The 57,406-nt window shown below is 53.9% G+C and carries 54 protein-coding genes and 1 pseudogene (2 of these 55 only partly in view); 34 read left to right on the top strand and 21 right to left on the bottom strand.

Annotation, left to right across the window (positions count from 1 at the left end):
• From MYS68_RS23230 to MYS68_RS23220, 3 genes are all read left to right on the top strand, one after another.
• On the top strand, positions 1-1,057 hold the 3' portion of the coding sequence (locus tag MYS68_RS23230; protein ID WP_248928142.1) for a response regulator. 1,343 nt of this gene lie to the left of the window's left edge; only the last 1,057 of its 2,400 coding nucleotides appear in the window; its start codon lies beyond the left edge, outside the window; the stop codon is at positions 1,055-1,057.
• Positions 1,035-1,415: a response regulator gene (locus MYS68_RS23225; RefSeq protein ID WP_248928141.1), complete on the top strand. Its 381-nt coding sequence runs from the start codon at positions 1,035-1,037 to the stop codon at positions 1,413-1,415. The genes MYS68_RS23230 and MYS68_RS23225 overlap by 23 nt, the downstream gene beginning before the upstream one ends.
• A 63-nt stretch (positions 1,416-1,478) precedes the next feature.
• Positions 1,479-2,534 carry an HD domain-containing phosphohydrolase gene (locus MYS68_RS23220; RefSeq protein ID WP_248928140.1) on the top strand — a complete coding sequence of 352 codons (1,056 nt, stop codon included), beginning with the start codon at positions 1,479-1,481 and terminating at the stop codon, positions 2,532-2,534.
• Between the two features lie 87 nt (positions 2,535-2,621).
• Here the strand turns inward: MYS68_RS23220 and MYS68_RS23215 are convergent, their stop codons facing one another.
• Complete coding sequence (locus MYS68_RS23215; RefSeq protein WP_248928139.1) at positions 2,622-3,113, bottom strand: CcdC protein domain-containing protein; 492 nt, start codon at positions 3,111-3,113, stop codon at positions 2,622-2,624.
• Positions 3,114-3,327: 214 nt separating this feature from the next.
• On the opposite strand from MYS68_RS23215, the gene MYS68_RS23210 reads away from it, so the two are divergent.
• Positions 3,328-4,305, top strand: coding sequence for an aldo/keto reductase (locus MYS68_RS23210; RefSeq protein ID WP_248928138.1), 978 nt, complete (start codon positions 3,328-3,330; stop codon positions 4,303-4,305).
• 46 nt (positions 4,306-4,351) lie between these two features.
• Complete coding sequence (msrA, locus tag MYS68_RS23205; RefSeq protein WP_248928137.1) at positions 4,352-5,323, top strand: peptide-methionine (S)-S-oxide reductase MsrA; 972 nt, start codon at positions 4,352-4,354, stop codon at positions 5,321-5,323.
• A 62-nt stretch (positions 5,324-5,385) separates the two neighbouring features.
• On the opposite strand, the gene MYS68_RS23200 is transcribed toward msrA, so the two are convergent.
• Positions 5,386-6,027, bottom strand: a complete 642-nt coding sequence (locus tag MYS68_RS23200; RefSeq protein ID WP_248928136.1) for a GGDEF domain-containing protein — start codon at positions 6,025-6,027, stop codon at positions 5,386-5,388.
• 162 nt (positions 6,028-6,189) lie between these two features.
• A complete protein-coding gene (locus MYS68_RS23195; RefSeq protein ID WP_248928135.1) occupies positions 6,190-7,602 on the bottom strand; it encodes a S1C family serine protease in 1,413 nt (470 codons plus the stop codon).
• Positions 7,603-7,860: 258 nt separating this feature from the next.
• On the opposite strand from MYS68_RS23195, the gene MYS68_RS23190 reads away from it, so the two are divergent.
• Together MYS68_RS23190 and MYS68_RS23185 are read left to right on the top strand one after the other, a co-directional pair.
• Positions 7,861-8,478, top strand: a complete 618-nt coding sequence (locus MYS68_RS23190) for a nitroreductase family protein (RefSeq protein WP_248928134.1) — start codon at positions 7,861-7,863, stop codon at positions 8,476-8,478.
• Between the two features lie 208 nt (positions 8,479-8,686).
• A complete protein-coding gene (locus tag MYS68_RS23185) occupies positions 8,687-9,589 on the top strand; it encodes a cation diffusion facilitator family transporter (protein WP_248928133.1) in 903 nt (300 codons plus the stop codon).
• A 90-nt stretch (positions 9,590-9,679) separates the two neighbouring features.
• On the opposite strand, the gene MYS68_RS23180 is transcribed toward MYS68_RS23185, so the two are convergent.
• A complete protein-coding gene (locus MYS68_RS23180; protein WP_338043603.1) occupies positions 9,680-10,084 on the bottom strand; it encodes a DoxX family protein in 405 nt (134 codons plus the stop codon).
• Between the two features lie 207 nt (positions 10,085-10,291).
• On the opposite strand from MYS68_RS23180, the gene lspA reads away from it, so the two are divergent.
• On the top strand, positions 10,292-10,804 hold the full coding sequence (lspA, locus tag MYS68_RS23175) for a signal peptidase II (protein WP_248928132.1): 513 nt from the start codon (positions 10,292-10,294) through the stop codon (positions 10,802-10,804).
• Between the two features lie 111 nt (positions 10,805-10,915).
• The gene (locus MYS68_RS23170; protein WP_248928131.1) at positions 10,916-11,158 is read left to right on the top strand and encodes an HPr family phosphocarrier protein; all 243 of its coding nucleotides are present in this window, start codon (positions 10,916-10,918) and stop codon (positions 11,156-11,158) included.
• A 70-nt stretch (positions 11,159-11,228) separates the two neighbouring features.
• Here the strand turns inward: MYS68_RS23170 and MYS68_RS23165 are convergent, their stop codons facing one another.
• From MYS68_RS23165 to MYS68_RS23155, 3 genes are all read right to left on the bottom strand, one after another.
• Entirely contained in the window at positions 11,229-11,942 is a 714-nt protein-coding gene (locus tag MYS68_RS23165) for a response regulator (protein ID WP_248928130.1), read from the bottom strand.
• Complete coding sequence (locus MYS68_RS23160; RefSeq protein ID WP_248928129.1) at positions 11,911-13,545, bottom strand: ATP-binding protein; 1,635 nt, start codon at positions 13,543-13,545, stop codon at positions 11,911-11,913. Before MYS68_RS23160 ends, MYS68_RS23165 begins: the two co-directional genes overlap by 32 nt.
• 471 nt (positions 13,546-14,016) lie before the next feature.
• A complete protein-coding gene (locus MYS68_RS23155) occupies positions 14,017-15,462 on the bottom strand; it encodes a hypothetical protein (RefSeq protein ID WP_248928128.1) in 1,446 nt (481 codons plus the stop codon).
• Between the two features lie 467 nt (positions 15,463-15,929).
• Between MYS68_RS23155 and MYS68_RS23150 the strand changes: the two genes are divergently transcribed.
• From MYS68_RS23150 to MYS68_RS23120, 7 genes are all read left to right on the top strand, one after another.
• Positions 15,930-16,976, top strand: a complete 1,047-nt coding sequence (locus MYS68_RS23150; protein WP_420852236.1) for a tripartite tricarboxylate transporter substrate binding protein — start codon at positions 15,930-15,932, stop codon at positions 16,974-16,976.
• Positions 16,977-17,096: 120 nt separating this feature from the next.
• Complete coding sequence (locus tag MYS68_RS23145; RefSeq protein WP_248928126.1) at positions 17,097-17,558, top strand: tripartite tricarboxylate transporter TctB family protein; 462 nt, start codon at positions 17,097-17,099, stop codon at positions 17,556-17,558.
• A 15-nt stretch (positions 17,559-17,573) separates the two neighbouring features.
• A complete protein-coding gene (locus MYS68_RS23140; RefSeq protein WP_248928125.1) occupies positions 17,574-19,100 on the top strand; it encodes a tripartite tricarboxylate transporter permease in 1,527 nt (508 codons plus the stop codon).
• 66 nt (positions 19,101-19,166) lie between these two features.
• On the top strand, positions 19,167-20,090 hold the full coding sequence (locus tag MYS68_RS23135) for an AEC family transporter (RefSeq protein ID WP_248928124.1): 924 nt from the start codon (positions 19,167-19,169) through the stop codon (positions 20,088-20,090).
• 32 nt (positions 20,091-20,122) lie between these two features.
• Positions 20,123-20,818 carry a TerC family protein gene (locus MYS68_RS23130; protein ID WP_420852151.1) on the top strand — a complete coding sequence of 232 codons (696 nt, stop codon included), beginning with the start codon at positions 20,123-20,125 and terminating at the stop codon, positions 20,816-20,818.
• A gap of 415 nt (positions 20,819-21,233) precedes the next feature.
• Positions 21,234-21,773, top strand: coding sequence for a helix-turn-helix transcriptional regulator (locus MYS68_RS23125; RefSeq protein WP_248928123.1), 540 nt, complete (start codon positions 21,234-21,236; stop codon positions 21,771-21,773).
• Positions 21,774-21,809: 36 nt separating this feature from the next.
• Entirely contained in the window at positions 21,810-23,330 is a 1,521-nt protein-coding gene (locus tag MYS68_RS23120) for an MFS transporter (RefSeq protein WP_248928122.1), read from the top strand.
• Positions 23,331-23,394: 64 nt separating this feature from the next.
• Here MYS68_RS23120 and MYS68_RS23115 read toward each other — a convergent pair whose 3' ends face one another.
• The 3 genes from MYS68_RS23115 to MYS68_RS23105 form a co-directional block, all read right to left on the bottom strand.
• Positions 23,395-23,967 (bottom strand): ferric reductase-like transmembrane domain-containing protein, encoded by a 573-nt coding sequence (locus MYS68_RS23115; RefSeq protein ID WP_248928121.1) that lies wholly within the window; start codon positions 23,965-23,967, stop codon positions 23,395-23,397.
• A 97-nt stretch (positions 23,968-24,064) separates the two neighbouring features.
• Entirely contained in the window at positions 24,065-25,087 is a 1,023-nt protein-coding gene (locus MYS68_RS23110) for an FAD:protein FMN transferase (RefSeq protein ID WP_248928120.1), read from the bottom strand.
• Positions 25,088-25,116: 29 nt separating this feature from the next.
• Positions 25,117-25,461 (bottom strand): hypothetical protein, encoded by a 345-nt coding sequence (locus MYS68_RS23105; protein WP_248928119.1) that lies wholly within the window; start codon positions 25,459-25,461, stop codon positions 25,117-25,119.
• Between the two features lie 242 nt (positions 25,462-25,703).
• Here MYS68_RS23105 and MYS68_RS23100 point away from each other — a divergent pair, with 242 nt between their 5' ends.
• The 8 genes from MYS68_RS23100 (at position 25,704) to yunB (ending at position 35,447) form a co-directional block, all read left to right on the top strand.
• On the top strand, positions 25,704-26,387 hold the full coding sequence (locus tag MYS68_RS23100) for a response regulator transcription factor (RefSeq protein ID WP_248928118.1): 684 nt from the start codon (positions 25,704-25,706) through the stop codon (positions 26,385-26,387).
• Positions 26,384-27,844: a sensor histidine kinase gene (locus tag MYS68_RS23095; RefSeq protein WP_248928117.1), complete on the top strand. Its 1,461-nt coding sequence runs from the start codon at positions 26,384-26,386 to the stop codon at positions 27,842-27,844. The genes MYS68_RS23100 and MYS68_RS23095 overlap by 4 nt, the downstream gene beginning before the upstream one ends.
• 924 nt (positions 27,845-28,768) lie before the next feature.
• On the top strand, positions 28,769-29,812 hold the full coding sequence (gene gap, locus MYS68_RS23090; RefSeq protein WP_248928116.1) for a type I glyceraldehyde-3-phosphate dehydrogenase: 1,044 nt from the start codon (positions 28,769-28,771) through the stop codon (positions 29,810-29,812).
• Positions 29,782-31,347, top strand: coding sequence for a phosphoenolpyruvate carboxykinase (ATP) (pckA, locus tag MYS68_RS23085; RefSeq protein ID WP_248928115.1), 1,566 nt, complete (start codon positions 29,782-29,784; stop codon positions 31,345-31,347). The genes gap and pckA overlap by 31 nt, the downstream gene beginning before the upstream one ends.
• Positions 31,348-31,505: 158 nt before the next feature.
• Complete coding sequence (locus tag MYS68_RS23080; protein WP_248928114.1) at positions 31,506-32,528, top strand: sensor domain-containing diguanylate cyclase; 1,023 nt, start codon at positions 31,506-31,508, stop codon at positions 32,526-32,528.
• 135 nt (positions 32,529-32,663) lie between these two features.
• The gene (locus MYS68_RS23075) at positions 32,664-33,461 is read left to right on the top strand and encodes a cache domain-containing protein (RefSeq protein WP_248928113.1); all 798 of its coding nucleotides are present in this window, start codon (positions 32,664-32,666) and stop codon (positions 33,459-33,461) included.
• 11 nt (positions 33,462-33,472) lie between these two features.
• Positions 33,473-34,513: a methyl-accepting chemotaxis protein gene (locus MYS68_RS38900; protein ID WP_338043602.1), complete on the top strand. Its 1,041-nt coding sequence runs from the start codon at positions 33,473-33,475 to the stop codon at positions 34,511-34,513.
• Positions 34,514-34,517: 4 nt separating this feature from the next.
• Complete coding sequence (gene yunB, locus MYS68_RS23065; RefSeq protein ID WP_248928112.1) at positions 34,518-35,447, top strand: sporulation protein YunB; 930 nt, start codon at positions 34,518-34,520, stop codon at positions 35,445-35,447.
• Positions 35,448-35,535: 88 nt separating this feature from the next.
• Here the strand turns inward: yunB and MYS68_RS23060 are convergent, their stop codons facing one another.
• Positions 35,536-36,543, bottom strand: coding sequence for a M23 family metallopeptidase (locus MYS68_RS23060; RefSeq protein WP_420852235.1), 1,008 nt, complete (start codon positions 36,541-36,543; stop codon positions 35,536-35,538).
• A 171-nt stretch (positions 36,544-36,714) separates the two neighbouring features.
• On the opposite strand from MYS68_RS23060, the gene larC2 reads away from it, so the two are divergent.
• Together larC2 and MYS68_RS23050 are read left to right on the top strand one after the other, a co-directional pair.
• Entirely contained in the window at positions 36,715-37,191 is a 477-nt protein-coding gene (gene larC2, locus MYS68_RS23055; protein ID WP_248928110.1) for a nickel pincer cofactor biosynthesis protein LarC2, read from the top strand.
• A 100-nt stretch (positions 37,192-37,291) separates the two neighbouring features.
• Positions 37,292-37,636 (top strand): LSm family protein, encoded by a 345-nt coding sequence (locus tag MYS68_RS23050; RefSeq protein WP_248928109.1) that lies wholly within the window; start codon positions 37,292-37,294, stop codon positions 37,634-37,636.
• 89 nt (positions 37,637-37,725) lie between these two features.
• On the opposite strand, the gene larC is transcribed toward MYS68_RS23050, so the two are convergent.
• Positions 37,726-38,808, bottom strand: coding sequence for a nickel pincer cofactor biosynthesis protein LarC (gene larC, locus MYS68_RS23045; protein ID WP_248928108.1), 1,083 nt, complete (start codon positions 38,806-38,808; stop codon positions 37,726-37,728).
• Between the two features lie 12 nt (positions 38,809-38,820).
• Positions 38,821-39,597 carry a nickel pincer cofactor biosynthesis protein LarB gene (larB, locus tag MYS68_RS23040; RefSeq protein WP_248928107.1) on the bottom strand — a complete coding sequence of 259 codons (777 nt, stop codon included), beginning with the start codon at positions 39,595-39,597 and terminating at the stop codon, positions 38,821-38,823.
• A gap of 128 nt (positions 39,598-39,725) precedes the next feature.
• Here larB and lipA point away from each other — a divergent pair, with 128 nt between their 5' ends.
• The 5 genes and pseudogenes from lipA to MYS68_RS23015 all read left to right on the top strand — a co-directional run bounded on the left by lipA (position 39,726) and on the right by MYS68_RS23015 (position 45,203).
• On the top strand, positions 39,726-40,607 hold the full coding sequence (lipA, locus tag MYS68_RS23035) for a lipoyl synthase (protein WP_248928106.1): 882 nt from the start codon (positions 39,726-39,728) through the stop codon (positions 40,605-40,607).
• Positions 40,608-40,630: 23 nt separating this feature from the next.
• On the top strand, positions 40,631-40,972 hold the full coding sequence (locus MYS68_RS23030; protein ID WP_248928105.1) for a YutD family protein: 342 nt from the start codon (positions 40,631-40,633) through the stop codon (positions 40,970-40,972).
• A 723-nt stretch (positions 40,973-41,695) separates the two neighbouring features.
• On the top strand, positions 41,696-43,108 hold the full coding sequence (locus MYS68_RS23025; protein WP_248928104.1) for a hypothetical protein: 1,413 nt from the start codon (positions 41,696-41,698) through the stop codon (positions 43,106-43,108).
• A 256-nt stretch (positions 43,109-43,364) separates the two neighbouring features.
• A pseudogene (locus MYS68_RS23020) lies at positions 43,365-44,686 on the top strand (transposase).
• Between the two features lie 196 nt (positions 44,687-44,882).
• Positions 44,883-45,203, top strand: coding sequence for a hypothetical protein (locus MYS68_RS23015; RefSeq protein ID WP_248928103.1), 321 nt, complete (start codon positions 44,883-44,885; stop codon positions 45,201-45,203).
• Between the two features lie 548 nt (positions 45,204-45,751).
• Here MYS68_RS23015 and MYS68_RS23010 read toward each other — a convergent pair.
• From MYS68_RS23010 to ylbJ, 4 genes are all read right to left on the bottom strand, one after another.
• Complete coding sequence (locus MYS68_RS23010; RefSeq protein ID WP_248928102.1) at positions 45,752-46,564, bottom strand: NAD kinase; 813 nt, start codon at positions 46,562-46,564, stop codon at positions 45,752-45,754.
• 44 nt (positions 46,565-46,608) lie between these two features.
• Positions 46,609-46,761 carry a hypothetical protein gene (locus MYS68_RS23005; RefSeq protein ID WP_248928101.1) on the bottom strand — a complete coding sequence of 51 codons (153 nt, stop codon included), beginning with the start codon at positions 46,759-46,761 and terminating at the stop codon, positions 46,609-46,611.
• A 322-nt stretch (positions 46,762-47,083) separates the two neighbouring features.
• Positions 47,084-49,621 carry an alpha-glucan family phosphorylase gene (glgP, locus tag MYS68_RS23000; protein ID WP_248928100.1) on the bottom strand — a complete coding sequence of 846 codons (2,538 nt, stop codon included), beginning with the start codon at positions 49,619-49,621 and terminating at the stop codon, positions 47,084-47,086.
• A gap of 56 nt (positions 49,622-49,677) precedes the next feature.
• Positions 49,678-50,925 (bottom strand): sporulation integral membrane protein YlbJ, encoded by a 1,248-nt coding sequence (ylbJ, locus tag MYS68_RS22995; RefSeq protein ID WP_248928099.1) that lies wholly within the window; start codon positions 50,923-50,925, stop codon positions 49,678-49,680.
• 387 nt (positions 50,926-51,312) lie between these two features.
• Here ylbJ and MYS68_RS22990 point away from each other — a divergent pair, with 387 nt between their 5' ends.
• The gene (locus MYS68_RS22990; protein ID WP_248928098.1) at positions 51,313-51,699 is read left to right on the top strand and encodes a globin domain-containing protein; all 387 of its coding nucleotides are present in this window, start codon (positions 51,313-51,315) and stop codon (positions 51,697-51,699) included.
• An 11-nt stretch (positions 51,700-51,710) separates the two neighbouring features.
• Positions 51,711-52,412, top strand: coding sequence for a DUF2225 domain-containing protein (locus MYS68_RS22985; protein WP_248928097.1), 702 nt, complete (start codon positions 51,711-51,713; stop codon positions 52,410-52,412).
• Between the two features lie 71 nt (positions 52,413-52,483).
• On the opposite strand, the gene MYS68_RS22980 is transcribed toward MYS68_RS22985, so the two are convergent.
• From MYS68_RS22980 to MYS68_RS22970, 3 genes are read right to left on the bottom strand one after another with little or no spacing between them, the layout of a single operon-like run.
• Positions 52,484-53,611 (bottom strand): GGDEF domain-containing protein, encoded by a 1,128-nt coding sequence (locus tag MYS68_RS22980; protein ID WP_248928096.1) that lies wholly within the window; start codon positions 53,609-53,611, stop codon positions 52,484-52,486.
• Between the two features lie 18 nt (positions 53,612-53,629).
• Positions 53,630-53,869 carry a hypothetical protein gene (locus tag MYS68_RS22975; protein WP_248928095.1) on the bottom strand — a complete coding sequence of 80 codons (240 nt, stop codon included), beginning with the start codon at positions 53,867-53,869 and terminating at the stop codon, positions 53,630-53,632.
• A complete protein-coding gene (locus MYS68_RS22970) occupies positions 53,866-54,015 on the bottom strand; it encodes a YycC family protein (protein ID WP_248928094.1) in 150 nt (49 codons plus the stop codon). Before MYS68_RS22970 ends, MYS68_RS22975 begins: the two co-directional genes overlap by 4 nt.
• Positions 54,016-54,259: 244 nt before the next feature.
• On the opposite strand from MYS68_RS22970, the gene MYS68_RS22965 reads away from it, so the two are divergent.
• Complete coding sequence (locus MYS68_RS22965) at positions 54,260-56,050, top strand: M3 family oligoendopeptidase (RefSeq protein ID WP_248928093.1); 1,791 nt, start codon at positions 54,260-54,262, stop codon at positions 56,048-56,050.
• Between the two features lie 246 nt (positions 56,051-56,296).
• Here MYS68_RS22965 and MYS68_RS22960 read toward each other — a convergent pair whose 3' ends face one another.
• Positions 56,297-57,406: the 3' portion of a methyl-accepting chemotaxis protein gene (locus tag MYS68_RS22960; protein WP_248928092.1), read on the bottom strand. The gene runs 141 nt beyond the window's last position; only the last 1,110 of its 1,251 coding nucleotides appear in the window; its start codon lies beyond the right edge, outside the window — the gene reads right to left on this strand; its stop codon occupies positions 56,297-56,299.

The raw sequence follows: 57,406 nt of genomic DNA, 5'->3' as shown, positions 1-57,406 counted from the left end.
CGGATTTAAAATTCAGGATACGGGCATCGGGATGACACCCGAACAGGTAGAAAAGTTGTTTCAGCCATTCACGCAGGCCGATTCCTCGACCACGCGCAAATATGGCGGAACCGGGCTGGGACTCGCCATCAGCCAACGCTTCTGCAGTCTGATGGGCGGGGGCATCAGCGTAACGAGCGAGCTCGGCTCCGGCAGCACGTTCACTTGCTGGCTTCCGGCCAAACCTTCCGTGCCGCCCGCGGCCAAGAAAAACGCGAAGGATGCGGCAGCCGCGCAGCTCAGTCATGACAATACGCGGCAAACCGACATTCTGCTCATTGACGATGAACCGACCAACCACGAATTGCTGCGGCGGTTTCTTGCCAAAGAAGGATGGGTGCTGGCGTTTGCGGACAACGGCGAAGAGGGGCTGCAGCTGGCGAAGAAGCTTCGCCCCAAAGTGATCTGCCTGGACATTCTCATGCCGACGATGGACGGCTGGAGCGTCCTGTCGGCGCTCAAAAACGATTCGGAGCTGCAGGATACTCCGGTGGTTATTCTCTCGATGACCGACGATAAAAACCTCGGTTTTGCGCTCGGGGCTTCCGAATACTTGATGAAGCCGGTGTCCCGGGACCGGTTGATCGAGGTCATGGACAAGTATGTCGAAAGCCGGATGAATCATTCGGTGCTGGTTATTGAAGACGATGCGACGACAAGCGAAATGATGGTCAAGCTGCTCCAAAGGGAAGGGTATATCGCTCTGCAGGCACGAAACGGAAAAGAGGCGCTTGAACGTTTGAAAGCGCAGGTGCCCTCCATCATTTTGCTTGATTTGATGATGCCGGAGATGGATGGATTTCAATTGGTTGCGGAAATGCGCAAGCACGAATCGTGGAGCCAAATTCCGATAGTAGTGGTATCCGCCAAGTCGATCACACCGGAAGACCGCGAGAAACTTGACGGTTTTGTGAAAGGTATCGTCCAGAAAGGATCGTTCGACCATAAGTGGCTGCTCGCTGAAATCCGTTTATTGATCGGAGGGATGAAAAAAGATGCATACCATACTTCTGGTTGAAGATAACGAAATGAATCGCGACATGCTCTCCCGCCGTTTAACGCGAAACGGCTTTCGGGTCCTTACCGCCGAAGACGGCAGGTTAGGCGTCGATATGGCTATCCGGGAGCGTCCGGACCTCATCTTGATGGACCTTAGCTTGCCGGTATTGGATGGCTGGGAAGCAACCCGGATGCTTAAGGAGTCGGATGATACGAAAAGCATCCCGATCATCGTCCTGACCGCACATGCGATGTCCGGCGACGAAGAGCAGGCTTATCAGGCGGGCTGTGACGATTTTGATACGAAACCGGTAGATTTGAGCCGGCTTCTCGGCAAAATTCAGGCGGCGCTTGAAAAGAGTCGGCAGCAAGAATAATTAACGCCGGGCGCCGAAGAGGTTTGGGCGATCGTTTGCACGGTTTGCGAATGGAGTGGTGAAATGGGCGAGAATGCGTTAGAGCTCGCAAAAATTTTGATCGTTGACGATCAAGAATACAACATTAGTTTACTGGAACGCATTTTGAGAAGGGCGCAATTCATTCATTTGCACAGTACGACCGATCCGACCCGGGTCGATCAGCTCATGGAGGAGATCGACCCCGATATTGTTCTGCTTGACATGCACATGCCGGGCATGGACGGTTTGGAAGTGCTGGCGCAAATCCGTGAACGAACGGGAGACGAGCATTATTTGCCGGTGCTTGTGCTTACCGCCGATACGACTTCGGAGATGAAGCAGAAGGCGCTTCAGACCGGAGCGAACGACTTTTTGACAAAGCCGTTCGATCGTACGGAGGTGCTTCTGCGCATCCGCAATTTGCTGAGTACCCGGCAGCTTCATGTTCAACTGCAGCAATATAACGAGACGCTGGAAGCGCGTGTACGGGAAAGGACGGAAGAGCTGGAGCAGGCAAAAACGGAAATATTGCATCTGCTAGAACGTACTTCGGAATACCGCGACGATATAACGGGTCAGCATACCCGGAGGGTAGGCCGGCTGTCCGAAATGATCGCGCGCCGGCTTGGCTTGTCCGAACCGCAGGTGGAGATGATCCGTGAGGCCGCCCCTCTGCACGATATCGGCAAAATCGGGATTCCCGATGAAATTTTGCTGAAGCCGGGACGGTTTGAGCCGCATGAGTTCGAACGAATGAAGGGGCATACGAAGATCGGAGCGAACATTTTGGACGGGAGCCGGTTCACTGTCCTTAGGATGGCGCATGCAATCGCGAGGTCCCATCATGAGAAGTGGGACGGTAGCGGGTATCCGGACGGGCTGAAGGGGGAAGAGATTCCGATTGAGGCGCGGATTGTCGCTTTGGCCGACTTCTATGACGCGCTGACCAACGATCGGCCGTACAAAAAAGCATGGAGCCCGCTGGACGCGCTTTCTGAAGTGGTGAAGCAGCGGGGGGTTCATTTCGATCCGCAGATTGTGGATGTATTTGTCGCATTGTTCCATGAATGCAATTTGTCCGACTGGAAGGGCGAGTAAGACCAGCCGCGCTTGTATCTCCGCAGGGAAGTCGGAGAACAAGCGCGTTTTTTTGCTCGCGGGGGAATGGCTTGCTCCCGGTCCGAATCAGCCGGCGCTAACCCGGCGGAACTTCAAGAAGCTGCCGATACGCCATATAAAGATATAAACAAAGGCCATCACCATCGTCAAAACGGTAAATTCCGTGTAATCCAGCGTCTTGAAGTATTGCGATAACGCGATGCGAATTGCCACGACGGCGATGATCACATATTTGAAGTTTTTATTAGGTTTGGAATAGATGAGTCCGTCCTCGCGTTTTTCATATCCGGTATGGTAGAGCATGATGCTTCCCAGCCCGATTCCGAGCAGTGCGGCGCACAATATTTCCCAAAACGCCGGTATATGAAAAGGCTGTCCCGGAATATGCATGAGTGACTGTATGGAAAAACCGAACATGACGGGCACGATAATAACGGGGAGCAGTATGCCGAAGCCATTGCTGCGGATGGGGCGGTTTTTGCCGCGAACCCTGAACCAGATAACCAAAGCGACGATAACGGCGGCGACAACGAATCCGACAACGGTTTGAGCGGTCATGGTGTATGAAACCCTCCTGCATATTGTAAGTGCAGGCCGCGCGGCCTGTATTAACCTCAATCATTATACTATAACCGGTTAAATAAGAATTCAGACTGAAGCTGCAGACGATCTCCGCCTTGAGACCGAGGCTGGGGATGCGGCAAAAAGCAGGATAGGAGGGGGAGAATGGAGAATAATAGCAGTGATCATGAAAATGGGGAGGAATGTACGAATGGAATATCGTCGTCTTGGCAGCAGCGGTGTGCGTGTATCCAAGCTTGGACTCGGCACCAATTCGTTCGGTTCGCGGGCCGATCGGGAGACCTCGATTCGGATCATCCATCAAGCGCTCGATCTGGGCATCAACTTCATCGATACGGCCAATATATATAGCGGAAGCGAGTCGGAGCGCATTATCGGCGAGGCGCTCAAAGGGCGTCGCCACGAAGCGGTGCTTGCGACAAAAGCCGGGCTTCCCAAGGGGGGCGGCCCGAATGACAAAGGCTCTTCCCGCTATCATATCCAACGGGAGCTCGAAGACAGCTTAAAGCGGCTGAATACGGATCATATCGACTTGTACCAAATCCATACGTTCGATCCGGACACTCCTCTTGAGGAAACGCTGCGAACGCTCGACGATCTGGTCAGAGCGGGAAAAATCCGCTATATCGGCGCCTCCAACTACGCGGCCTGGGAACTGATGAAGGCGCTGGGCATCAGCGACCGCCTGGGACTGGCGCGGTTCACTTCGATCCAGCCGAGTTATTCGCTAGCCGACCGGACGCCCGAGCAGGAGCTCGTTCCGTTATGCCTGGACCAGGGGCTCGGCATCATCCCGTATTTTCCGCTGGCCGGCGGCGTGCTGACCGGCAAATATGCGGCCGGCAGCCCGGCTCCGGAAGGGTCGCGCCTCGCCAAGGATCCGAATTTCGGCAAGCGGCTGGATGAAGCGCGTTACGAATTAGGCGCCCAGGTGGGCAAAATCGCAAAAGAGCTCGGGACTTCCGCTTCCGCTCTGTCGCTCGCCTGGCTCATGCAGCGTCCTGCCGTGTCCACGATCATTGTCGGCGCGTCGCGTCCGGAGCAGGTGCTGGATAACCACGCCTCCGTATCGCTGCATCTGGACCGGGAGACCGTGGAACAGCTGGACCGGATCAGCGAGCCTTTCCTGTACGGAAAGCCGTTTGCGGTGTTCCGCTTGCCTTCCTGAGAAGTATTCGAATGTAGATGATCCGTAACAGAAGGAGGTAGAACACATGGAGCCAAAAGATGAGCGCTACGAGCTGGCGACGTTCGCCGGCGGCTGCTTCTGGTGCATGGTGACGCCGTTTGAGGAGCTGCCCGGCATTATCCGGGTCGTCTCCGGTTACACGGGCGGCCATAAGCCCAATCCGACGTATGAAGAGGTTTGCTCGGAGACGACAGGACATGCCGAAGCGGTGCAGATTACGTTTGACCCGGAGCTTTTTCCTTATGAAAAGCTGGTGGACACGTTCTGGCGACAAATTGACCCGACGGATGCGGGAGGACAGTTTTACGATCGGGGCGAGTCATACCGGACGGCGATTTTTTATCATAACGAGCGGCAGAAAAACATCGCGGAGGCGTCCAAACGCGCACTGGAGGCAAGCGGACGGTTCAGCGCTCCGATCGCCACGCAAATTGTCCCGGCGGGAGAATTTTATCCGGCGGAAGAGTACCATCAGGACTACCACAAAAAAAATCCGCTGCGCTATAAAATGTACCGCAAAGGCTCGGGCCGCGACGCGTTTATCGGGAAACACTGGGGCAAGACGAAGGAGGAGCTTGCTGAGCTGCGTTCCAGACTGACGCCCATACAATTTAAAGTAACGCAGGAGAGCGGGACGGAACCGCCGTTTCAGAACGAGTTTTGGAACAATCACCGCGAAGGCATTTATGTCGATATCGTTTCCGGTGAGCCGCTGTTCAGCTCTCTGGACAAATACGATTCCGGCTGCGGCTGGCCCAGCTTTACGAAGCCGCTTATACCCGCGGCGGTGAAGGAAGAGCCGGATTACAGCCACGGGATGATCCGCACGGAGGTGCGCAGCCGGGAGGGCGATTCGCATCTCGGACACGTGTTCACCGACGGCCCGAAGCCTGCAGGCCTCAGGTACTGCATCAATTCGGCCGCGCTTCGTTTTATCCCGAAGGAAGATTTGGAGAAGGAAGGGTACGGTCGGTTCGCCAAGCTGTTTGACCGCTGATCGTGCCGCAAAAAGGAAGCCAAGCCGATCTGCCGCTGCAGGCAGCAATCGACTTGGCTTTTTCAGGCTTTTTTTGACCGTTTGCCGATATACATATTGGTATCTGCGATTTTGATCAGCTCTGTCAGATCGGTGCTGTGATCGGGGTATACGGCGGAGCCGATGGAAACAAAGACGGGTATGCCGAGCTCATCGGAGAGGGCTTTCAGCCCGTCGGTGAGCCTTTGATGTACAGTCTGCAGGCTGGCATCCTGCTTAAGGTGCCCGATGACCAGAAATTCATCCCCGCCCCAGCGGGCGACAATGTCGCTTTTTCGGGTTAAGCCGGAAAGCGTCCGGCCGATCGAAGCGAGTACGAAATCGCCTTTCTGGTGACCGTACATATCGTTAATAGACTTAAAATTGTCGCAATCGATGATAAGCACAAACAGCTTGGCCTGCGTCCGCTCCGTCAATGAAGTGATTTTTCCGAACGTACTCGTAATAAACCGGCGGTTGTACAAATCGGTGAGCGGATCTTTCTCCGCATAATACCTTGCTTTATCGTAAAGGTGGCCTATCCAATATCCGACGAAAAACCAGAGAATATAGCCGAGGTAAGTGATAAAATGAACTCTGCCGTCCGTAATGGCAAAATATACGGCAAAACAGGTATGGGCCAGCAGAGTTAAAGAAACGGCGAATATTCGGCCGCGGTAGTTCATGCCGACCTCCTCTCAAAGATTAGCAGTAAACCTGAATTTGGCGAATGTTTGTTTCCTATTTCAATATAACATAAACCGTCATATTTCGACACGCATTATTTATGCATTTTACGGATTAAAAAGCAAAAGGCGGAGCACCGGGCTCCGCCTGATTTATATCAATTATTGCTGCTGTTGCTGCTGTTCCGTGTTTTTATCGCCGACCTTGACGGATATATCGCTTTTTTGGCCGTCGCGGACGATGGTCAGCTTCGCTTGGTCGCCTACCTTGAGCGCTTTGACTTTGTTTACGATCTCTTCCGAGGTTTTCACCGCTTCGCCGTTTACTGCGACAATGACGTCATACGGTCTCAGACCGGCTGCAAAACCCGGACTTTTGCGGTCGACCTGGGAGACGATGGCTCCGTCCGTGCTGCTAAGCTTCAAATCGCTGACCCAGCTTTGGTCGATGTCCTGAAGAGCGACACCGATGTAAGGCACCGGTTCTTTCGGGATTTTCACGTTGTTTTTCAGATTCTCCAGCACGGAGGAGATGGTGCTTGTCGGAATGGCGAATCCGATGCCCTGCGCCTCCGCATTAACCGCGGTGTTGATGCCGATCACCTCGCCGTACATATTGAGGAGAGGTCCGCCCGAGTTGCCGGGGTTAATCGAAGCGTCGGTTTGCAGCAGGTGCTTGTATTCGCGAGTGCCCTGGCTGTCAGGGATCGAAATCGGACGTTCCTTCGCGCTCAGCACGCCGACGGTAACGGTATGGTCGAATCCGTAAGGGTTGCCGATCGCCACGACCCAATCGCCGACCTTCGTGTTATCCGGGTTGCCCAGCGACAGCGTAGGGAAATCTTTGTCCCCGGTAATTTTCAGGCAGGCGAGGTCGAGATCGTAGCTGCTGCCCAGAAGCTCCGCCTTGAACGGCTTGTCGTAGCCCTGCACGGTAACTTCAATTTCGTCGGCGCCGTCAATGACGTGTTCGTTCGTCAAAATATAGCCGGATTTTTCGAAGATAAAGCCGGTTCCGAGGCCGCTTTCCTGCAGGCCGTTCGAATCGTCTCCGGAAGACCCGCCGTCCCCGAAAAATTGGCGGAAAAACGGATCGTTGTACATGCCGCCGCGCGTCGATTTCTGCTTGACCTTCGTCTCGATTTTCACAACGGCGGGGCTGGCCTGCTCCGCGATTTGCGAGACGCTCTCGGGCGTCCCGAGCGAGAACGCGGAGTTGGTCACGGCGGCGCCGCCTCCGGAGGAGGACGCCAACTTGCCGGTTCCGGCCGGGGCTGTGCCCGTTGCCGCAGGAACAGCCTGCGTGCCGGTGAACAGATTCATTTTATCGGATGCGAACATCAGGCTGCCTACGACAACGGCACCCGCCATAAAAGCGGCGAACGTGCTTTTGTAAGATTTTCTCCGCTGATCCGGCGTAAACCGGCTAAAACCAAACGTCCGCTTCATCCGCGGAGGGGTGATTTCCACAAGCGATTCATCGTCCTCCAGAAGAACAGTCGGTTTTTCCTCGGCAGAATGAGTATTTAAAGTTTCGTTTTTTTCGTTAAGCTCGTCTCGATCAAAGTCGTTCATAGCTTCAACCTCCAATTTATAAAAAGTATTTTGGATAAACAGAATGATTGATGCCGCCTATGACTCTATGATGCAGCCTAGAGCTTAAACGAATCTTAAGAGAACTTAAAAGAGAGGTAAAAAAAATAAGCATATCCCCGCTGGGGTTGGACCACAATAATCACGGATGTACTTTATCGAAAAGGCTTCGAACGGAAGCAATTCGTTAACAAGCAATCCATGATGTATCGATTACAGCAAACGGGAGGTTGCCTGAAAATGGCTCAAACAGCTCAAACTACCGGCAGTTTTTTTAACGCGATCAAAGAACGGCGCTCGATTTACGGCATCGGCAAACAATCGCCCGTTTCCGACCAGCGCATTTTGGAAATCGTCCAGGAGGCGGTCAAATATACGCCGTCTTCGTTTAATTCGCAAAGCGCGAGGGTTGTTGTCCTGCTTGGAGAGCATCACGACAAGCTGTGGGATATTACCCGCGATGTGCTCAAAGCGATTGTCCCGGCGGACCAGTTCGAGTCTACAGGCCAGAAGATGGATGCGTTCCGCAGCGGCTATGGCACGGTATTGTTTTTTGAGGATATGAAAGTGATCGAAGGGCTGCAAGGCCAATTTCCGACCTATCAGGATCGTTTCCCGGTATGGGCGCAGCAGTCGAACGGCATGCTGCAGCTTGTCGTTTGGACGGCATTGGAGGGGGAAGGGCTCGGAGCAAGCCTGCAGCATTACAACCCGCTTATCGACGCCAAGGTAAAGCAGCAGTGGAACATTCCCGATTCATGGGAGCTGATTGCGCAGATGCCTTTCGGCCAACCGACGGCCACTCCGGGAGACAAACAATTCCAGCCGCTCGAGGAACGGGTGAAAATATTTAAATAAACGCGGACAGACCGGCTTCAGCCGGGGCCGGTCTGTTTTTTGCATTCGCCTGAAACCTGTGGTATTATGAAAAAATCTTTTGGTAAGTTGGTGTGGCGAATGAGTACGATGAACATGATTCCATTACATATTATCCGAATCCCTTGGCCGGAATAGGCCAAGGGATTTTGTTTCATCCGGGCAACAAACATGGCGGGAGGCATAAATGATGAGCGCGGAAAAAAAGGCGTCCATGCTGGCGGCGTGGGTCAGCTTGATCAGCAATATTTTTTTGACGGTGGTGAAAATTGCCGTCGGTCTATGGTTCGGCAGTGAGGTTCTTGTCGCCGACGGCGTACATAATGCGGGGGACGTCATCGCTTCGATCGCGACGTTCAGCTCGATGCGCATCTCCAATCAACCGGCCGATCAAGAGCATCCATATGGCCACGGCAAAGCGGAGGTGATCAGCGCCGGTATCGTTGCGATCATTTTGGCCCTGGCCGCTTTGTTTATCGGGTACGGCTCGATCCAGGCTTTGCTGCATCCGGCCCCGGAGGCTCATATCATTGCGCTCGCAGCGGCGCTGCTGTCGCTGATCTGGAAGCAGGTCCTTTATGTGTACACTTACCGCATCGGGAAAAAACTCAACAGCAAAGGACTTCTCGCTACAGCCTACGACCATCTGGCCGACGTTTATGCGTCGATCGCCGCGGTCGTCGGCATCGGAGCGGGGCTGGCCGGGGAACATTTCGACGTGCCGATTCTCAAATACGGAGATCCGATCGCGGGCATCATCGTATCGGTACTCGTTTTGAAACTCGCCGTGAATATCGGAAAGGAATCCGTCGACGTCCTGATGGAGAAAAATATCGACCCCGAGCTGATTGAGGAATATGCCCGTCTCATTCGGGCAAACCCGCACGTGAAGCGGATCGACCGGCTGCGGGCGCGCGAGCACGGGCATTATATTCTCGTCGACGTTCGCGCCAGCGTCCCCGGCACGTATACGATCCAGCAGGGCCACGACATCAGCCGGCAAATCAAACAAACGATCATGGACCATCATCCGAACGTGGACGAGGTGCTCATCCACCTGAATCCGTGGTACGACGAAAAGCGGAGCCGCTGATGGAGCCGCGTCGGTCATGATAAGAAAAAAGTCTCCCTCGGTTCTTTTCGAACCTGGGAGACTTTTTTCGTACTGCCGGATATGCGGGTTTTATGAAACGGCTTTGCCGAAAAACCGGTCTACGGCAAACTGCTTGTAATTTTCAGCAGCCAAATACAGGGAAGTCAGCGCCAACGCGAGCTCCAGCTCGAATCCCGGGTTTTTGCCGTCACCCATAAGGCCGTTTTGCAGTTTCACTTTCACGATCGCGCCCAGCATGATGAGGACGAATACAATCGCCACGTAGCGCGTGCCAAGCCCTACAATCAATGCGATGCCGCCGACCAGCTCACAAACGGCAACCACATAAGCCAGCACGCTTGGCAATCCCATGCTATTGAAAAAATGAGCTACGTTGTCCAGGCCCATCTGGAATTTAGCCACTCCATGATACAGAAAAATGATTCCGACCAGAATACGCACCACTGTAAAAACCCAAAGCTTAGAAGTTTGCATCATCAACCTCCTTGAATAATAGTAAGCAAGTTACAATTAGTAATATATAATGCAGCGGCCTTGAAGTCAATGAAAAATATTTGTATATTAAAATAATAATTTATATAATAAATAATCTCAAATAGGATTGCCATAACGGTGCCGAACAGGTCATACTGAAAAAGTGCCGGCATCCGGCTAACTTTTCGAAAATTGGAGAACAATAATATGCGCGCGAAAACGTGGATCGGTGGGCATCTGTTGTTTTGGCTTATCATTGCTTTTACCGTCGTGTCGGATCAGCTGGCCAAGTATGCCGTTCGATCCCGGATTGCTTTGGGTGAAACGGTTCCCCTTGGGGATTTGTGGATTTCGCTCACCCATTACGAGAACAGCGGAGCGGCCCGCAGCTCTTTCCAAGGATATGCCCGCTTGTTCGGCATCATAGGCGTCATTATTGTGGCGGCGGTGCTGTATGCCCGATATAAAGGGTATTTCCGGGGCAAGCGGCTGGATATCGGCCTGGCTTTTTTCGTCGGAGGGGCGTCCGGCAACGCCATTGACAGGCTGATGTGGGGCAAAGTAACGGATTTTCTCGTTTTCCGCTCCGGGCACGGGGTGCTGAATTTGGCGGATCTTTTCATCAACGCGGGCGTGCTGTTCATTTTGCTGGATACGGTGATTTCCTATGCGTACTCCGCATTGGCGGCCGTGCGTCCGGACCGATGGAAAAGCAAGTGACGGAATTTTGTTCATATTATTTTTTGGAGATTCGGCTAGTCATAAAGAGGAATTCGGCCACCCGACGGGGAATATACCCATTCAAGCGTTAAGAAAAATGGAGGGATCAGCATGGCAGGACTCGCAACAACAGCCATCGTCGAACTTAATCAAACCGCGAACCGATTCAAGTCCAGCATTGTCATTCGGATTGACAACAAATTCATCGATGCGAAGAGCATTCTCGGCCTCAGCCTCACTTTGCTCGGCAACCAAAGCTACAGGCTGGAAATTCACGGTCCCGACGAAGCGGAAGCAAGGGAAGCGATGCTGGCCGTTTTCAACAAACACGGCCTTTCGGTGGAATCGGCGTAACGCAGGCATGTCCCGAACAAGCAAAAAGCGCAGGACTTCTCCGGGAGAGATGTCCTGCGCTTTTTGTTTGCTACTTTCGGCTGCGGTATACCCGTTCGGGACGGCCGACCACACCGTATGACAAATCCGCATATACGGTGCCGAGGCTGACAAGGTGCTCCAAATAGCGGCGCCCTGTCGAACGGCTGACGCCGATCAGCTTGGCGGCTTGTTCGGCGGTCATGCCTTCCTGCGTTTGCGAAATCGCCTGAACGACCTTTTCGAGCGTCAACTTGTCGATCCCTTTCGGCAAGTAACTTGGGGAGGTTTCTTTTTTTCCCGCCCCGCTCAGCAGACGGTCGACGTCCTCCTGGTTGATATGGCCGCTCTCCGACGCCAGCCGGTGCAGCTCCCGGTGGAAATCGAGGTAGCGCAGCAGCGTCTCCTGCAAACGGTTAAAGACGAGCGGCTTCATGATATAGTCGAACGCTCCGCCGCGTACGGCCTCCCGCACCGCTTCGACCTCTTTCGCGGCCGTGATCATGATCACATCGGTTTCCTTATGATGCCGGCGAATATATTGAAGCATCTCCAGGCCGCTCGAATCCGGAAAATAAATATCGAGCAGCACCAGATCCGGCGTCAATATTTCCAGCTGCTCCTTCGCTTGAGATTCGTCCGTGGCTATCCCGATAACGGAAAAACCGGGAACCTTCTCAACGAAACGCCGGTTGATCTCCGCTATTTTCACATCATCTTCGATGATCAGCACCTCAATGACGGTTTCCTGGCTCATCTGCTGCATTGGGCTTCCCCCTTTCGACCGACTTTTTTTTGGGAATGGCTGCGGTAAAAATCGTGCCTCCCGCCGGATTTTTATGAAATGTAATGTAGCCGTCAAGCTTGCCTACCGCGTGTGTGACCAGAGCGAGCCCGATGCCGCGGTGCTCTCCTACTTTCGTGGAAAAACCTTTTTCAAAAACGGTGGCGCCGGTTTCCTCGGGAATACCGATTCCGTTATCCTCGCATTCGATAATTAAATCTTCCCCCAAATCGGTCAAAAACAGCTTCACCCGCCGATCGGTTTTATCGTCGCAGGCGAGCACCGCTTCCATCGCGTTGTCGGCTAGGTTGCCGATAATCGTGATGAGCTGATTGCGGTCGATCGTCTCCGGAATGTCGCGAAACGAGCTTTCCCGGTCGATTTCGAAATGAAGCTTAAGTTCCTGGGCGCGATTATATTTGCCGATCAAGAGCCCGCCGATCATCGGGTCGGGAATTTCCTGCATGATGAATTGGATCAAATTTTGCTGGACGTCCGACTCTCTGGTGATCAGCTCGACCGCTTCCTGATAAGATTCCAGCTGGATAAGTCCCGAGATGACGTACAATTTGTTGGAGTATTCATGCGTCTGCGCGCGCAGCGCATCGGCAAAACGCCTCACCTGGGACAGCTCCTCGGCCAGCCTGTACAGCTCGGATTTGCTGCGGAAGCTGGAAACGGCGCCGGTTACCTGGGAATTCCAGCCCATGATCGGGATGCGGTTGACGATCACCTCGTGATCCCCGATCAGCATCTCGGCGTCGAATTCGGCTTTGCCGGAACGAATCACCTCGTTGAGCCGCGTGTTCGGAATCAGCTCCTCGACGCGGCGGCCGGTGATGTCGACGCTTTCCGGCAGGCCGAGCAGCTGCAGCGCATACCGGTTGGCCAAGGTAATGATGCCGTCCCGGTTGATCGCGACGATTCCTTCGCGGATCGATTCGAGAATCGCTTTTTTCTCCGTATACAGCGACCCGATTTCCGCCGGTTCGAGCCCATGGATCGAGCGGCGAACGTTTCTGGCGATCAGCACCGCGCCGCCAATTCCGACGGCCAGCACGCAGAGGGCGATCAGCATGGTTTCATCCTGATATTTATCAGCGATGCTCTCGATATCCTCCGTCAAAAAGCCGACGGACACGATGCCGATCACTTCGCCGTTATCGCCAAAAATCGGGGCTTTGCCGCGCAGCGCAGGTCCGAGCGACCCGACCGCCCTGGAGATGATCGCGCGCCCCTCGAGCACGGGCCCGTTATCGCCGCCGACCATCTCCTTGCCGATCCGGTCGGGAAGCGGGTGGGAGTAGCGGATGCCTTCGCGGTTGCCGACGACGACATATTCGGCGTCCGTTTTTTCGCGGACCGCTTCAGCGATAGGTTGAATTATGGAGGGCGGATCGGGGGAATAAAACGCTTTCCGAATTTCCGGCATCACGGCTACGGTTTCGGCTACCTTGAGCGCCCGTTGGCCGATTTGCTCCTCCAGCGTCGACGTGATGACATAATAATAAATGCCCCCCAGGCTCACAATGACCAGCGCGAGCAGGGAGCAAATGATCAGGATGAGTTTCGTCTGCAGCTTCATGCGCACGGCCCGCCTTTCTTTATTGTGCTGGGAAAATATCATATGTTAACCATGGATATACATGGATCGTCCGATTTATAGTATGTCCGAGGCACCGTACTTACTCTCCCGGCCATCGCGCCGAAAGGGAAGCGTGTCCGCCAGCGGGTTTGCTCAAAGCAAAACCATGACAGACAAACGCGAGCCCGAGGCACGTACCCAATGCTGTCAGGTGAACGCGGTTACACGGAATCGCGGATTTGGCCCCTCGGGAAACCGCCAAACAGATCGGACTTCGATCTTCAAAGTCATAGAGGAACTGACGTTCGCTATTCTCGAGTAAATAAGCTCATCCGAAAAATAAAGGAACTGAGATTCGCTAAATCGGCGAAAAACGGCTTGTGTACCGGAAAAACTTGCAAATAACGCACCACAGTTCCTCTAATCTTCGCGAACTGGTCGAAATAGCCATTTTAACGCACTGCAGTTCCTTTATAAACTCGGGCACAACCGGAATGGAGGGTTCCCCGGCAAGCGAGTCCAAGTAAAGCGTGTCCGGCAGCGGTTTTGCGCAAGCAAAACAATGGCGGACAAACGCGAGCCCGAGGTACGTACCTGCTCCAGAGGCATCGCGCCGAAAGTAAAGCGTGTCCGGCATAGGATTTGCGCAAGCAAAACCATGGCGGACAAACGCGAGCCCGAGGCACGTACCTGCTCCAGAGGCATCGCGCCAAAAGTAAAGCGTGTCCGGCATAGGTTTTGCGCAAGCAAAACCATGACAGACAAACGCGAGCCCGAGGCACGTACCCGCTGCTCAGGGATCGCGCCGAAAGTAAAGCGTGTCCGGCATAGGTTTTGCGCAAGCAAAACCATGGCGGACAAACGCGAGCCCGAGGCACGTACCCGCTGCTCAGGGATCGCGCCGAAAGTAAAGCGTGTCCGGCATAGGTTTTGCGCAAGCAAAACCATGGCGGACAAACGCGAGCCCGAGGCACGTACCTGCTCCAGAGGCATCGCGCCGAAAGTAAAGCGTGTCCGGCATAGGATTTGCGCAAGCAAAACCATGGCGGACAAACGCGAGCCCGAGGCACGTACCTGCTCCAGAGGCATCGCGCCGAAAGTAAAGCGTGTCCGGCATAGGATTTGCGCAAGCAAAACCATGACAGACAAACGCGAGCCCGAGGCACGTACCTGCTCCAGAGGCATCGCGCCGAAAGTAAAGCGTGTCCGGCAGCGGTTTTGCGCAAGCAAAACCATGACAGACAAACGCGAGCCCGAGGCACGTACCCGCTGCTCAGGGATCGCGCCGAAAGTAAAGCGTGTCCGGCATAGGTTTTGCGTAAGCAAAACCATGGCGGACAAACGCGAACCCGAGGCACGTACCCGCTGCTCAGGGATCGCGCCGAAAGTAAAGCGTGTCCGGCATAGGTTTTGCGCAAGCAAAACCATGGCGGACAAACGCGAGCCCGAGGCACGTACCTGCTCCAGAGGCATCGCGCCGAAAGTAAAGCGTGTCCGGCATAGGATTTGCGCAAGCAAAACCATGGCGGACAAACGCGAGCCCGAGGCACGTACCTGCTCCAGAGGCATCGCGCCGAAAGTAAAGCGTGTCCGGCATAGGATTTGCGCAAGCAAAACCATGACAGACAAACGCGAGCCCGAGGCACGTACCTGCTCCAGAGGCATCGCGCCAAAAGTAAAGCGTGTCCGGCATAGGTTTTGCGCAAGCAAAACCATGACAGACAAACGCGAGCCCGAGGCACGTACCCGCTGCTCAGGGATCGCGCCGAAAGTAAAGCGTGTCCGGCATAGGTTTTGCGTAAGCAAAACCATGGCGGACAAACGCGAACCCGAGGCACGTACCCGCTGCTCAGGGATCGCGCCGAAAGTAAAGCGTGTCCGGCATAGGTTTTGCGCAAGCAAAACCATGGCGGACAAACGCGAGCCGGAGGCACGTACCCGCTGCTCAGGGATCGCGCCGAAAGTAAAGCGTGTCCGGCATAGGATTTTTTAGCGGAAGCCAAAAATCCATGCCGGACAAACGCGAACTAGCAGCGAGCATTCCCTCCCTGCAGGCGGGTCCAGGGCGCCCGAGCGCCTGGGGTCCCCCTTGAAGGGGGATTTAGGGGGTGGACCTCCCTGATTTAGGGGGGGCTCCTACCGATTCTATCACATTCCTTTCGCGAATGATCAACTTGCCCCCGTGAATTAAATGAACAAAATTACCGAAATCGATTTATTGCGATATATGTCGTTATTCTTCCGCATTTGAAGCAAGGATGATACGATGAAAACGCTTCAAAGAAAGCGGCACCATTCATAAATAAAAGCGCTCGAGACGCTTGAGATGCCAATTTTTTCTGCACGAAAAACATTTCATGGAGGGGTTCAGATTGTTTAAACAGATGATGACCAGAAGTTGGAAAGTCGCCTCGATCAGCGTGCTTGCCGTCAGCTTAATGGCGTGCGGCAATGCCGGAAGCAAGCAGCCGGCGGCAGGAGGCAAAGATGCGGCTCCCGCTCCGGCTGCAGCAGCGTCCAAATACCCGGAGAAGCCGATTACGATCGTAGCTCCGTCCGGTGCAGGCGGCGGCTGGGATATGACGGCGAGAACGATTTCGAAAGTGCTTACGGAAGCGAAAGTCGTCGACAAAACGATTTCCGTGGAAAACAAGCCGGGCGGCGGCGGCACCGTGTTCATGGCCGAATATTCGACCAAGGATGTTAAAGACAATTACAGATTGTTCGTCAGCTCGCCGCCGATTTTGATCAACAACCTGAAGAAGGAAGGCAATACGCCATACGGCTACAAAGATACGACTCCGCTCGCACAGCTGACGAAAGATTACGGCGCTATTGCGGTTCCGGCGAATTCGAAATACAAGGATTTGAAATCGCTGCTTGACGATATGAAAGCCGATCCGACCAAGCTGACGGTAGCCGGCGGTTCCGCTCCGGGCTCGATGGACCACCTGGTGGCTATTCTTCCGGCCTTCAAATACGGCATCGATCCGAAGAAAGTCAAATACGTTTCCTACGACGGCGGCGGCGAAGCGGTAACGGCTCTGCTCGGCGGCAACGCGGATGTGCTCGGTACGGACGCTTCCTCGCTGGACCAATACGTGAAAGCCGGCAAAATCCGCATCTTGGCGGTAGCCGCGCCGCAGCGTCTGGCCAACATGAAGGACATTCCGACGATGAAAGAGCAGGGCGTTGATGCCGAATTCCTCATCTGGCGCGGCATTTTCGGACCGAAGGATATGAGCGCGGACGCGAAAAAATATTGGGAAGACGCGCTGAAAAAGATGGTCGATTCCGAGCAGTGGAAGAAGGAAATGCAAGCGAACAACTGGGAGACGGATTACAAGAAGGCGGATGATTTCAAAACGTACCTCGGCCAGCAGGAAACTATGGTCAAGGACATCTTGACCGCACTCGGCATGCAGAAATAATGAAGGATTAGCCAAAAGAGGAGAAGAGAAACCATCTTCTCCTCCAAGTTTTTTTGCTGCATAGGAAATAAGGCACTGCTAAAAGGTCGCATCACTTTTTGAGGATTGGAGAGAGCATTGATGAACAAGACGTTTGACCGCTATGCCGGGATCGTATTTCTCGCCATCGGCCTGCTGTTCGTATTCGGGAGCCGGAGCATTTCGACCAGCGCTTACGGAAGCAACGTCGGGGCCAATATTTTCCCGTTTATATTGGGCATATTTCTGGCGCTGATGAGCGTTCGCCTGATTTATGAAACGTTCCGCGGTCCGAAAGGCGAAAAGCGCAAAGAGAACCTCGATTACAAAAGGTTCGGCATCATATTTGTCTCAGCCGTGCTGTATGCGTATTTTTTGGAGGATGTCGGATTTGTCATTTCCACGTTTTTGTTTCTGCTGATCGGATTTCAGACGATGCAAAGAGGCGGGCTTTGGAAATCGATCCTCATTTCCGCGGCGTTTTCTTATGGAGTGTACTTTCTTTATGTTAACGTGCTCGAAGGAACGCTTCCCGGCTTTCCCACCTGGCTCGGCTTATCGTAGGAGGTTGCAAAACATATGAGCACAGTAGATTATTTGCTTCATGGACTCGCTACTGCAATGCAGTGGCATAATTTGGTGTTTGTCTTTTTTGGGGTGCTTATAGGAACGGTCGTCGGCGTACTGCCCGGCATCGGGCCGATGAGCGGCGTCGCGCTGCTCATTCCGATCACGGCGACGATGACGTCGGGATTGTCTCCGGAAGAAGCGGCGACCAGCTCGATCATTCTGCTCGCGGGCGTTTACTACGGTGCGATGTACGGCGGATCGACGACATCGATTTTGCTGAATACGCCGGGCGAATCGTCATCCGTCGTCACAACGCTGGACGGCTACCAGATGGCGCGCCAGGGCAGAGCCGGAGCGGCGCTGGCGATTTCCGCCATCGGTTCGTTCGCGGCGGGTCTTATTTCGCTGATCGGCCTTATCTGCCTGGCCCAGCCGCTATCCGCGGTGGCGATCAAATTCGGCCCGGCCGAATATTTCTCGCTGATGGTGCTGGGGCTGCTGGCCATAAGCGGCCTCGCCGGCAAATCGATGGTCAAGGCACTGATCATGACGGCGTTCGGTTTGCTGCTGGCGACGATCGGTATCGATCAGGTTTCCGGGGTGGGGCGGTTTACGTTCGACATTCCGGAGCTTTATCAAGGTCTGGAGTTTTTGACCGTTGCGGTCGGTACGTTTGCGGTTGGGGAAGTGTTTAAAACGATACTGGAGCGCGAAGGAAACGAAGGCGAAATCGCCAAAATCAACCGGATTTTTCCGACGAAGCAGGATCTGAAGGACAGCGCGGCTCCGATCGGCCGCGGCTCCGTGCTCGGCTTCTTCATCGGTCTTCTGCCGGGGGCGGGTGCCATCCTCGCATCGTTTTTCGCTTATATCGTGGAGAAAAAGCTGAGCAAAAACCCGGACAAGTTCGGCAAAGGCGCCATCGAGGGAGTCGCTTCCCCGGAATCGGCGAATAACGCCGCTGCCGGCGGCGCGATGATTCCGCTGCTCACGCTGGGCATTCCGTCGTCCGGAACGACGGCGATTTTGATGGGCGCATTCATTATGTACAACGTGCAGCCGGGTCCGCTTTTGTTCACGGATCATCCGCAGCTGGCATGGGGCGTTATCGCCAGTATGTTCGTCGGCAACCTGATGCTGCTTATTTTGAACATGCCGCTTGTTAAAATATTCGCGAAGGTTATCGAGACGCCGGCGAAATATTTGATTCCTTTGATCATCGTCTTTTCCGTATTCGGCGTTTACGCGGTGCAGTATTCCACCTTCGATTTGATGCTCATCATGGGCTGCGGTTTGGTCGGTTACTTCCTCGCGAAAAACGATTTCCCGCTGGCTCCGATGGTGCTCGGCCTCATTTTGGGCCCGATGATGGAAAACAACATGCGGCGGGCGCTGACGATTTCGAACGGAGACTTTATGATTTTCCTGCAAAAGCCGGTATCCCTCGTCTTTTTGATCATCGGCGCGCTGTGGATTCTCATTCCGCTGATTTTGAAAATGAGAGGCAAAAACGTGCTTGTCAACGAAGAAGGTTAATACAACCCTCCGGCAAAACCCCTAACCATGGGGTTTTGCTGTTTCACAGAGTGGGAGTGCAGCAAGATGGAAGTTTTCTTACTGATTGTCGTAAATGTGATTTTGCCGGTGTTCCTTCTGATCGGAGCGGGCGTCTTTCTGCACCGGACGTTCAAGTTCGATATGAACACGTTGTCCAAGCTGAACGCATACTTTTTGATGCCGGCGGTCAGCTTCGCCAATATGTATCAAAGCAAACTGGAAGGTGGGGTCCTGGCGGACATTCTTCTGTTTTTGCTGCTGCAAAGCGCCCTTCTGGTTATTCTCAGCACAGGGGTGGCCAAGCTTGCGAAATTCGACAAGGGATTGTCGTCCAGCTTCAAAAACAGCGTCGTTCTGATCAATTCGGGCAACTTCGGCCTGCCGGTGAGCCAGCTCGTGTTTCAGGGCAACCCGCTTGGCGCTTCGATCCAGGTGGTGGTTATGATCTACCAAAATTTGCTGACCAATACATACGGTCTGATGAATGCGGTGGCCGTGAACAGCCCCGGCTGGAAGGCGCTGAAGGAACTCGCGAAAAATCCGGTTTTTTATGCGGTCATATTGGGATGGACGCTGCATTCGCTCGATATCAAGCTGCCTTCCTTTATGTGGACGCCGGTGCAAAACGTGTCCGAAGCGTTTCTGGCGATCGCACTCGTCACGCTCGGTGCGCAAAGCGCATATTTGCGGCTGACCCGCATCAACTTGTCGCTCGCGCTAAGCCTGGCTTGCCGCCTGCTGATGGCACCGGCTGTCGCTTTGCTGATCATATTCGCACTCGGCATCAAGGGAACGACCGCCCAGGCGCTGTTCATCGCCAGCTCGTTTCCGACCTCCCGCAACAGCGCGGTTTTTGCGCTGGAGTACGATAATCACCCGGAATACGCGGCTCAGGTCGTGCTGGTCTCAACGATCTTCAGCAGCGTGACTGTTGCGGTCGTTGTGTATTTGGCGAAAATTTGGTTTTAAAAAATAGGTAAAGGAAGGGACTAACGGCCGCTATGGAAATGGACGTGCAATGGTTTATACTGGGACTGCTGAAAATTATACTGATCAATATCGTCTTAAGCGGCGACAACGCGGTCGTTATCGCCTTGGCCTGCCGCAACCTTCCCGCCGAGCAGCAGAAAAAAGCCGTATTTCTCGGCAGCTTCGGCGCCATCGTGCTGCGCGTCATCCTGACGTTCGTGGCCGTCTGGCTGCTGCAAATTCCGTTCGTGCAGGTAGCCGGCGGGTTGATGCTGCTCTGGATTGCGATTAAGCTGATGGGCGGCGACGAAGGCGGCGAAAAGCTGGAGTCCAGCCAACATCTGGGAACGGCGATCAAAACGATCATCGTCGCCGACCTCGTGATGAGCCTCGACAACGTGCTGGCCGTAGCCGGGGCGGCATCGGGCAGCCTGCTGCTGATCGGGCTTGGACTGGCCATCAGCATCCCGCTGATCATCTGGGGCAGCCAACTGCTGATGAGCCTCATGAACCGCTTCCCGATCATCGTGCTGCTTGGGGTTGCGCTGCTCGGCTATACGGCCGGGGAGATGATTCTGAGCGATGACGCGATCTCCCATTGGGTGGAGACGACGGTGCCGGCAGCGCATTACGCGGTACCCGTCATTTTGGCGGCGGCGGTCATCGGTGTCGGCAAGCTGCTGGAGAAAAGGCATAAACGCGAGGCTGTGCCGGAGGAAGCGGTGTAGCGGAGCGGTTAGCGGAATACATGACAATCCCACCCTGAAGTGCAGGGTGGGATTTTTTTTGCCCCGCAGACACATTGGAATCGGTGATAAGCAAGCTCATTGCATAATAGCCCGTAACATGCAACGTTTCGTGGTTTAACTCCGTCACAGTATTTTTGCCGGCCCATATCGCAGACGTGTGATGCGCAGCCTTTGATCTCGAATACGAGCTTCACTACTCTCCATTTAATTGAAATGGAACGGAACGTTTTTCGCAACTGATTTGATTATAGTGCAAACGGATTGGACCAGCCCTGATGCATTCCTGGTTGGTTCGTTTATATATTGGATTAGTAATATATTATATCAATATATATTGACTCGATATAATGTTTTTGGTAAATTATAGATGCAATCATGAAAGGGGGTTCCAGACATGACCAGCCAGGATGTCATCTTGGGGATTTTGATGAATCAAAGCTCGGCCGGCTACGACATCAAGCGGCTGCTGGAGACGGTGTTTTCTTATTTTTATAACGCCAGCTTCGGCACCATTTATCCGATGCTTGCCAAGATGGAGCAGCAAGGATTAATTACAAAGGAAAGCATCATTCAGGAAGGCAAGCCGAACAAACATGTATATACGATCACCGAGGAGGGGAGAAGGCAGTTCCGGGAATATTTGAACAGTGAATTGCAGCCCGAGGAGATCAAATCGGACTTTATGGTCAGGCTCTACTTTGGCGGGTTGGCGGATCGGGAGCACGTCTCGGAATGGCTGAGCAAAGCGATCGATAAGACGACCCGAACGCTGCAGTCCCTCGAGGACATATACGGGCGCCTCAAGGATAAGAAGAGCGCAACGCAGATCATCTGCGTTCGATTGGGAATCGAAAGCTGCAAAGCGCGCCTGAAGGTATTGAACGAAGGGCTAAACGACATCAAAGCGTTAGACGGAGAGTTAGAAAAAGAGTGAGACAGAAAGAAGACGAAGGAAGAGGAGCGGCGGGATATGGAGAAAAAAGGTTTGATCTTGCTGGCGATGGCGCTGGGGCTGCTGATGGCATCGCTGGACAACACGATCACTTCGGCGGCGATCAGCCATATTATTAAAGATATTAACGGGTTTGATAAAATCAGCTGGGTATTCACCGCCTACATGTTGGCCGCAACCAGCACCATGCTCGTATTCGGCAAAATGTCGGATTTGTTCGGGCGGAAGCTGTTTTATTTGATCGGGATCGGCATCTTTCTGATCGGCTCGGCGCTCTGCGGGACAGCTCAATCGATGACGCAGCTCATCGTATACAGGGCGATTCAGGGGATCGGGTCGGGAGCGCTGTTTCCGATCAGCTTTACGATCATTTTTACGCTGTTTACCGATCCGAAGCAGGCCGGGCGGTTGTCAGGAGTATTTGCCGGCATTTTTGGAATTTCTTCGGTCGCCGGACCACAGATCGGCACACTTCTCGCCGAATATTGGGGCTGGCGGTGGTGCTTTTACGTCAACGTGCCGCTGGGTATCGTGTCGTTTCTTACGCTGCTGTTTGCGCTGAAAGAATCGAGATCCGAGCGCCGTCCGAGCGTCGATTATTTGGGTACGGCGACTCTGATCGTCTCGAGCGTGGCGCTTATGCTGGGACTGGAGTGGGGCGGCAAACAGTTCGCGTGGGGCTCGTGGCAGGAGATTTCCTTGTTTGCGGTATTTCTTGTCGTCGGCGTGCTGTTCGTGTTGGTGGAGCGCCGGGCGAAGGAGCCGGTGCTGCCGCTTGCGCTGTTCAAAAACCGGATGATCGTTGGCATGACGTTAGCCTGCCTTTGTCAAGGGGCGATCATGTTTTCCGCAATCACTTATTTGCCGGTATTCTCGACGGCGGTGCTGGGCCAGTCGAATTCCAACGGTATGCTGACGCCGATGATGTTTTCCCTGATGCCCGGGGCGATTACGTTCGGTACGCTGATGCAATTTTTCAGCTTCCGGGTGATTATGGCCTTCTCCATGACGGCGGGGGCGATCGTAAGCATTTTGCTGACCCAAATCGCTCACACCGCATCGCCGTGGTATTTGGCCGGACTGATGGTCATCCTTGGTCTCTGTGCGATCGGTCCGCTGATGAGTGTCGCACAAAACGCCGTCGCGATGAGCGTGGACCGTAAATATATCGGCATCAGCTCGTCCATCGTCGGCTTTTGGCGCAACATCGGCGGCGTACTTGGAGCCTCGATCATGGCGACGATTGTCAATAACAACTATAAGGGCCTGATCCAGTCCGGCGCGGAAGCGAACCATATTCCCGCCGATCAGATCGAAAGGATGGCCGATCCGCAGCTGCTCGTTCGCGCAAGCGACGCCGTTCCGCCGAGTGTGCTGGCGTTCATCCGCGATTCGCTCGGTACGGCGATCAATCACGGCTTCGTCCTAAGCATCGTGTTCGCCGCCATTGGCATTGCCGCGGCGGTAATCGCAGGCCCCGGCCGCTACGTGAAGCGCACGCCGCATGGCGAACCGGCTCCTGCCGGCCATACGGCGTAGAGAGATCTTCTTGCATTTGAAAAGCCCCTGGCTTCCGTAATGAGGCCAGGGGCTTTATTGCAGGCTATCGGCCTGCTTGACGGGCGGCCAAGCCACCGCCGCCTTCGCTGCGCATCATCGCCCGCAGTATGGTAAGCAGTACGACAGCGCCCATCGACAGCACGTACATCCAGCGAATACCGAGACTCGCCGTATCGGTGCCTTCAAAATAACCGTGAATGAAAGAGATCGCCAAAATCGGGTACGATAACAAGTGAATGGCGTACCAGAGCGGCTTTTTCAGCTTATGGCGAATGTCCGAAGTGAAAATAAGCACCAGCAGGCCGTAGCCGGCCAGCGTGCCGAGTCCGGTCAGAACGGGATCGTGCTTCGCCGCAAACGGAATAAGCACCTCGCTCCACGAAAACGGCATATACGTGTCGATGACGGTGACCATGCCGTGCAGCAAACCGATGCCGGTACCGGCCACCGTGAAGAAGGTGTGCAGCTTAAACAGCTGCGCTTTGGTTCTGCCCTGCCATACCGGGAAGCTGTACAGAATACCGAGACAAATGCCGGCGGCGAGCAGCACGTAAGAGACGATTCCGAGACTGCGGATAATTTGCCATAACGGTAAATGAACAATCCATTGTATCATTAGCTTTCAATCTCCTCTATCCTAAATCCCCTGTAAAAAGCCATGCCCATGCATTCATGCCGGGAGCGGCTTCAGGGGTGCTCTTTTTATAAGCTTCTTATGCCCTTGCGGGCTCTCTGAAATGATCGTACCGGACGCCCTGCCAACGGGTTCCGATCGATTCCGGCGAGGCGAACAGATGGGATTGCCGGTCCTGGGTAAACACAAGCGCTTCGCAATCTTCCGCCTTGCGGGCAAACAGCTCGAGCCCGTCGTCCAGACCGAGGATGCATATCGCCTTCGCCCATACCTCGCAGGCCACGACATCTTTGCCGGTCACCGTGCATTGGGCGACGTCGCTATCGCTCGGGCGCATCGTTCGCGGATCGATCAGATGATGCATCGGTCCCGCGGCGGCAGCCCATTTGCGTCCGAGCTTGCTGGAGGTGGCTGCGGCACCGCTGACAAGCGCGATGATACCGGCGTCGGCATCGGTATCCCACGGATGTTCGATGCCGATCCGCCAAGGATCGGCAACCTCATCCCGCGGGCCCCATGCGGCCAGGTCGCCTCCGGCGTTCACGAATCCGCGTTCGATGAACAGCTCTTTGCGGAGATGCTCGGCAAGGCGACGTACGGCCCAGCTTTTCACAATGCCGCCGAGATCGAGTCCGCTTTGCGCCGGCAGCTGAACCGATTTCATCACCGGATTAAGCTGCATGGATGCGGTGCTGCCCTGAACAGATTTTGCCGGCTCCGCCGCGGCTAAATCGGGATGCTGCTTCAGCAGCTCGAACGATTCCGAGTATCCGGCCGCATGGAGGGCGTTCAGGATGAGCGGATCGAATGCGCCGCCCGTCAGCTCGCGGTACGCATCGGCAAGCCTCAGCACCTCCATCATCGCGTCGGACACCATGCAGCGTTCCCCGGCGAGCCGGTTCAGGTGACTCAGCTCGCTTTGCTCCCGAAACCGGCTAAACCGCTCCTCCGTATTTTGAAACCAGTGCGCAGCGGTCTCCTCCAGCCTTGCCGCCTGTTCGGACTTGCAATAGAACGCCATATCGATCCGGGTGTTCATCGCGCGGAATTGAAATGTATGAAAATCACCCGATGCGCCGGCGAAAAATGAACTGTTGGACATATGCGTTCTCTCCTTTTCTTGGTCAAAACTTACGAACGTCCGGTCCGGGTATGCGTTCTCTGGGTCGGTGTTTGCGACGCTTGCGGCTGCTGCGTAGTGCCGCCCCACTGGCCGGAATCCGAACTCGAATTGCCGTCATAGCCGCTTGACGATTGTCTTTTTGTACGGGACATGCCGTCCCTGGGCCCGCTGCGAAACTGTTTGCCGACGGGATCGTCGGTTTGTGCGGAGCCGCTGACGGCACCGCCGGAAGAAGAAGCTTCCGCATACGCCTTATTAAAATCGGGACTGTCTTTAACCTGATGGAACAATACGGCGATCAAGGCGGTGAAGGCCGCGCCGATTTGCCATTTCAGCCATTTGCTTTTCCTCATTGAGTCCCCCTCCTCATCGATGTCTTGGCGTCTGTTTCATGGTTTTATTCTAATCCGGCAAACTGAGTCTGCCATGAGTGCCCGCTGAAAGTTTGCTGAACCGCCTGCAGTGAGGCGTAAACATGGGATAAATCCGGTATTCAGCCAATTCTCAGCTTCCGTTCAGAGCGGTTTCAGGTTGACCCGGGATAATGGGTAATAACCGGAAAAATAGTGTACAATGTAGGCGGAGGAGATAACGTATGCGTCAATTAAAAGGGATTAAAATTTTGCTGGTCGATGACGAGCCTAACATATTGCAGTTTTTGGAGCTGGGCTTGCAAAACGAAGGGTTCGAGGTATGGACCGCTCAGGACGGCATGACGGCAATTACGCTTGCGAAGCAGCATCAGCCGCATGTGGCGATTTTGGACGTGATGATGCCGGGGATGGACGGCTTTGAGGTTTGCCGGATGCTGAAGAAGACGGAGAATATCGCCGTTATCATGCTGACGGCCAAGGAGGAAGTGGAGGATCGCGTCAAGGGGCTGACGCTGGGCGCCGACGATTACATGGCCAAGCCGTTCAGCTTCGAGGAGCTGCTCGCCCGCATTCATGCACGCATTCGCAATCATTTTCCGAACTTGCTCGGGGAAGTGGTGGCCGGGCCGTTCCGCATCGACGACCGCCGCAAGGAGATCAGCCTCGATCAGCGCGTGCTGGAGCTTTCGCCGACGGAGTATGAGCTGCTTAAGTTTCTCGTCATTAACCACGGGCTTGTGCTGAGCAAATCGATGATTCTCGACAAAGTATGGGGTTACGATTTCGGCGGGGAAGAAAACATCGTCGAAGTGTACATCCGCTCCTTGCGGGATAAGCTGGGCGACAAGGAGCATAAGCTGATCCGCACGGTGCGCGGCGCCGGCTATCGGGTGGACCTCTCATGATCGGGGGGGCGCTGGGCCGCATCAGACGTATTTTCACGCACCAGTCGCTCCGCTTTCAGCTGCTGTCCCGCTCTTTGTTCGTCATGGCGCTGATGTTGTTGCTCGTGGGTATTTTGCAGTATTTTATCATGGAGCAGTTTTTATATAGAAACAAGGCGTCCACCATTCAGAGCCAGGTGATGGCAATCCCGCACGAGTTTTGGTTGAATATGGCGAACGGCCCGCGAAGGGATAATAGTCCCGATCCCCGGCGTCCTTTTGCGATGTCGGATTCGGTGGCGTATATCGATCTGCAGGGCAATTATACGCTCATTGCGGAAGCTCCGAACAGCGGCACCGCCCCGAAGCTGTCCGAAGAGGAATATATGGCGGCGCTGAGGTCGAAGGAACGGGTGCAGTACAAAATCGTCAAAGACGACGAAGGCATCGAAAAGCTGGTCGTCCTCCAGCCGATCGGCGGCCGCGGCCGCACGGTCGGCCTTATCCAGGCAACCGTCAACACACGGGAGCTTAACGACGTGCTGACCCGCGAGCTGCTGACTTTTTTGCTGCTGGCGCTGCTCGCTTTGGTGCTCGGACTGCTGACGTTCCTGCCCGTGCTGCGGCGCACGCTTGTGCCGCTTTCCAATATGGTCGGCACGGTGGAGCGGATCGACGCGGGCAATTTGAACGAACGGTTTCCGACGGAGCAGGGGCAGCTCGAAATCGACCGCCTGTCCGTATCGTTCAACGGCATGCTGGAGCGGCTGGAAGCGTCGTTTGCGGCGGAAAAAGAAGCGAAGGAACGGATGCGCCGTTTTGTCGCGGACGCTTCCCATGAGCTGCGGACGCCGCTGACCTCGATTCACGGGTTTCTGGAAATATTGCTGCGCGGCGCCGCGCAAAATCCCGATCAGCTGAACAAGGCGCTGAACAGCATGTACGGCGAATCCGAGCGGATCAACAAGCTCGTGCAGGATTTGCTGCTGCTGGCGCGGCTTGACCGGACACCGACTTTTCAGCTGGCGGAAGGCAATCTAGATGGCATCGTCCGCGAGCTGGAGCCGCACCTCCGCATACTCGCCAAAGATCGGCAGGTCAGCTTTCGCGTAGAGCAGGGGCCGCGCTGCCACTTCGATGCGGATAAAATGAAGCAGGTCATCCTGAACTTGTTTCACAACGCGGTGCAGCATACCGATCCGGTCAAGGGGCATATCGAGGTGTCGCTGGAGCCGGCCTCCGGCGGCGTTGAGCTGGCGGTACGGGACAACGGGCCGGGCATCGCGGAGGACCATCTTCCGCACATTTTTGACCGGTTTTACCGGATCGACACGTCCCGTGCGAGAAAATACGGCGGCGCCGGTCTCGGGCTTGCGATCACCAAATCGATCGTCGACATTCACGGCGGGCGCATATACGTGGAAAGCAAGCTGGGCGAGGGCACCGCATTCAAAGTATGGTTCCCCTCCGCCGCTTAGTGTAATGATACGAAAAAGCATGTCCTAAATCCGTGCAGCAACGGGTATAGGACATGCTTTTTTTGTGCTGGTTGCTGCCAAAAGGAGAACGGGTCCGGCACCAATTCGGCGCCAGCCGAATCGTGCCGGACTGTCGCGGGCTGAGGCACGCAGTAACTCCCAACGGGCGGATCCCGGGCGCTGGGAGCGCAATATTGTCGGGTTAACGGGTTTGCAAGGAATCGCGGTAGTTGGTGGTAAGTGGTTAGTATAGAGGAACTGTCGTTCGTTATTTCCGGGTATGTGGGAGCATCCGAAAAAATAGAGGAACTGAGATTCGCTAAATCGGTGAAAAAGGGTGTGGGGATCGGAAAAACATACCAATAAAGCATCACAGTTCCTTTATTTCTGGCAAATCACTCGAAATGGCCGTTTTAGCGCATTGTAGTTCCTTTATCCGTGAGGGTTGGCGCTTGGTGTCCTTGTTAGGGGGGAGTTAGGCAGTGGTCAAAGTTATGCCGGTTATCGCGGAAAAGGGAGAGCGGGTCCGGCACCAATTCGGCGACAGCCGAATCGTGCCGGACAACCGCGGGCCCGAGGCACGGACTGCTCCTTGCACCACTGCTCCAAAAGTGAAGCGTGTCCGGAATCGGATTTTTTGCCCGCAAGCAAAAAAATCCATGCAGGACAAACGCGACCCTAGCAGCGAGCGTTCCCTCTACCGGGCGGGTCCAGGGCGCCCGAGCGCCTTGAGGGCTTTGCGGAGCAAAGCCGGCTTCGGAAGCATGGGGTCCCCCTGGAGGGGGATTTAGGGGGTGACCTCCTCGATTTAGGGGGTGTTATATATGTTTGTTCACACATTTATAACATATTAATTAAAATATATAATGTACAATAAATAATAAATAGTATACACTATATATCAAACAGATAAGGAGGCGTCATATGGCACAGGGAGTTGGCATCAGCGGCATGGGGAGAATCGGCCGACTGCTGGTCAGGCATATTTTTTCCTCGTCCGAACCGCTTGTAGACTTGAAGGCGATTAATTGCACTTATCCGGCAGAAACGATAGCCCATCTTTTGAAATATGATACGGTTCACGGCAGATGGAATGCGGATATTTCCGTAAAAGACGGCCATCTGGTCATCAACGGGCGCACAATCGCGATGGTATCGCAGCGCGAGCCCGAATGTATACCATGGCACTCGCTGGGTGTGAGGCTGGTCATCGATGCGACGGGCAAGTTCAACAGCAGGCAGGGGGCCGAGAGGCACGTATCTGCCGGGGCGGAGCGTGTGCTTATCACGGCACCCGGACAAGAGATGGACCTTACGGTCGTCATGGGCGTCAACGATCATCTGTACGACCCGTCCGAACATCGTTTTGTGTCCGCGGCTTCCTGCACGACGAACTGCATCGCGCCTGTTTTGAGCGTGCTCGACCGGGCGTTTCAAATCCGCGGCGGCTGGATGACGACGGTGCATTCGTTCACGTCCGACCAAAATCATCTGGACAACCCGCACAAGGATTTGCGCCGGGCGCGGGCCTGTACGCAATCGATCGTACCTACGACGACGGGGGTTGGAAAGGCATTGGCGGGCGTGCTGCCGCATCTTGCTCCCTATGTGCAAGGCGTCTCGCTCCGCGTGCCGACGCAGGACGTGTCGATGATCGACTTGACGGTTCAGGTCAGGCGGACGGCGTCTCTCGACGAGGTGAAAGCGGCGTTTCGCGAGGCGGCCGAAGGCGGCATGAAAGGTTATCTCGATTATACCGAGGAGCCGCTCGTATCCTCGGATTTCATCGGCTGCCCGCATTCCGCGGTTGTGGATGGATTGTCCCTGATGACGATGGGCGATCAAATCAAGGTGATGGCTTGGTATGACAATGAATGGGCTTACGCCAGCAGAGTGGTGGAGCTCGCACAAATCATTCAGGAGAGGGAGACGGCCGGATGCGAAACCATGTTAATGCAGTCGAAATGAAACTGGTTCACGAGAACTTGCCCGTATCGAAATTGATCGAAGTCGCTCTGCAGCGGGGGGAGGGCACATTGTCTTCGACAGGAGCGCTGCGCGCCATGACCGGCAAGTATACGGGCCGATCGCCGAAAGACAAATATATCGTTCAGGAGCCTTCCGTGATGGAGCACATCGCCTGGGGGCCGGTCAATCAGCCGATGTCTCGTGCCCATTTCGAGCGGCTGTTTCAGAAGGCGCAGGATTATATGGCCGATAAGGAGCTGTTCGTGTTCGACGGTTACGCGGGCGCCGACGAGTCTTACCGGCTGCCGATCCGCATCGTCAACGAGCGCGCTTGGCATAATCTGTTCGTGCGTCAGCTGTTCATAAGGCCATCCGCGCGGGAGCTGCTTTCGCATAAACCGGAATTCACCGTGATCGCTCTGCCGGGGCTGAAGGCTGAGCCGAGCCTCGACGGCACCCGCAGCGAAACGTTCATTGCCGTATCGTTCGAAAGAAAACTCGTGCTGATCGGGGGAACGGAATATGCCGGCGAAATGAAAAAGTCGATTTTCACCGTGCTCAATTACCTGCTGCCGATGAAGGGCGTGTTCCCGATGCACTGCTCCGCCAACGTAGGGGAGCAAGGGGACGTGGCGCTGTTTTTCGGCCTATCCGGCACCGGCAAAACGACCTTGTCCGCCGACCCGGGCCGAAAGCTGATCGGCGATGACGAGCATGGCTGGTCGGACAGCGGCGTATTCAATTTCGAAGGCGGCTGCTACGCGAAATGCATCAACCTCTCCGCCGAGAAGGAGCCGCAAATTTGGAACGCGATCACGTATGGCGCCGTGCTCGAAAACGTGACGCTCGATCCAAAGTCCTGCATCCCGGACTATAACGATGGCAGCGTGACGGAAAACACGCGGGCTGCTTATCCGGTCGAGCATATTCCGAATGCCGTCATTCCCGGAAAAGCAGGCCACCCGAACGTGATTGTGTTTTTGACGGCGGATGCCTCCGGAGTGCTGCCGCCGATCGCGAAGCTGAGCAAGGCGCAGGCGATGTACCACTTCCTCTCGGGTTACACCTCGAAGCTGGCCGGCACCGAACGCGGCGTTACAGAGCCGGAAGCGACCTTCTCCGCCTGCTTCGGAGCGCCTTTCCTGCCGCTGCGTCCCGAAGTGTACGCGCAAATGCTGGGCGAGCGGATCGACCGGCACCAGGCGCGCGTCTATTTGGTCAACACCGGCTGGTCCGGAGGGCCTTACGGCGTAGGCGAGCGCATGAAGCTGGCGTACACCCGGGCGATGGTCACCGCGGCGCTGAACGGAACGCTGGAGAACGCTGCGTTCCGCCCGGACCCTGTCTTCGGCATCGGCGTGCCGGAAGTGGTTCCCGGGGTGCCGTCCGAGGTGCTGCAGCCGCGCAGCACGTGGTCCGATCCGGAAAGCTACGACCGCAAGGCGAAGGAGCTTGCCGAGCAGTTTATCCGCAACTTTGAAAAATTCAAGGAGGTTCCGGAATCGATTCGTCAGGCGGGACCGAAGGCCCGATAAACTGGATATGCAGCCGAAAAGCCCGGTTCCCGCATTGCGGGGAGCTGGGCTTTTTTTCCTTTTATTAAAGAAGTTAAAGAAAAATTAATCATCCTAAAGGTTCATCCCGATTGTGCCGATAATTGTATTACTGTTCGACAGAGTGAGGGGGTAGCAGCATGTTGGGTTTTTGGAAAAAACGTAGAAAGGCCTCCGATCCTATGATGGAGACATACAAGTCGATGATTGACCGGTCTCCGGATGCGATTGTCGTTTTTCAAAAAAATAAAGCCGTTCTGGCCAATCGAAGCGCCGTTCATCTGTTGGGCGCAGCGAACCCGGATCGATTAACCGGGATAAGCGTCTTCGATTTCATTCATCCCGACGATACGAAGGAAGCGGCCGAGCAAATCATGCGTTTGTTTCGGGGAGAGCCGGCTTCGCTTCCATTCGAATATAAGTTTACGAGCCTTAAGGGGGGATTTTTCCCCGTGGAAGGCGCGATATCGCGCATCCGGTATGACGGGCGGCCGGCTCTGATGATGACGTTTCGCGATATTACGGAGCGGAAGGCGGCCGAGCTCCGTTTGAAGGAGGAATTTGGAAACCTCCAGGAAATGAACAGGAAGCTGATGGAGCAGTCTCGTCAAGACGGCCTAACCGGGGTTGCAAACCGCCGCTCCTTCGAAGAGACATTCGAGCGCACATGGAAGGAGTCGCTTAGAACCGGCACGCCGTTGTCGGTCATTATGTGCGATATCGACCATTTCAAAGCTTACAACGACCGCTTCGGGCATCAGATGGGCGACGCGTGCCTCAAGGAAATGGCCAATGCGCTCAGGTCCGCGCTGAAACGGCCGAACGATTTCATTGCCAGATACGGCGGGGAAGAATTCGTGATACTGCTGCCGGATACCGACGAATTTGGGATGTCGGTTGTGGCCGAACGCATTCATGAAGCGGTTTTGGCGCTCGCGATTCCGCATGGGGCGCAGAATGACAGCGGGCTGATGACCGTCAGTCTCGGGGCGGCCGTCACCGTCCCTCAATCGGACGGGAATCCGCAGGACATTCTTGAGGCAGCCGACAGGGGTTTGTATCAGGCCAAGAAGTTCGGGAGAAACCGGACGGAGTTTTATCCTGCTCCCGGCACCGCGGAGCTGCTGCGAGTCAGCAACGATTTAATCTGCAACAACGGATGATTGGATGCGTTGGGGGAAAGGAAAAGCATAAATTAAATTTACTTAAAAAATGGACACCAGATATTTACTTTTAATCGTCATAAGCCGACAATATATGATGAGTACTGTCAAATTTTGCACATCTATGGAGGCTCGATGATGAAAGCATCTGGCTGGGGTTTCAAAAGCGTGTCTATTCGCATCAAACTGCTTGTCGTATTGTTAGTGCTCTCGATTCTTCCCCTGATTGTTTCCACTGTATTTTTCTCGGGTTATCTTCGCTATATCTCCCAAAGCGACAACCAGCAGATCCAGCAGGATGTGGCGCAGCTCAACATTTTCAGGCTGGATGAATGGCTGCAATTGAAAATATCGTCCATGGAAGAACTGATTAACCTGCATCCCGAATTTAAAACGGGAGACCCGAAAGTACTTCTGCCCATTTTAAAAATGATTGACGACAGCGACCGGCAGATTGAAGGCTTTAATCTGATCAAAGCTAACGGCGAAGGCGTTGACGTCAACAACGTGGCGATCAACATAGCGGACAGGGATTATTTTAAAAAGATGCAGCAGACCAAAAAGCCTGTTGTTTCGGACATGCTCGTGAGCAAGAAGACCGGCAAATACGTTTTGCCGATTGCCGTGCCGATTTTGGACAATTCCGGCAATTTGGCCGGTCTGGTCTCGGCGACGGTATCGCCCGATACTTTAACCAAGCTGACCGAAAGCATCAAAGTCGCTCAGACCGGGTTCGGCTACATCATCTCGGGTAACGGCGAATACTACACTTATCCGGACAAGGAAAGAATCGGCAAGAAAGCTGCGGATTTTGAAAAAAATCCAAGCGCCCGGGACGCATTGAAAACGATTTTGGAAAATCCGAACGGCACCGTTACGTATACGGATGGATTTCGATTGTTATCGCCAATATCGTTATCAAGCCGATTTTAGCGATTTCAAATGTGGTGAAGAAGGTGGCGGACGGCCATTTGAACGACAGGGTGTCGGTCCGCTCCGGCGACGAGCTCGGACAGATGAGCGGCAACATCAACTCGATGGTCGACTCTTTAGCCTCCATGGTCGGTAAAATCCATATAACGGTCGGGGAGGTGGCGACCGCTTCGGATGAACTGCTCGAATCTGCGGAACAGTCGTCTCACGCTTCGGCGGAAATCGCGTCGTCCATCCAGGGGGTTGCGAGCGGTGCGGATTCCCAGCTTCAGGGGGCCGAGCAGTCTGCGCGGGCGATGGAGGAAATGGCGGTCGGCATTCAGCGTATTGCCGAGTCGTCGGCGATTGTTTCGGATCAAACGGTCGATGTCGCCAAGGAAGTGGAAAGCGGGTATGTAGAGATTCAGTCCGCCATCGAACAGATGAACGTCATCGGGTCCGCCGCTCATCAAACCGCGTCGGTGATCGAACAGCTTAATAAACATTCCGATGAGATCGGTCATATTGTGGACGTGATATCGGATATTTCAAACCAAACGTCGCTGCTTGCTTTGAACGCGTCAATCGAAGCGGCCCGGGCCGGCGAGCACGGACGCGGTTTCGCCGTTGTTGCGGGAGAAGTCAAGAAGCTGGCCGAGCAGACGAGCCGTTCGGTATCCGAAATCGTTAATTTGATCCAGCTCACCCAAACCTCCTCCGCAGAAGCGATGGACTCGATGCAGCAAAACGTCGTCGCCATCAATGAAGGCGTCCGGAAGATGGAGCACATCGGGCAGTCGTTCGGCACCGTTCGTTCCTTGATTTTGCAAGTGTCCGAACAAATCCAGGAGGTTTCCGCAACGACCGAGCAGCTTTCCGCCGGGACGGAGGAAATTACCGCTTCAATCGAAGATATGGTCAGCGTCGCCAAAGAATCGGCGGCAAACGCCCAATCGGTCGCCGGATCGTCGGAAGAACAGTCCGCCATTATGGAAAATGTCGCTTCTTCCGCAAAGTCGCTCCACAAATTGATGAACGAATTGAAATCTTTGATCAAAGTTTTTCAGGTGTAAGAGCATGATTGTAAGAAGAGCCGCTCAGGGAAAGCGGCTCTTCTTTTTTGTCCCACAGGCGCATAAGCTGTACCATGTGCTGTACAAAGGGGCCGGCCCGGCTAAGTCGAAAAAGGGCCGGATAAGCGCGCAAACGGGGGGAAAGCTCATGCTCGTGCTCAGACGGCGATGGAAAAGCAGGCCCGCACCCGCCAAACATGTCAAGCGCAATATACTCATTGCGCTGCTTATTTTCATGCTGTTTTCGATCCAATCGTTTATCTACATTGAGAAAAATTTAAAGCCGCCGCTGATGAATCTGGCCAAAATCCGCATCAAGCAGCTGGCGACGCAGTCGATCAACACAGCCATTACGGAGAGGATGAGCCAAGGGACGAATTACGACAAGCTGATCGACTGGCGGACGGACGCAAGCGGCAAGGTGACCGGCTTTACGCTCAATTATGCAGAGCATATGAAAATTACGTCCGACACGATCACAACCGTCGATACGCTCCTCAAAAATTTGAAGGAAATCCCGGAGCATATTCCGCTCGGGCAGGCGATGAACAGCGCCATCCTCGCCTCGTTTGGCCCGGACATCCCGATTCGACTTGTGCCGGCCGGCGCGGTAAAGGTGGATCTCAGCACCAGGTACCAAAACGCCGGCATCAATATGATCCTCGTCGAAGTGTATTTGCGCATCATAGCCGAAGTGACCATCATCATCCCGTTTGATTCGGAGCCGGAGATCGTCGAAACGGAGGTGCCGATTTCGTATTCGCTCGTCGTCGGCGACGTGCCGACGTATTATTTCGACGGCAAAGGCAATCCGGTTGGCGGAAGTTCAGGTGCTCTCCCGCCGAGCATATCGCTGCCCGGCCTCCACATGGCGCCGAGCGGGAAGAACGAAGCGCCTAAAGCCGAGGAAAGCTCAGCGGGCGTCAAAAAATGAGCGATCGCCGGCCGCCGTTGATGCATTAAAAAAGGATGTTCCTTGCGGTTTGCCACCGCCCAAGGAGCATCCTTTTTGGCTGCAAAGGCTACTTTTTGCCGCGCCGCCGCTCCTCGCGCTCCCATTTTTTCAGGTGCGGGTAAGGGTCGAACGACCAATCGGTAAGGCCGTTGTCGCGATACAGACCGTAGTGCAGGTGAGGCGGGAATTTGCCGGACGTTCCCGGCTTTCCGTAGCCGGAGCTGCCGACCCATCCGATCACCTGCCCCGGCTTCATGACGTCGCCTTCCTTCAACTCTTTGTTGAAGCCCGACAGGTGGGCGTAATAATGGTAAACGCTGTTCAGATCGCGAATTCCGATGCGCCATCCGCCGTAAGGGTTCCAGCCCATCTCTTCAATGACGCCGCAGGTTGCGCTGCGCACGGGAACCCCGTAATCGGCAAAAATATCGGTGCCCTCATGAATGCGGTATCCGCCCCAGCCGCGGCTTGCTCCCCATGTGCTGCGGTATGTGTATTCGCTTTTTAACGGCATGACGAACGTATGTTCATGAAGGTCGAGTGTGTCGAACCTGGCGTAAATTTTGGCAAATTGCTCGATACGATCGACGCTTCTCGTGTTTTGGTAATACTCCCACAAGCCGATCCGCATGTCCTCGTCGTGCGTTCCGTATTGGAGAAGCAGCTCGGCCATCGAGTACAGCACATCCAGATCGTTGCTGCGATCCGCGATGCCGTCCCCGGAGCCGTCGCGTCCGAGGCCCTGGAACAACCGGATGGAGGCGACGTTCGTATCGGCATGATCCGGATTCAGCACCCCAACCCATTGCAGCTCGGTAAAATGAATCGAGACGAGTTTTCCGGCGGCAGGCCGCTTTTTCGCCAGCCCCATAGCACGTTCATATTGATCGACTGCTGCCAGGTAATACCACGGAATGCCGGTCAAAGCGCTGACCTTGTCGAACAAATCCTTTCTATCGGCAAACGTTTTTTTCATGTCGTTCGGCTGGCTTCCCGTTTCGGCACTTGCCGGCGGTGCGAGCCAAATCTGCGCCAGCAGCAGCACGCTTAAAAAATATACAAAGTAAGGACGCATCCTTCCTGGTTTCATCGGTGGTACCTCCTTAAAGCCGGATAGGTTGGGGACGCAGCGGGATGAGGTAATAAGCGCTGCGCATTATCGATTAGGATGCACCCGGCTGCATGTTTTTATCCAAATCAGGGAAAAGGTTTATGGTATAATTTATACATTGGGGAGGGGATCGCGATGGCCGGCTTCGATCACCGGGAAGAGCATGTGGATGAAGGCATGCTGCTTATTCAGGCTAATTTGGACGACATGAATCCGGAATGGTGCTCTCCGATTTCGGACAAGCTGTTTGACGCAGGCGCCAACGACGTATATTGGATCCCGATCATCATGAAAAAAGGACGCCCCGGCATTATGCTGAACGTGCTCGTGAACGAAGAGCGGCTGGAGGCGATCGAGGATGTCATTTTTGCCGAGACGACAACGCTCGGGATTCGTTATATGCGGGCGGCCTGCCACCGGCTGGGACGGCAGTTTGTCACCGTGGAGACGCCTTGGGGGCCTGTTTCCGTGAAGGCGGGTTTTTACAAGCGGGAGCTCGTGCAGTTCGCACCGGAATTTAAAGATTGCGAAAAAGCTGCGAAAGAGCACGGTGTGCCTTTGAAGCGGGTGTATGACGAGGCGAGGGCGGCATTTTTAAAGCTGCATCGGTAGCGGAAGGAAATTTGATGCGGGAACTCACCGAATATGGGCGGATGCATATGCTGGAAATATATATCCAGGGCGTATATCCTTTAGGAGGTCAGTTCCTTCCATGATGAACAATCCGTATGCCGCGGCCGCAGTGAATGAAGGTTTGCCCGGTTACCAGGCGGACGCCTCAGTCGTACCGGTCCTGCGCAAGCTTCGCGACGAGGCTCATGAATATTGCAAAAAATATACGCACCGCCGCGTCCGGATTCGGACGATTTCCGGCCAAACGTATGAAGGCGTCATCGCAGGCGTCGATCGCCAGCATGTGTATTTGCTCATCGCCCACGGGCAAGGTTATGCTCACACGTCATACCCGTCCCGGCCGATATATCCGCCGTTTTTCTACAATAATTTGATTTTGCCGCTGGTGCTTTACGAGCTGTTGGTCATCTCTTTGCTTTATTGAAATTTTCATAGTAAAAAGGCAAAATAACCGGGCGAGGTGATATCGCCCGGTTATTTTGCCTCGGTAAGGCGGCTGTGTGCCGATTGGATCTAGCGGTTGGCCTGCAGCGGTCCGGAATCGTCGGAGTCGTGCGGATGCCGATGATCATGCGGATGCCGGTGAGCGTGGTCGTCATGGTGATGGTCATCGGCGTGATGGTGGCCGTTCTTATGGTGATGGTGATCGTCATGAGCGTGATGGTGCCCGTGCTCATGATGGTGATCGTCATGAGCGTGATGGTGCCCGTGCTCATGGTGGTTATGGTCATGAGCATGATGGCGGCCGTGCTCATGGTGGTGATCATGCCCATGTTTATGATGATGATGGTGATGATCATGCTCATGATGATGTCCGTGCTCGTGATGGAGCGCTTCCGGGGGCAGCTGCCATTTGCAAAGCAGCGGGTCCGACTGCCCGATGACGACGCGAAGGACGTTCGGCTGCGTCGGCAGATCTCGCGTACCGGCGCCGTACCCGATCGTTTCGACGATCATCGGCGGGATGCCGCGGGAAAATTCGTCGACGAGCCCGGAGATAATGCCTGCACCGGTCGGCGTCGTCATCTCCTTCTCGTATGGAGTAGGCGCGATCGGCAGGCCGCGCATCATTTCCAGCGTGGCCGGCGCCGGCACCGGATAGAGGCCATGGTCGCAGTTGACCGTTCCGGAGCCAAGCGGAACGGGAGAGGCGACGATTTTCTCGATATGCAGCGAGTCGATCGCGAGCGCCACACCGATCACATCGACGATCGAATCGATCGCACCCACTTCGTGGAAATGCACCTTATCCACCGGGATGTTGTGAATTTTCGCTTCGGCTACGCCGATTTTATCGAAAATCGCGAGGGAAAGCGCAACCGTCCGTTCGCTAAAACCCGCTTTATGAATCAGCTCGACAATTTCGCTGTAGTGGCGGTGATGCTTCGGGGGATTGTGCGGATCCGGCAGCACGTCCACCTTGAGCGCGGAAATGCCGCGTTTATTCACCCGTTTCCAATCGAGGGAAAACGGTTCGATCGTAATTTTCGACAGCTCCGATTCGATATAATCCCGGTCCGCGCCCGCATCGACGAGCGCGGCGAGCGTCATGTCTCCGCTGATGCCGGAAAAGCAGTCCAAGTATAATACCTTCATGCGAATCCCTTCTTATCGTAGGTTTTTATGAATCACGGCGGCGCTGTAAGCGGCTCCGAAGCCGTTGTCGATATTGACGACGCTGACGCCCGGCGCACACGAATTGAGCATGGCGAGCAAAGCGGCGATGCCGCCGAGGCTCGCGCCATAACCGACGCTGGTCGGGATGGCGATGATCGGCTTTGAAACGAGACCGCCGAGCACGCTGGCCAGCGCGCCTTCCATGCCGGCGGCGACGACGATCGCATCCGCTCCGCGGATCAAGTCCAGCCGGCGGAACAGCCGATGAATGCCGGCGACGCCGACGTCAAACACGCGTTCGACGCGGCTGCCCATCATTTCCGCCGTAACGGCGGCTTCCTCGGCAACGGGCAAGTCCGACGTGCCGGCACATACGACAGCGATGTAACCATCGCGTTCGGGAACGAGCGGTTTTTTCGTCCAGGTCAGCGCACGGGCGGCGGCATGGTATTTTACGCCGGGGATGCCTGCCGTTACGAACTCCGCCTTATCGGCGCTCACTCTGGTGGCAAGCACCCGATCCGAATGCTCCATGAGCTTTTGAAAAATCGATAAGATCTGTTCCGCGGTCTTGCCTTCCCCGAAAATCACTTCAGGAAAACCTGTGCGTTTCTGGCGGTCGATATCGAGCTGGGCGAATCCGATGTCCGCAACGCGGTCGCCCGCGCTGGCTTGCTGCTGCAGGTGCTGCTCGATCTGCTGCTTCGCTTCGTCGAGGTCGAGGTCGCCGTTTTGAACCGATTTTAATATATAATCCAATGGTATCATTCAGCATCACCACCGTACTTGTAATAGAGCCTTGCGGCGCGTACACTTACATAGTTTAGCATTTGTGTTATAATGTTAACAAGAGAACGTCGTGGAATTATAGCGAATAGAAGGGTGTGGGTCCGAACATGGCTATCAATACGGAGAGAAAACCAGACTGGCTAAAAATAAAGCTGCCCAGCATTGAAAGCAACGAAAATCATAAAGAATTGAAAAATATGATGCGCACCAAGACGCTGCACACCGTTTGCGAAGAGGCCAAATGTCCGAACATCCACGAGTGCTGGGCGAACCGCACCGCTACGTTTATGATTCTCGGCGATATTTGCACGCGGGCTTGCCGGTTTTGTGCCGTAAAGTCAGGCCTGCCGACCGAGCTCGACCTGCAGGAGCCGGAGCGCGTTGCCGATGCGGCGCTGCAGATGGGGCTGCGCCACGTCGTCGTCACGTCGGTGGCGCGCGACGATTTGGCTGATGGCGGCGCTTCGATCTTCGCGGAAACGATCCGCGCGATCCGGCGCAAGCTGCCGATGGCCGGCGTCGAAGTGCTGATTCCCGATTTTATGGGAAGCGAGGAGAGCCTGCGCATCGTGATGGAGGCGAAGCCGGACATTCTGAACCATAACATCGAGACGGTCGAACGGCTATCCGACCGGGTTCGCTCGAAGGCGAAATACGACCGCTCGCTGCAGCTGCTGGCGCGTTCCAAAGCGATGGCCCCGAACATTCCGACCAAGTCGAGCATCATGATCGGCGTAGGGGAAGAGTGGGATGAGATTTTAAGGGCGATGGACGATTTGCGTGCGGTGGACTGCAACATCATGACGATCGGCCAATACTTGCAGCCGACCAAGTCCCATCTGATGGTCAAAAAGTACTACACCCCCGAGCAGTTCGCCGAGCTGAAGGCGGAGGGCATGAAGCGGGGCTTCGATCACGTGGAATCGGGTCCGCTCGTTCGCAGCTCCTACCACGCGCACGAGCAGGTCAAGTCCGCACAAAAGGAATAATTCGTATCCGCTCAGGAGGAAACGTGAACGTGATTCATATCGCCAACCGAACTTACGAAGTTGTTGTCGACCACAAAAACGGCTGGAAGCCGGAAGCGTTCCGCGAGCGCTACAGCGAAGTGCTGGACCGCTACGATTATATCGTCGGCGACTGGGGGTATAACCAGCTTCGGCTTCGCGGCTATTTTAAGGATACCCATCCCAAAGCGACGAAGGAAACTTCGATTTCCAATGTCGAGGATTACTTGAATGAATACTGTAATTTCGGCTGCGCCTATTTCATCATCGAGAAAGTCAACAGCAAACATCAGCACCGCGAGCATCAAGCTGCGGAGGCGAAGCCGCAGGAAGCTCCGCAAAGCTGACTTGGCGACTTTGAATCTTTGCGGGCATGCGTCTCGTGTCCGCCCGGCGATGCAAGTCGGATAAGCAGACCTAAGGTGTCGAGGAAATGTGTCGCAATCCGCAATAAACGAAGAACGTCCTGTTACACGGGGCGTTTTTTCTTTTGGCTGGCTATTTTTTGTTTGGAAGGATGGATGTGTAGTAGAGCGTGTCCGGTGCAAATTCAGCGTTAGTCTAACCGTGCCGGCATGAGATTTTGGAGAGCGGCCAAAAAACCATGCTCGGCAAACGCGAGCTAGACGAACAGTTATTCCTGTCGGGCGTGTCAGTACATCGAGCGTTATGTTGTCAGAATAAGATGTCCCTCGTCCGAAGATTCGAAGGATAATATCGCGATTTCCGGAAATCAGCACGTCTGTAACTGCATTCGGACCACGTGTTTACTTCACGACTTTATTACCACTAACACAGACGGCAAGTTGACAAATCCTTTTCTTTGTTTCTGCTGTTGTGTTGCTGGTTTGCCAAACAGGACATCCCGTTCTTCAGGTAATTTCTTCGTGTCCTCACCAGTGATGTATAAGATTTTCCCGTCCGATTGCATGCCATCAAGACCTCTCTCTTGCACCGTAAGGTGCAAACTCAAAAAAAGATTGACATGAAAAAACAAAATGGTACATAATGTATCCAGATACAAAATGTATCATAACCGGCCGGTTACAAATATGGAAGGAGAAGAACGAATGAAGAGAAGAGTAGCCCTATTGTTAGCTTTTTTCGTTGCCCTACTCTATACGGTAATACCTGATAGCGCTTCTGCAGATACATCAAATCAAGGTACTATTACCAGTCTCTCAACTAACTACTTCGTATCAACTACTAATGTCGGGGACGTCGCATACTACACATTTAGACCACAATTTAGTGGTAAATTTAAAGTTTCTCGACAACACCTTTCAGGTCAATCCATAGCTTCCGGTTCAAACGTTAGTATATGTAAGGAGGCAAATTTCAGTAATTGTATTGGAGCTACCAATGTGGTGTCAGGAAACCCTACTTATCCAAATGCTATTAGCCTAGAATTAGAAGCAGGTACGACATACTATCTTTTGTTCCAAGGTTTCGCGAGTACACCCGCATCGGCAAATATTAAAGTCGATATGGAATACAGATATATTAACCTTTTTGTAAAAGCTGCACTTCAAACTTCCAAGCAAATTAACGGTAAGAGAGCTAGACTCTACAGCGATGGAAGAAAGTTTGTAAACATACAGAGCTCCAACCCCGATACAACAGGGCTGACATCAGGTGTTCAGTATATTTCAGATACCTACGGCATCTGGTACTCAGAATCATATCTAACTTCGGATGCTGCAACAATGATTTCGACAAGTGATTCAGATTCGATCACATTAACCGTTCAGGATTCAACTCTTATTGCTCGAGCTGATAATCCCCCTCCTCCTATTGGAGTTGCACGATCGACCGCTTCTGCTGCAGTATCTGCATGCTCACCAAATTGTGATTATACATTTTACCTTATGGCTGGTGTCGGAACAGTCAAAAACGCAATGTGGCCAGATGCTATTTCCAAAATTAATACTGTTTATGGCTCTAATGTACAAGTATATGAGCTTTTCCCCTACGACTCAGTTGATGGACTAAGTGGCTTAAAATTAATAGCTTTTATTGCACTACAGACAAAGAATGTGGCTGAAGATTCCTTATCAATTACAACAGCACAACGAATTCTAGATGAGGTTAATTTTATAAAAAGTAATACTGGAGGTGGTAAGCGAATAATTATTGGTCATAGTGGGGGGGGTGTCGCAGGAGCCCGTACTGCAAGATACTTAGAGGCAAATGAACAGGTGAAAGTTAACTTTTTAGCAATGGTTGGATCACCTCGGACGAGCCTGAGTGGAATTAATTCTAAAGTAATTGCAATAGCTGCTCCAAATGATCCAGTCCCAGACTCAACATATTTTAGCTGGCCAAACTCTATAAAACCCGCACAAGATAAAAGTATTAATCTTGCTCCTCAATCAAACGGGTTCCAGACACATGCTACTTATTTTGTAAATATAAGTTGGAACAACGGTCAAAACAATAATGTTACTGATACAATAAATATGGTACATTCTTTCGCTAACTAAGATTTATAAATAGAGACAGTGCTTTGGATAAAAGCACTGTCTCTATTGGCATATATTCTGTGGTTAATTGTTCATCTTTCATAATAATTGAACTATAATACATACAAAGCGAGTAAGTTTCATAATTCCAAAGCCTTGCTGTGATTGTTTTTTGACTATGAAAAAAGGAGTACCTCACCAAATCTCGAAGTGTTAAGTACCCTACTTTACACAGAGAAAGGTTGGACTCCCTATGTATCAAATTCGATAAGAAAGCATGTTGTACTTGGAGCAATTGCTGGAAATGTGTCCGGAAGAAAAGTATGGATGGCTCTTCGAGATGATTGACATTTCACCGATTGTACGTTTATTAGGCAAAAAGACAACTTTAGGAGCGCCGGAATCGCTGAACTATCGGGCAATGGTCTATTCGCTCTTTATCCGTATCGTGGAGCGGATGCCGTTTGTGAAAGACTTGGTATATATTCACGGCTATTTGCTGAACTTAAAGGATTACCGGTGTTTCAAGAGTTGAACGACAAGCTTATCACACAAGCCTTTGAGGAAGGGTTTATCACCGGATCAAAAGTCGCCGTAGATGCTACCACGTCGAAGGAAGAGATGCCTCTTCGCCTGCGCGTACCCGTATAGCGAAGCCTGATGAATCTCAAGTTGAGTTGGAGTTGGTAGTCAATCTCCTCCAGCCCATCTAAACTCGGTATCGCCAAAGCCGAAAAAGCGCGGGCGCAAAATGCAAGGAAGAACGCGAGCAGTGGCTACAAGAGCAAGCTGAAATCGAAGCGGCTAAAACCACTTTTGAGAAGAACCTCAGCGGCATGCTCAATTACACGCTTGAAGAGATTGAAGCGACCACGCCTCAGCATCCTTCGTGGGGGACGAAGAAGAACACCGAGAACAAAAAGATCTTCTGGTACGGCTATAAAGGGCATTTGGCAGTGGACTGCGATAGCCAGTACATCTTGGTTGCGCTGTTTTCTTCCGCGCATGTCAACAACGGAAAAATGTCCATCCCCTTGCTTAAAGCATTGGCGAAACGCCATCCCTATCTGAATGTCGAGCATGTGCTGATGGATGCCAGATATGATTTTGACGGGGTATATGAGCAAATTCGTAAGATTGGCGCTAGACCGCTGATCGACTACAATCCGCGCAATGAAGCACCGATCGAAGGCAAGGATAAAGACTTCAAACCCGTTTGCAAAGAAGGACACTCTTATGTGTACGATAGTTTCGATTCAAAGTACGAAACCCTGAAATACACACGCCCGAAAGAATGCGCGACTTGCCCGCTATTCGAGTAAGGGGAATGCCAAAGCGTATTCAAAATTAAAAATCGAATCCGATATTCGCAAGTGCACGGTACCGGCGCGTGGAAGCCACAGCTACAAAGAGCTTTAGAAAAAATGCACAGCAGTAGAACGGGTCAACGCTTATCTTAAAGAGTTCTTTCAACTGAATAACATCCGGCATCGCAGTGGGGCAAAAGCCAAGACTGATTTTGACATCTCGTGTTTAGTCTACACCTTGAGCAAGTTGGCTGTAGATCGGATTAACAAACAAATGATGGAGATAAACTAGTCAGCATAAATTATCCATACTCGAATCTTGAACCCTTATGCACAAGGGGATAAGTCTATCCAAAATTCGTTTTAATGACATGTAATCTGATCGTTTGACCTGAAATTTTGAAAATCAAACCTATAATTCTGCCTGAGCTTCATGCAAATGAATTATGAAATTGACTCAAAGCAAATTCAAAAAGGAGATCACCCGAATGAAAAAATACATTCTTACTATGGCAACAAAGACTCCTTTATCGATTATGTTCTTCATTTCATTGATTAACTATTACTTATTAGCAATCATCATTGCCGGTAGGTATGATGCGAAGGAGCAATTATCTGGGGCCCCGGCAACAATGTATACGATGCTATTTATTGGGCCGTTGTTGTCTCTAATATTAGCAGTACTCACAATTATTTCATTAAGAATATTGCGAAATTATTCAAAAATGGGTGTTATCGCTGCTGTCGCTTACTTTCATTATCTAATTCTTATTTCTCTGTGTTGTGTTTTTCTATTTACAATAAAATAACCATCTTACGATCTGATGAGTGCACCAATGTTCAATAATCTTCTCCAGTCATCAAGTGAGGACATGTACAGTTGGTATCAGACACGTACGAAAGGCCCTGTTCGGGATTTCAATGACCATTTTTCGCGGTACATAACTAGTGTGCAGAAGTTGTTCTGGTGTTCGTCAGTTGTTAACTTTATGATGTTACACTTCCACATAACGTAAAACTGAGTGTATTGCTTTCAAAGAAGATTTTCCTTTATATATTTTAATTGATCGATCGTAAAGCTGTGCTTACTGCGCAAGTCTTTCAACGTTTGTCCGCTTAGAGTGTAGTCCGCGATACATACATCCATTCTTGAAAACGTTGTTCCTTGTCCACTTGCCGAACCTCCTTGGTTCATTTTCGCATGATCGTGAGCATATGGATAGGACTTCCGCTAACATGACAACATTGCGCCTGAGCACCCGGGACCCCCCCTCCTCCATTGTACGGAATAAAGGGAATGTCCTTAGGAAGGATTTCCCTAAATATAGGAAATGCTGCTATGCTAAAGGGATAGGGGTCACTTCGGCTCATATCCGATAAACGCTTCGCGGACGCGGCTCCAGAACGGGAAAGGGCGGAAGCGGGCAAACCGAACCTTGCGCCCGGCGGCGACCAAGCAGCGGATCGAGATGACGTCGCTTCGCTGCACGTTCAAGTGATCGACCGCGAGCAGCACGTGCTGATGCGCTTTCGGGTAAATATCGCAGTGATGATGTTTAGGTAAAATCACCGGGGAGCCAAGCGTCCGGTATACCCGGTTGTTGATCGAAGCGATTTCCGCGATCTGGATCGCATCAAGCGACGGATGCACGATCGCTCCGCCGAGACTTTTGTTATAAGCGGTGCTGCCGCAAGGGGTCGAGATACAAATGCCGTCGCCGCGGAACGTTTCGAACGGCTCGTCATTGATGTGCAGCTCGGCCACAAGCGTCACCTCTACGCCTTTCAGCGTAAATTCGTTCAGCGCAAGGTGAGTCTCTATCCCCGATTCGGTCGTAATTTGAATTTCGACAACCGGATATTTCACGACTTGCAGATTGCCGCTTGCGGCGCTTTCGTGCATCAGTCTGGCGAGGTGCTCCACCTCATCGGGCTTCCAGTCGGCAAAAAAACCGAGACGGCCGGTATGAATGCCGACGAAAGCGACATCGTCGAGCTTGGCGCTGTATTGGTGGAACGCATGCAGCAGCGTGCCGTCGCCCCCGATGGAAAGCACGATGTCGGGAGATTGCTCGTCCAGCTGCAGCCCATGCTGCCCGGCCAACTGGTGGAACCTCTGCATGAGATCGATGGAGATCTCGTCTCCGCGGTGGATGACGTTATATTTCATGGAGCCCCCCTGGTATGGTTAACTTCTGTTAAATCGGCTTATTACTAACCGAAAAGCCGGATCGACTGCGGTAAAGAATCTCCTTCCATAATAATCAATAATCGCTCATAAGACAATGCGGCTTGTCTGAAATTGTCGCTGCTGCAAGAAACACCGCGAATTAGAATGCCCGGCGGAAAAGCAGCCGCAGCAAGCATGACCGGCCGCCTCACTGAGATGAAGCACTAGGCTGAGAATTATGTGCGCCGCAGAAGTATCGCACCTTCTTACCGATAAAACAAGTTTTTGCGTTAATTCGCCTCGTTTCTCCCAAAATGCCGGCCATAATCCCCAAAAATGTGCTTATCTGTGCCTCCCACGTACAAAAGTACTTCTTCTCCGCAGACTCAACCGAACGTAGCCCCCAGTGCACACGATGCCGCACCTGCAGAGCTCCTGCAAAAAGACGCCCCCCGATACGGGGGCGTCCATACTCTAAGTACATGCATAAGTACATACATACATGAAACCAGACAGGCATTATGTGCTCGTCACGAGCGGAAGCTCGAACGAGGTGGCGAAGCTTGGGCTGACCGAGTATACGCGCACCGAAAAGTGTGTTCCATGCTGCAGATGCGCCGGGATGACGCCGGTAAAACGCGCGGCGCTGCCGGAGATCGGCTCTACGGGAGCAAGCCGCACCGTAACCGGCTCCCAGACGCCGCCTTTGTCCTCATAATAGACGGCTTCCACCGCGACGTCCTTATACCAGACCGGACCGAGATCGAGCGCGGCCATAACGGATTTCATACCGGCGGTGGCGGCAGGAGCCGGTACGCCCTCGGGAATGCTGTCCGTGACCCGGACGATGCGGACGCGATGCCAGTTTACGATAATAAACTGCTTGTAATCGGCCACCTTCGCCGCTTCTTCATTGTGGTTCGCGATGAACCGGAGCGTTCGCTCGATTGTCGGAACGTAAGCTTTTTGCGTATATTCCTGAACCATCCGGTCCGTATTGTACATGGGAGCAAGCGTCTGGATCGAACGTTTCATCCGGGCGACCCATCCCTCCGGAATGTCGCCGCCCCCGCTGTAGTAGAGCGGAACAATGTCCTGCTCCAGCACGCGGTAAAGCGACTCGGTGTTTTCCCGCTCCTGGGTTTCGGGATCGGCCGAAGCGTTCGCCTCGATGCTCCAGCCGTTCGTCCCGTCGTAGCCTTCCTCCCACCAGCCGTCCAGCACGCTGAAGTTAATGACGCCGTTCATCGCGGCTTTTTCGCCGCTTGTGCCGCTCGCCTCGTAAGGGCGGCGCGGGTTGTTCAGCCATACGTCGACGCCTTGCACGAGATGACGGGCCATGTTCATGTCGTAATTTTCAAGCAGCACGATTTTGCCGCGAAAACGGTCCATCCGGGAAACGCGGTAAATTTCGCGAATGAGCTCCTGGCCCGGATGGTCGGCAGGGTGGGCCTTGCCGGCGAAAATAAATTGCACCGGACGCTCCGGGTTGTTTACGATCCTCTCCAGCCGGCCCAAATCGCGGAAAAGCAAATTCGCCCGCTTGTACGTGGCGAACCGTCTGGCGAAGCCGATCGTCAGCGCTTCCGGCGACAAATAAGAGCCGGCCTCCTCGACATGCTCGGCCGGTTCGCCGTTTCGGCGCCGCTGCTCCTGCAGATTGGCGCGGGCGAACTCGATCATGCGCTGCTTCAGCAGCCGATGCGTATTCCACAGCGATTCGGCCGGAATCAGGTCGATCGACTGCCATACCGCGGCGCTGCACGGATTGCGCCGCCAAGTGCCGGGCAGGAAGCGATCGTACAGCTCCTTCAGCTCCGGGGCGAGCCACGTCCCCATATGGACGCCGTTCGTGATGTGCCCGATCGGCACGTCGCGCGTATTGATATTGCCGTGAAAGCCGCGGAACATGCTGCGCGATACATGGCCGTGCAGCTTGCTTACGCCGCCGCGCAGCGCCGATGTATTCAGGGCGAGGTGCGTCATGTTGAACAGCTGCTTTTCCTCGTCCAGCCCGAGCCGAATAAATGCGCCGCGGTGCTGGCCCCATTCGGTAAACAGCGGAGCGAAATAATGCTCGAACATCGGCAGCGGAAACGCGTCGTGGCCGGCCGGTACAGGCGTATGCGTCGTAAACACCGTGCTGGCTCGCACGATCTCCACCGCGACGTGAAAAGGGACGCCGCGCTGCAGCTGTTCGCGCAGACGTTCGAACGCCATGAAGGCGGCATGCCCTTCATTGATATGGTAGGCGACGACCGGGATGTGCAGCGCCCGCAGCGCCTTCACTCCGCCCATGCCCAGCAAAATTTCCTGCGCAATGCGCGTATCCTGATTGCCTCCGTACAGCTGGGCGGTCAGCTCGCGGTCCCATGGGCTGTTGCCGTCGATGTCGGCATCGAGCAGGTAGACGCGGCCGCGGCCGACATCCACACGCCACACCTGCAGGCGAACCGTGCGGTCCGGAAAAGGCAGCTCCACGTACAGCGGCTCGCTGCCGGCGCCAAGCGCAGGCAGAATCGGCAGCATATCGAAATCGTAGACGACCGGCTCGGCCAGCTGCCGGCCCTCGCTGTCGATTTTTTGCGTGAAATAACCTTTCTTGTAGAGCAAGCCGATGCCGACCAAGGGCAAGCCGAGATCGCTCGCGGACTTGCAGTGATCGCCCGCCAAAATGCCGAGGCCGCCCGAATAAATCGGCAGCGATTCGTGAAAGCCGAATTCGGCCGAAAAATAAGCGATGGAATAAGCGGTATGATGAGGATACGTTTTTTGAAACCATGCGTCTTGCTTGCGGTAGTCGTCCCAGCGGCGGACGACGCGCCCGTAGGCCTCCATATATTCCGGTTGTTCGGTCAGCCTTTGAAACGTCCCGGCATCCGTTTCCGCAAGCAGGCGGACCGGATTGTGGCAAACAGCGTCAAACCGCTCCGGGTCTATGTCCCGAAACAAACGGAGCGCATCGTCGTTCCAGCTGTACCATACATTCAGGCTCAGCTCGGGCAGCCTGGACAGCGCTTCGGGCAATTTTTGCGCAATTTCGGATAAGAAAGGCATCGTTTCCCGTCACCTCGTGTATATGTATAGGGCAAAGCCTTGCAATAGACAGTATATTATCCGGATTTGGCAACTAATTCATACATCTTTTTGGCAGCGAGATAGACCAGATAAAGCAGCGGAACCAGCAGCAGCGACGCAGCGAATATAAACCCGGCCGAAGGAAAAAGCCACTGCAGCGTACTGCCCCACGGGGAGGAAACGATGTCGATGGAGGGCAGAAAGGCGGCTGCTTCTTTGCGCAGCGGTCCGAGCGTCTCCCACAGCACGTATACGGCTGCGGCCGCAAGCAGACCGTGCAAAAGCCGCGCCATAAGAAACGGCATATAACGCAAATTCGTGTGATGCAGCAGGCTCACGACCTGGGCGTGAACCGACAGACCGCTCCAGGAAAGCACGAAGGCGGCGATCGCCGCTTTATGGATGAGCGGAATGCCGCTGCCGGCGCTGCCAGCTGCCTTGGCGCCGAGCGTCACTTCAAAAAAGCCGTTCACGACCGCTTGCGACAGCGGAAGGGGGATGGAAAAAAGCCGCAGCACGGAGTCAACCGCCATATACAGAAGGCTCATCACGCGACCGGAGGTCAGCATCTCCATGATGACGGAGAAAAAAACGACGAGTCCGCCTATCACCATAATGAGCGATAGCGAGGAACGCACGGAATCCCGCAGCATCGTGCCGAGCGGGCGTCCGTCGGCAAGCCGGGCGGCATGCATGGCCTTGAACGCACGCAGCAGCATCGGTCCGCTGAATTTGGGAGCGAGCTGCACCTCCGCCGTTTCGTGCCTTCTGCCGTGGAAACGGTATAGCAGCCCGATCATCATAGCGGTACCGTAATGAGCGATGGCTAAAATGCCGGCAAGGCCCGGGTCGTGGAAAAAGCCGACGGCGACCGCGCCGATCAGAAAAATCGGGTCCGATGTCGTCGTAAAGCTGACGAGCCGCTCGCCTTCCTCCCGGCTGACGAGTTTTTGCTCACAAAGCTGGGAAGTGAGCCGCGCGCCGACCATGTACCCGGAAGCGAAGCCCATCGCCATCACGAAGCCGCCGATGCCGGGAATCCGGAACACCGGCCGCATCATCGGGTCGAGCAGCGTGCCGAAAAAATGGACGATGCCGAGGCCGAGCATCAGCTCGGAAATGACGAGAAACGGCAATAAGGACGGAAACAGCACGTCCCACCAGATGGATATTCCCTTGAGTGCGGCGTGAACGGCCTCCTGAGGAAAAACGATCGCAAGCAGCGTGATGGACAAAGTAAGGAAGGCGACCAAATAGGCGGGATGAATTTTTTTTAGGGACATCGTTTTCATCTCCTGAGAGTGGGCTCATCAATGATTTATATGACGCAAGCAGGACAAACATGTCTGGAGCAGGCGGGCTGGAAACGGGACGGGGACTGGCAGGGGCCTGAAAAAAGTTGGCGGGTCGCATATTGTTGCTGTATTGGGGGGCCGAATATGGTACAATAGTACCAATATGAGAATGGGAGTGATCCATATGATGATGGGTATTATTGCCGGAATTCTCGTATGCGGGTTCGTTTATGTGATCCGGGAAACACTGATGGGCGCCGGTGAAGAAGATTTGGAAAGCTGAATCGGACACTCTCTGTTACCTGATGCAGGCGGGGTGCTAATTGGAAAATTAGCACCTTTTGTATTCACATTCGGAAAGGAACAACAGCAGCCATGGAACAGTATCAAACGATTTATGAAGCGATAGGCGGAGCGAAGACCGTTCGCCGGTTGGTCGAAGCCTTTTACCCTAAAGTGCAGGCGGATCCGCTCATCGGTCCGCTTTTTCCCGACGACATTACCCCGGTGCAGGAGAAGCAGTATTTATTTTTAACGCAGTTTTTTGGAGGGCCTGCGCTCTATTCCGATCTGTACGGGCATCCGATGATGAGAGCGAGACATTTGCCGTTTCCGATCACACCGGAGCGGGCGAACGCCTGGCTAGCCTGTATGGCCGAAGCGCTCGCCGAGATCGGACTTCCTGCACCGCTGCAGGAAATCGTGCTCGAACGGCTGAAAGGACCTGCTTATCACTTTGTCAACTCGGAAAATGAGGAGTGAACAGCGGAGCCGTGTTAGAGCCGTTATTTCAAGTGAAGGTGGAGTGCCCGAACTGCGAGGCGCAATTCAAGACGTCCCGCGTTCGGCCCAGCTTTAAAAAATCCGCCAAGTCCGACACGGACTTTTGCATTCATTACAAGGACATCAATCCTGACTATTATGTGGTCAGGGTTTGCCCGTTTTGCGGCTTCGCCGGCACGGAAAACTTTTCGGGCAAGCTGACGCCGGCCCAGAAGAAGCTGTTTCAGGAAAAGCTCGGGCAGCATTGGAGGATGCGCGATTACGGGGGCGAGCGCACCGCGGTGGAGGCGATGCAGACCTACAAGCTGGCTTTGCTCTGCGCACAGGTCAAAAACGAGAAGGATCGCGTGATTGCCGGGCTTTTGCACCACATCGCCTGGCTGTACCGGTATGAAGGGAATCAGGCTCAGGAGAGGCGTTTCCTGGAGTTTGCGCTGGAGGCATACACGCGGGTGTTCGAAACCGAAGCGGACGAGGTAAACAACGCCAGGCTCATGTATTTGATCGGCGAGCTGAACCGCCGCCTCGGCAATTACAATCAAGCGGTCCGATGGTTCGCCCGCGTCGTCAACGACCGGCGGATCATGGATGCGGGGATGATCCGGGCGTGCCGTGCACAATGGACGCAGACGCGGGAAGATATGCTGGCGGCGAACATGGAGCTTCCCGAAGATGCCCGGGAATTGAAATGATAGGGTGAAAGCGCAAACGAAGCAACGCTTAAAGCTGAAGGCCGTTCCGTTTGGAACCGGCTCCGTACGCTTTAAGCGTTGTTATTTTTTACCTTTAATAAAGAGGCGTCGGAATAGTAAAGCGAGTATTTGTTTTTACCGGTGCGTTTGGAGACGTACAGCGCCTCGTCCGCTTCCGAAATGATGCGCTGCAGATCGTCGTTCGTTCGTGTCGCTACGGAAATGCCGACGGAAATCGTGACGCTCGGTTTGTCCGTTCCATCGATTTCCCCGTTCGGATCGGTAAAAGGAGTCGAGGCGACTTTGCTGCACAGGCTGTGCGCATACGCGGCCAGCTCCTCCTCGTCCGTCGTTTGGCTCATGATGATGAATTCCTCGCCGCCGTACCGGGCGACATAATCCTGCTCTTCTATCGAGAGGCGCAGCAGCTCGCCGACATGACGAAGCAGCTCGTCGCCGACGAGATGCCCGTAAGTATCGTTAAAGCTTTTGAAATTATCGATGTCGATCATGAAAATGGAAATTTTTCGGCGTTTGAGTGTGTTTTTCGCGATGCCAAGAAAGCTGCGAATGTTGGGAAGCTTGGTCAGACCGTCCTGATTGGCCTGGAATTCGAGCTGCCGGTGCAGCATCCAGTTGCGGTTCTCGTCGTTAAACATGTAGATGAGGACGGTGATGGCGGCGGCGGATAGCAGAAACATGTATAGATGAGCACCGTAGACGGATAACGTTTGCTGCTGGGTTTCGTAAAACAGGATAGCTACGCGCGAGGCGCTCAGGACGGCGCATACTTTGATGCCGTCCCAAACACGAATGGCAATGTATCCGTTATCATTCTCTTTCTGATGAAAAGACGAACTGATGATAGCCGGCAGCAGCAGATCTTGTATCAGATGCTGCATGTAAGAAGGATCCGCTTTGAAAAAGCTGTAAACAGCCGGAATCATCGTCGAAAGCAGCGACATGCCCCATCCGAAACGAAGGCCGGCCATCACGATCGGGGCGAAGCGAAGATCCGAAGGCAAGAAACCTCCGCTCACCGGCTGCAGCATCATGATGATGGATGCGAGGCCGGTCAGGAGCGGTACGGCCAGCCATTCGCAGGATTCGATAAATATCCGGTTGCGAATTTTCAGCGCGATGTAGTTTAGCGTGACGAGAGTACATGCATGGAACAGCGGGATGAGAAGATCACCCACGGAAAAACTCCTCCTATGCTAACGGGAACCTCGCAGGATCTGATTGGCCAATAAATAATCCCCGTCCGTATCGATGACAAACAAGCGGTTTCGGCAGCACGGAAGGACAAGCCATCGTTTTGCTCCTTCGTGAATCGTATGCAGGTCTTTTTTCTTTAACGGCAGCAGCACATTTTCCTTATCGCAGAAAGGACAGGCACTCACGTAAACGTCGTTTTGAATGAGCTCGTAAGGCCATGTGTTTTCGAACGGAATCATGATTTGTCCTCTGTGTCAGATTTGGAAATTTCCAGCAATTTTTGCATCAAAATGTGCTGCGGCATATGCATCAGATGCTCTACTGGCACCTTAAGCGCTTCAGCCAGCTTGAGGGCCGTTTCAGGAGAAATGTTTAATGGTTTCATCGGAATCGCCTCTTTGCTATTTTGTTTCAAAAGCTCACAAACTGTGTGATATTTCAATAAATCTAGTCCGGAAAGTACATTGAATAGTTCTATAGTCCTTATTTAATCATATTTCATAAAATAGAAGCAACTAAAATATACGGAAATTTTTGTTACCTTATGAACTTTATGTTTTAATGAAGATAGCTGCGCTTCCCGATAGTTTATCATGCGGCAGCGCGAAAATAAAGGAGGACGGTAAACGATGCAGCATCCGCTTAAACAGACATGGGATTTGGATCGAATTTTTCCCGGAGGCAGCGGTTCGCAGGCTTTCGCAGCTTTTTTGGAGCGGCTGGACCGGGATATTGAGGAGTTTCAAAGCAAGCTTCAGCAGGCTAGCCCGCCGCAATCCGCCGACCAAACGGACGTTTTATTGACATTGGTGGAATTGTTGCAGCATATTTCGGTCGGCCTGCGGGAAGCGGACTCGTTTGCGGCCTGCCTTGCCGCGCAAAATCAGCAAGATAAGCAAGCTGTTCTTCTGGGCGGTCGCATCAAAACGATCGCCGCGGCGTTCGAATCGTCATTGACCCGGTTCGACCGGCTGCTGACCCAAATCGGCGATGATCTCTGGGAAAGGCTGCTGTCGCACCCGGATCTGAAGACGGTCGGTTTTCCGCTGGGCGAAAGGCGCGAGCTGGCCAAGGAGAAGATGTCTCCGGAGCTGGAATCGCTGGCCGGCGATCTCGCCGTTGACGGTTACCACGGCTGGGGCGAGCTGTACAACACGACCGTCAGCAAGTATCGCATTTCTTTTGAGGAAAACGGAAAACCCGTCGATTTGTCGGCAGGCCAGGCATTCAATAAGCTGCACAGCCCCGATCGTGCGCTCCGGAGCCGGCTGTTTGCGCAATGGGAAGCGGCGTGGGGCGAGCACGCGGATTATTGCGCTGATGCGCTCAACCGTTTGGGCGGCTTCCGGCTTCAGCTATATAAACATCGCGGCTGGGAATCGATCCATAAGGAACCGCTGGCGATCAATCGAATGACGGCGGAGACGCTGCAGACGATGTGGGACGTGATCGAGCGGAATAAAGGGCCGTTCGTCCAATATTTGCAAAGGAAAGCCAAGCTGTTCGGTTTGGAGAAGCTGAGCTGGCACGATGTAGACGCGCCGGTGGGCGAAGGCGGCAAGATTTACTCTTACGATGAAGGCGCCCGGCTCATCGTGGACCAGTTCCATCGCTTCAGTCCGAAGCTGGCGGAATTCGCCGAGATGGCGTTCGAGCGCCGCTGGATCGAAGCCGAGGATCGTCCGGGCAAGCGGCCCGGCGGCTTCTGCACGTCGTTCCCGGCCGCGCGCGAGACGCGGATCTTTATGACGTACGCCGGCACGGCGTCGAACGTATCGACGCTGGCTCACGAGCTCGGTCACGGTTACCATCAGCATGTGATGAACGATTTGCCGGCGCTGGCGCAAGAATACGCCATGAACGTCGCAGAGACGGCCTCGACGTTCGCCGAGATGGTCGTTTCGGACGCCGCCGTCAAAAATTCGGAGAACGAGGCCGAGCGGATCACGCTGCTGGAGGACAAGATCCAGCGGTCGGTGGCCTTCTATATGAATATACATGCGCGATTCATCTTTGAAACGGCCTTCTACGCGGAGCGGAAAAAAGGCCTCGTCAGCGTCGACAAGCTGAACGAACTGATGCTGCAGGCGCAAAAGACCGCCTACTGCGACGCTCTCGGCGAATACCACCCGCATTTCTGGGCTTCGAAGCTGCATTTTTACATTACGGAAGTGCCGTTTTACAACTTCCCTTACACGTTCGGCTACATGTTCAGCGCCGGCATTTATGCCGCCGCGCTCCGGGAGGGCGCCGCGTTCGAAGACAAATACGTCGCCCTGCTGCGCGACACCGGCAGCATGACGGTCGAAGACCTCGCGATGAAACATCTCGGCGCCGATCTGCGCAAGCCCGATTTCTGGCAGCAGGCGATGGATATGACCGTCGCCGACGTCACGGAATTTTTGCAGCTTACGGAATAGTCCCTCCACAAGAAGGGACGAAAGACTCTCACGAGTCCTTCGTCCCTTTATTGCAATTTCGACCGTGTCGGATACTCCTGGGTCAAAGTCGCTCATCCATGCCGGACAAACGCGAACTAGCAGCGAGCAGCCCCGCAAACCAGGCGGGTCCAGGGCGCCCGAGCGCCTTAAGGGCTTTGCGGAGCAAAGCCGGCTTCGGAAGCCTGGGGTCCCCCTTCAAGGGGGATTTAGGGGATGGGGGCGGAATCAAATTTTAAATATGGCTATCGATTGCTGCAGCTCGCTGACTCGCTTCATCATCTCTTCCGACTGGGCGACAATCGCCTTAACGGCGGAGATTTGCTCGTTCATCGACGCGGAAACCTCCTCGGTGCCCGCCGCAGATTGTTCCGTGATGGCCGAGATGTTCTCCATCGTCTGGGAGATTTGCTGCGCGCTTGCCAGCATTTGATCGCTTTCGCTGGCGAAAGCGGCGATTTGTTCGGATATGAACTTGACGCTGTTTACAATATCCGCAAACACCTTCTCCGTCTCTTCGATGAGCTGAGCCTGGGAGCGGACGACTTCCTCGTTTTCCGCGATATGCGTGAGCGCCTGGCGAATCCCTTCCTCAATGGTGCGGACCAGGTTAAATACTTCCTTCGTGGATACCGTCGATTCTTCGGCCAGCTTGCGGACCTGCTGGGCGACGACGGCGAATCCCTTGCCGTGCTCGCCGGCACGGGCCGCTTCGATCGAAGCGTTAAGCGAGAGCAGGTTCGTTTGCTCCGCAATGTCGGAAATCGAGCGGGTAATTTTCGAGATGCCATCCGCCTGCTGGGCGAGCAAATCGATCGTCTTCGATACGTTGGCGGTCGCTTCGACGTTGCGGCGGGTTCCTTCGCTTTGGATTTCGACGGCCTTCATTCCTTTTTCCACCAGCGAAATCATTTGCTCCGACTTGGAGTTCATTTCTTTGGTGGAATGAGTGTAGGAAGTGACCTTGTTTTCGATTTCTTTCGTAGCGGCGGAAATATTGGAGATTTCCTCGGAAATCTGATTGGCGCCGGCAGCGAGTTCCCCAGCCGATACGTTGACCTGCTCAAGCACGTTTTGCAGGCCTTCGTTTTTCGAATAAATATCGCGGCTGGAGTCCGAAACGTGTTTGGTCATATTGCCCGTATTGCTCAAAATTTCGCGAAGTTTGTCGATCATTTTGTTGAAAGCGTTACCAAGCTCACCCAATGAATCATCCGATGTGATGAGGATTTTTTGCGAGAAATCTCCTTTGGAAATCGAAAGGGCCGCTCTGGTCAAATCTGCAACGGGCTCGGTGAGCGTTTTTTCCAGCCAGTTTACAAAGGGATAACTTAGCGC

The sequence above is a fragment of the Paenibacillus hamazuiensis genome (genome assembly GCF_023276405.1).
Lineage (GTDB): Bacteria > Bacillota > Bacilli > Paenibacillales > NBRC-103111 > Paenibacillus_AF > Paenibacillus_AF hamazuiensis.
This window is presented reverse-complemented; position numbering and strand designations above follow the sequence as displayed.

Excerpts from the sequence above, each read along its gene's own strand:
- MYS68_RS23160 (WP_248928129.1), bottom strand. The coding sequence starts at position 13,545 with ATGAAGCTGCAGACGAAACTCATCCTGATCATTTGCTCCCTGCTCGCG.
- MYS68_RS23190 (WP_248928134.1), top strand. The coding sequence starts at position 7,861 with ATGGCTCAAACAGCTCAAACTACCGGCAGTTTTTTTAACGCGATCAAA.
- MYS68_RS23145 (WP_248928126.1), top strand. The coding sequence starts at position 17,097 with ATGAACAAGACGTTTGACCGCTATGCCGGGATCGTATTTCTCGCCATC.
- MYS68_RS22965 (WP_248928093.1), top strand. The coding sequence starts at position 54,260 with ATGCAGCATCCGCTTAAACAGACATGGGATTTGGATCGAATTTTTCCC.
- MYS68_RS23095 (WP_248928117.1), top strand. The coding sequence starts at position 26,384 with ATGATCGGGGGGGCGCTGGGCCGCATCAGACGTATTTTCACGCACCAG.
- MYS68_RS22990 (WP_248928098.1), top strand. The coding sequence starts at position 51,313 with ATGGAACAGTATCAAACGATTTATGAAGCGATAGGCGGAGCGAAGACC.
- MYS68_RS23180 (WP_338043603.1), bottom strand. The coding sequence starts at position 10,084 with ATGCAAACTTCTAAGCTTTGGGTTTTTACAGTGGTGCGTATTCTGGTC.
- MYS68_RS23005 (WP_248928101.1), bottom strand. The coding sequence starts at position 46,761 with ATGCTTGCTGCGGCTGCTTTTCCGCCGGGCATTCTAATTCGCGGTGTT.
- larB (WP_248928107.1), bottom strand. The coding sequence starts at position 39,597 with ATGATACCATTGGATTATATATTAAAATCGGTTCAAAACGGCGACCTC.
- MYS68_RS23115 (WP_248928121.1), bottom strand. The coding sequence starts at position 23,967 with ATGATACAATGGATTGTTCATTTACCGTTATGGCAAATTATCCGCAGT.
- MYS68_RS23150 (WP_420852236.1), top strand. The coding sequence starts at position 15,930 with ATGATGACCAGAAGTTGGAAAGTCGCCTCGATCAGCGTGCTTGCCGTC.
- MYS68_RS23195 (WP_248928135.1), bottom strand. The coding sequence starts at position 7,602 with ATGAACGACTTTGATCGAGACGAGCTTAACGAAAAAAACGAAACTTTA.
- larC2 (WP_248928110.1), top strand. The coding sequence starts at position 36,715 with ATGGCCGGCTTCGATCACCGGGAAGAGCATGTGGATGAAGGCATGCTG.
- MYS68_RS23015 (WP_248928103.1), top strand. The coding sequence starts at position 44,883 with ATGAAAAAATACATTCTTACTATGGCAACAAAGACTCCTTTATCGATT.
- MYS68_RS23140 (WP_248928125.1), top strand. The coding sequence starts at position 17,574 with ATGAGCACAGTAGATTATTTGCTTCATGGACTCGCTACTGCAATGCAG.
- MYS68_RS23215 (WP_248928139.1), bottom strand. The coding sequence starts at position 3,113 with ATGACCGCTCAAACCGTTGTCGGATTCGTTGTCGCCGCCGTTATCGTC.
- MYS68_RS23010 (WP_248928102.1), bottom strand. The coding sequence starts at position 46,564 with ATGAAATATAACGTCATCCACCGCGGAGACGAGATCTCCATCGATCTC.
- MYS68_RS22970 (WP_248928094.1), bottom strand. The coding sequence starts at position 54,015 with ATGAAACCATTAAACATTTCTCCTGAAACGGCCCTCAAGCTGGCTGAA.
- MYS68_RS23060 (WP_420852235.1), bottom strand. The coding sequence starts at position 36,543 with ATGCGTCCTTACTTTGTATATTTTTTAAGCGTGCTGCTGCTGGCGCAG.
- MYS68_RS23120 (WP_248928122.1), top strand. The coding sequence starts at position 21,810 with ATGGAGAAAAAAGGTTTGATCTTGCTGGCGATGGCGCTGGGGCTGCTG.
- pckA (WP_248928115.1), top strand. The coding sequence starts at position 29,782 with ATGCGAAACCATGTTAATGCAGTCGAAATGAAACTGGTTCACGAGAAC.
- MYS68_RS23125 (WP_248928123.1), top strand. The coding sequence starts at position 21,234 with ATGACCAGCCAGGATGTCATCTTGGGGATTTTGATGAATCAAAGCTCG.
- MYS68_RS23025 (WP_248928104.1), top strand. The coding sequence starts at position 41,696 with ATGAAGAGAAGAGTAGCCCTATTGTTAGCTTTTTTCGTTGCCCTACTC.
- MYS68_RS23105 (WP_248928119.1), bottom strand. The coding sequence starts at position 25,461 with ATGAGGAAAAGCAAATGGCTGAAATGGCAAATCGGCGCGGCCTTCACC.
- lipA (WP_248928106.1), top strand. The coding sequence starts at position 39,726 with ATGGCTATCAATACGGAGAGAAAACCAGACTGGCTAAAAATAAAGCTG.
- MYS68_RS22975 (WP_248928095.1), bottom strand. The coding sequence starts at position 53,869 with ATGATTCCGTTCGAAAACACATGGCCTTACGAGCTCATTCAAAACGAC.
- MYS68_RS23075 (WP_248928113.1), top strand. The coding sequence starts at position 32,664 with ATGATGAAAGCATCTGGCTGGGGTTTCAAAAGCGTGTCTATTCGCATC.
- MYS68_RS23130 (WP_420852151.1), top strand. The coding sequence starts at position 20,123 with ATGGAAATGGACGTGCAATGGTTTATACTGGGACTGCTGAAAATTATA.
- glgP (WP_248928100.1), bottom strand. The coding sequence starts at position 49,621 with ATGCCTTTCTTATCCGAAATTGCGCAAAAATTGCCCGAAGCGCTGTCC.
- gap (WP_248928116.1), top strand. The coding sequence starts at position 28,769 with ATGGCACAGGGAGTTGGCATCAGCGGCATGGGGAGAATCGGCCGACTG.
- MYS68_RS23225 (WP_248928141.1), top strand. The coding sequence starts at position 1,035 with ATGCATACCATACTTCTGGTTGAAGATAACGAAATGAATCGCGACATG.
- MYS68_RS23110 (WP_248928120.1), bottom strand. The coding sequence starts at position 25,087 with ATGTCCAACAGTTCATTTTTCGCCGGCGCATCGGGTGATTTTCATACA.
- MYS68_RS23210 (WP_248928138.1), top strand. The coding sequence starts at position 3,328 with ATGGAATATCGTCGTCTTGGCAGCAGCGGTGTGCGTGTATCCAAGCTT.
- msrA (WP_248928137.1), top strand. The coding sequence starts at position 4,352 with ATGGAGCCAAAAGATGAGCGCTACGAGCTGGCGACGTTCGCCGGCGGC.
- MYS68_RS23200 (WP_248928136.1), bottom strand. The coding sequence starts at position 6,027 with ATGAACTACCGCGGCCGAATATTCGCCGTTTCTTTAACTCTGCTGGCC.
- MYS68_RS23135 (WP_248928124.1), top strand. The coding sequence starts at position 19,167 with ATGGAAGTTTTCTTACTGATTGTCGTAAATGTGATTTTGCCGGTGTTC.
- MYS68_RS23080 (WP_248928114.1), top strand. The coding sequence starts at position 31,506 with ATGTTGGGTTTTTGGAAAAAACGTAGAAAGGCCTCCGATCCTATGATG.
- yunB (WP_248928112.1), top strand. The coding sequence starts at position 34,518 with ATGATTGTAAGAAGAGCCGCTCAGGGAAAGCGGCTCTTCTTTTTTGTC.
- MYS68_RS23170 (WP_248928131.1), top strand. The coding sequence starts at position 10,916 with ATGGCAGGACTCGCAACAACAGCCATCGTCGAACTTAATCAAACCGCG.
- MYS68_RS23165 (WP_248928130.1), bottom strand. The coding sequence starts at position 11,942 with ATGCAGCAGATGAGCCAGGAAACCGTCATTGAGGTGCTGATCATCGAA.
- ylbJ (WP_248928099.1), bottom strand. The coding sequence starts at position 50,925 with ATGTCCCTAAAAAAAATTCATCCCGCCTATTTGGTCGCCTTCCTTACT.
- MYS68_RS23050 (WP_248928109.1), top strand. The coding sequence starts at position 37,292 with ATGATGAACAATCCGTATGCCGCGGCCGCAGTGAATGAAGGTTTGCCC.
- MYS68_RS23220 (WP_248928140.1), top strand. The coding sequence starts at position 1,479 with ATGGGCGAGAATGCGTTAGAGCTCGCAAAAATTTTGATCGTTGACGAT.
- MYS68_RS23185 (WP_248928133.1), top strand. The coding sequence starts at position 8,687 with ATGAGCGCGGAAAAAAAGGCGTCCATGCTGGCGGCGTGGGTCAGCTTG.
- larC (WP_248928108.1), bottom strand. The coding sequence starts at position 38,808 with ATGAAGGTATTATACTTGGACTGCTTTTCCGGCATCAGCGGAGACATG.
- lspA (WP_248928132.1), top strand. The coding sequence starts at position 10,292 with ATGCGCGCGAAAACGTGGATCGGTGGGCATCTGTTGTTTTGGCTTATC.
- MYS68_RS23100 (WP_248928118.1), top strand. The coding sequence starts at position 25,704 with ATGCGTCAATTAAAAGGGATTAAAATTTTGCTGGTCGATGACGAGCCT.